Annotated in this window: 56 protein-coding genes and 5 tRNA genes (1 of these 61 running past the window's edge); 20 read left to right on the top strand and 41 right to left on the bottom strand. The window is 41.4% G+C overall.

The annotated features are described in order from the left end of the window. Positions 1-3: 3 nt before the first annotated feature. From AN394_RS13265 to murB, 5 genes are all read right to left on the bottom strand, one after another. A tRNA-Tyr gene (locus AN394_RS13265) sits at positions 4-88 on the bottom strand. A gap of 40 nt (positions 89-128) precedes the next feature. Further along, positions 129-204, bottom strand: a tRNA-Thr gene (locus tag AN394_RS13270). 117 nt (positions 205-321) lie between these two features. Next, complete coding sequence (locus AN394_RS13275; protein ID WP_055021739.1) at positions 322-1020, bottom strand: type III pantothenate kinase; 699 nt, start codon at positions 1018-1020, stop codon at positions 322-324. Then, on the bottom strand, positions 1017-2009 hold the full coding sequence (birA, locus tag AN394_RS13280; protein ID WP_055021740.1) for a bifunctional biotin--[acetyl-CoA-carboxylase] ligase/biotin operon repressor BirA: 993 nt from the start codon (positions 2007-2009) through the stop codon (positions 1017-1019). Before birA ends, AN394_RS13275 begins: the two co-directional genes overlap by 4 nt. Then, positions 2006-3016, bottom strand: coding sequence for a UDP-N-acetylmuramate dehydrogenase (murB, locus tag AN394_RS13285; protein ID WP_055021741.1), 1011 nt, complete (start codon positions 3014-3016; stop codon positions 2006-2008). The genes birA and murB overlap by 4 nt, the downstream gene beginning before the upstream one ends. Positions 3017-3161: 145 nt before the next feature. Here murB and AN394_RS13290 point away from each other — a divergent pair, with 145 nt between their 5' ends. Next, on the top strand, positions 3162-5006 hold the full coding sequence (locus AN394_RS13290) for a M1 family metallopeptidase (RefSeq protein ID WP_055021742.1): 1845 nt from the start codon (positions 3162-3164) through the stop codon (positions 5004-5006). 52 nt (positions 5007-5058) lie between these two features. On the opposite strand, the gene AN394_RS13295 is transcribed toward AN394_RS13290, so the two are convergent. After that, positions 5059-5688 (bottom strand): DUF2057 domain-containing protein, encoded by a 630-nt coding sequence (locus tag AN394_RS13295; RefSeq protein WP_055021743.1) that lies wholly within the window; start codon positions 5686-5688, stop codon positions 5059-5061. A gap of 105 nt (positions 5689-5793) precedes the next feature. Between AN394_RS13295 and AN394_RS13300 the strand changes: the two genes are divergently transcribed. The 8 genes from AN394_RS13300 (at position 5794) to AN394_RS13330 (ending at position 13344) form a co-directional block, all read left to right on the top strand. Beyond that, positions 5794-6165, top strand: a complete 372-nt coding sequence (locus AN394_RS13300; RefSeq protein WP_054563916.1) for a histidine triad nucleotide-binding protein — start codon at positions 5794-5796, stop codon at positions 6163-6165. A 230-nt stretch (positions 6166-6395) separates the two neighbouring features. Further along, positions 6396-7052 carry a response regulator transcription factor gene (locus tag AN394_RS13305; protein ID WP_054563917.1) on the top strand — a complete coding sequence of 219 codons (657 nt, stop codon included), beginning with the start codon at positions 6396-6398 and terminating at the stop codon, positions 7050-7052. 112 nt (positions 7053-7164) lie between these two features. Continuing rightward, positions 7165-9321, top strand: a complete 2157-nt coding sequence (locus tag AN394_RS13310; protein WP_055021744.1) for an ATP-binding protein — start codon at positions 7165-7167, stop codon at positions 9319-9321. A gap of 237 nt (positions 9322-9558) precedes the next feature. Then, the gene (locus tag AN394_RS21920; RefSeq protein WP_119852677.1) at positions 9559-9699 is read left to right on the top strand and encodes a DUF3149 domain-containing protein; all 141 of its coding nucleotides are present in this window, start codon (positions 9559-9561) and stop codon (positions 9697-9699) included. A gap of 142 nt (positions 9700-9841) precedes the next feature. Beyond that, positions 9842-10822, top strand: a complete 981-nt coding sequence (locus AN394_RS13315) for a hydrolase (RefSeq protein WP_054563919.1) — start codon at positions 9842-9844, stop codon at positions 10820-10822. Continuing rightward, complete coding sequence (locus AN394_RS13320) at positions 10819-11076, top strand: YheU family protein (protein ID WP_054563920.1); 258 nt, start codon at positions 10819-10821, stop codon at positions 11074-11076. The genes AN394_RS13315 and AN394_RS13320 overlap by 4 nt, the downstream gene beginning before the upstream one ends. Before the next feature lie 60 nt (positions 11077-11136). Further along, positions 11137-12330, top strand: coding sequence for a dipeptidase (locus AN394_RS13325; protein WP_054563921.1), 1194 nt, complete (start codon positions 11137-11139; stop codon positions 12328-12330). Positions 12331-12459: 129 nt separating this feature from the next. After that, entirely contained in the window at positions 12460-13344 is an 885-nt protein-coding gene (locus AN394_RS13330; RefSeq protein WP_055021745.1) for a hypothetical protein, read from the top strand. Positions 13345-13553: 209 nt separating this feature from the next. Here AN394_RS13330 and rpsQ read toward each other — a convergent pair whose 3' ends face one another. Genes rpsQ through rpsJ form a run of 11 tightly spaced genes read right to left on the bottom strand, consistent with a single transcriptional unit; the run spans position 13554 to position 18521 of the window. Beyond that, complete coding sequence (rpsQ, locus tag AN394_RS13335; RefSeq protein WP_054552372.1) at positions 13554-13811, bottom strand: 30S ribosomal protein S17; 258 nt, start codon at positions 13809-13811, stop codon at positions 13554-13556. Next, the gene (rpmC, locus tag AN394_RS13340; RefSeq protein WP_054552371.1) at positions 13811-14002 is read right to left on the bottom strand and encodes a 50S ribosomal protein L29; all 192 of its coding nucleotides are present in this window, start codon (positions 14000-14002) and stop codon (positions 13811-13813) included. Before rpmC ends, rpsQ begins: the two co-directional genes overlap by 1 nt. Continuing rightward, positions 14002-14415, bottom strand: a complete 414-nt coding sequence (gene rplP / locus AN394_RS13345) for a 50S ribosomal protein L16 (protein WP_036974208.1) — start codon at positions 14413-14415, stop codon at positions 14002-14004. Before rplP ends, rpmC begins: the two co-directional genes overlap by 1 nt. 12 nt (positions 14416-14427) lie before the next feature. Further along, entirely contained in the window at positions 14428-15129 is a 702-nt protein-coding gene (rpsC, locus tag AN394_RS13350; RefSeq protein ID WP_054552370.1) for a 30S ribosomal protein S3, read from the bottom strand. A gap of 11 nt (positions 15130-15140) precedes the next feature. After that, entirely contained in the window at positions 15141-15473 is a 333-nt protein-coding gene (gene rplV, locus AN394_RS13355; RefSeq protein WP_004588690.1) for a 50S ribosomal protein L22, read from the bottom strand. 14 nt (positions 15474-15487) lie between these two features. After that, positions 15488-15766, bottom strand: coding sequence for a 30S ribosomal protein S19 (rpsS, locus tag AN394_RS13360; RefSeq protein WP_010376377.1), 279 nt, complete (start codon positions 15764-15766; stop codon positions 15488-15490). Between the two features lie 16 nt (positions 15767-15782). Then, the gene (rplB, locus tag AN394_RS13365; protein WP_054552369.1) at positions 15783-16607 is read right to left on the bottom strand and encodes a 50S ribosomal protein L2; all 825 of its coding nucleotides are present in this window, start codon (positions 16605-16607) and stop codon (positions 15783-15785) included. Between the two features lie 17 nt (positions 16608-16624). After that, positions 16625-16927, bottom strand: coding sequence for a 50S ribosomal protein L23 (gene rplW, locus AN394_RS13370; protein WP_054552368.1), 303 nt, complete (start codon positions 16925-16927; stop codon positions 16625-16627). After that, on the bottom strand, positions 16924-17529 hold the full coding sequence (rplD, locus tag AN394_RS13375) for a 50S ribosomal protein L4 (RefSeq protein WP_054552367.1): 606 nt from the start codon (positions 17527-17529) through the stop codon (positions 16924-16926). Before rplD ends, rplW begins: the two co-directional genes overlap by 4 nt. Positions 17530-17546: 17 nt before the next feature. Then, the gene (gene rplC / locus AN394_RS13380; protein ID WP_036974218.1) at positions 17547-18182 is read right to left on the bottom strand and encodes a 50S ribosomal protein L3; all 636 of its coding nucleotides are present in this window, start codon (positions 18180-18182) and stop codon (positions 17547-17549) included. A gap of 27 nt (positions 18183-18209) precedes the next feature. After that, on the bottom strand, positions 18210-18521 hold the full coding sequence (rpsJ, locus tag AN394_RS13385) for a 30S ribosomal protein S10 (protein WP_002957900.1): 312 nt from the start codon (positions 18519-18521) through the stop codon (positions 18210-18212). 431 nt (positions 18522-18952) lie between these two features. Here rpsJ and plsB point away from each other — a divergent pair, with 431 nt between their 5' ends. After that, positions 18953-21403, top strand: coding sequence for a glycerol-3-phosphate 1-O-acyltransferase PlsB (gene plsB / locus AN394_RS13390; protein WP_054563923.1), 2451 nt, complete (start codon positions 18953-18955; stop codon positions 21401-21403). Here plsB and tesB read toward each other — a convergent pair. Continuing rightward, positions 21400-22257 carry an acyl-CoA thioesterase II gene (tesB, locus tag AN394_RS13395; protein ID WP_054552365.1) on the bottom strand — a complete coding sequence of 286 codons (858 nt, stop codon included), beginning with the start codon at positions 22255-22257 and terminating at the stop codon, positions 21400-21402. The two genes, plsB and tesB, sit on opposite strands and share 4 nt — an antisense overlap. A 79-nt stretch (positions 22258-22336) precedes the next feature. On the opposite strand from tesB, the gene AN394_RS13400 reads away from it, so the two are divergent. Together AN394_RS13400 and AN394_RS13405 are read left to right on the top strand one after the other, a co-directional pair. Continuing rightward, positions 22337-22798, top strand: coding sequence for an EVE domain-containing protein (locus AN394_RS13400; protein WP_054563924.1), 462 nt, complete (start codon positions 22337-22339; stop codon positions 22796-22798). Positions 22799-22883: 85 nt separating this feature from the next. Then, positions 22884-23915 (top strand): hypothetical protein, encoded by a 1032-nt coding sequence (locus AN394_RS13405; RefSeq protein WP_055021746.1) that lies wholly within the window; start codon positions 22884-22886, stop codon positions 23913-23915. A 26-nt stretch (positions 23916-23941) separates the two neighbouring features. Here the strand turns inward: AN394_RS13405 and AN394_RS13410 are convergent, their stop codons facing one another. Further along, complete coding sequence (locus AN394_RS13410) at positions 23942-24154, bottom strand: hypothetical protein (protein WP_054563926.1); 213 nt, start codon at positions 24152-24154, stop codon at positions 23942-23944. A 43-nt stretch (positions 24155-24197) separates the two neighbouring features. Beyond that, on the bottom strand, positions 24198-25262 hold the full coding sequence (locus AN394_RS13415; RefSeq protein ID WP_054563927.1) for a potassium channel family protein: 1065 nt from the start codon (positions 25260-25262) through the stop codon (positions 24198-24200). 145 nt (positions 25263-25407) lie between these two features. Here AN394_RS13415 and AN394_RS13420 point away from each other — a divergent pair, with 145 nt between their 5' ends. Continuing rightward, positions 25408-26361, top strand: a complete 954-nt coding sequence (locus tag AN394_RS13420) for a chemotaxis protein CheV (RefSeq protein WP_054563928.1) — start codon at positions 25408-25410, stop codon at positions 26359-26361. 115 nt (positions 26362-26476) lie between these two features. After that, entirely contained in the window at positions 26477-27790 is a 1314-nt protein-coding gene (locus AN394_RS13425) for a short-chain fatty acid transporter (RefSeq protein WP_055021747.1), read from the top strand. 540 nt (positions 27791-28330) lie between these two features. Here the strand turns inward: AN394_RS13425 and AN394_RS22045 are convergent. The 7 genes from AN394_RS22045 to AN394_RS13450 form a co-directional block, all read right to left on the bottom strand. Further along, complete coding sequence (locus tag AN394_RS22045; protein ID WP_161805755.1) at positions 28331-28477, bottom strand: hypothetical protein; 147 nt, start codon at positions 28475-28477, stop codon at positions 28331-28333. Positions 28478-28608: 131 nt separating this feature from the next. After that, on the bottom strand, positions 28609-30759 hold the full coding sequence (locus tag AN394_RS13430) for a peptidase domain-containing ABC transporter (protein ID WP_082422992.1): 2151 nt from the start codon (positions 30757-30759) through the stop codon (positions 28609-28611). A 26-nt stretch (positions 30760-30785) separates the two neighbouring features. Further along, on the bottom strand, positions 30786-31169 hold the full coding sequence (locus tag AN394_RS13435; protein ID WP_152968931.1) for a hypothetical protein: 384 nt from the start codon (positions 31167-31169) through the stop codon (positions 30786-30788). A gap of 50 nt (positions 31170-31219) precedes the next feature. Continuing rightward, positions 31220-31408, bottom strand: a complete 189-nt coding sequence (locus AN394_RS13440) for a hypothetical protein (protein ID WP_152968932.1) — start codon at positions 31406-31408, stop codon at positions 31220-31222. A gap of 10 nt (positions 31409-31418) precedes the next feature. After that, positions 31419-31562: a class IIb bacteriocin, lactobin A/cerein 7B family gene (locus AN394_RS21710; RefSeq protein ID WP_082422993.1), complete on the bottom strand. Its 144-nt coding sequence runs from the start codon at positions 31560-31562 to the stop codon at positions 31419-31421. A gap of 200 nt (positions 31563-31762) precedes the next feature. Then, a complete protein-coding gene (locus tag AN394_RS13445; protein ID WP_055021750.1) occupies positions 31763-33007 on the bottom strand; it encodes an HlyD family efflux transporter periplasmic adaptor subunit in 1245 nt (414 codons plus the stop codon). A 195-nt stretch (positions 33008-33202) separates the two neighbouring features. Beyond that, a complete protein-coding gene (locus AN394_RS13450) occupies positions 33203-34219 on the bottom strand; it encodes a metalloprotease (protein ID WP_055021751.1) in 1017 nt (338 codons plus the stop codon). A gap of 175 nt (positions 34220-34394) precedes the next feature. Here AN394_RS13450 and AN394_RS13455 point away from each other — a divergent pair, with 175 nt between their 5' ends. Next, positions 34395-35615, top strand: coding sequence for an EAL domain-containing protein (locus AN394_RS13455; protein WP_054563931.1), 1221 nt, complete (start codon positions 34395-34397; stop codon positions 35613-35615). Here the strand turns inward: AN394_RS13455 and AN394_RS13460 are convergent. Continuing rightward, entirely contained in the window at positions 35612-36676 is a 1065-nt protein-coding gene (locus tag AN394_RS13460) for a hemolysin family protein (protein ID WP_054563948.1), read from the bottom strand. The genes AN394_RS13455 and AN394_RS13460 overlap by 4 nt on opposite strands. A gap of 144 nt (positions 36677-36820) precedes the next feature. Between AN394_RS13460 and AN394_RS13465 the strand changes: the two genes are divergently transcribed. Beyond that, positions 36821-39316: a S9 family peptidase gene (locus tag AN394_RS13465; protein WP_054563932.1), complete on the top strand. Its 2496-nt coding sequence runs from the start codon at positions 36821-36823 to the stop codon at positions 39314-39316. Between the two features lie 165 nt (positions 39317-39481). Beyond that, the gene (locus AN394_RS13470; protein WP_054563933.1) at positions 39482-40186 is read left to right on the top strand and encodes a response regulator transcription factor; all 705 of its coding nucleotides are present in this window, start codon (positions 39482-39484) and stop codon (positions 40184-40186) included. A gap of 8 nt (positions 40187-40194) precedes the next feature. Here AN394_RS13470 and AN394_RS13475 read toward each other — a convergent pair whose 3' ends face one another. From AN394_RS13475 to nudE, 10 genes are all read right to left on the bottom strand, one after another. Next, the gene (locus AN394_RS13475; RefSeq protein ID WP_054563934.1) at positions 40195-41706 is read right to left on the bottom strand and encodes a YifB family Mg chelatase-like AAA ATPase; all 1512 of its coding nucleotides are present in this window, start codon (positions 41704-41706) and stop codon (positions 40195-40197) included. Positions 41707-41744: 38 nt separating this feature from the next. Further along, positions 41745-42359, bottom strand: coding sequence for a trimeric intracellular cation channel family protein (locus tag AN394_RS13480; protein ID WP_054563935.1), 615 nt, complete (start codon positions 42357-42359; stop codon positions 41745-41747). A 70-nt stretch (positions 42360-42429) separates the two neighbouring features. Beyond that, on the bottom strand, positions 42430-42801 hold the full coding sequence (locus AN394_RS13485; protein ID WP_054563936.1) for a hypothetical protein: 372 nt from the start codon (positions 42799-42801) through the stop codon (positions 42430-42432). A 53-nt stretch (positions 42802-42854) separates the two neighbouring features. Further along, entirely contained in the window at positions 42855-46358 is a 3504-nt protein-coding gene (locus AN394_RS13490; protein WP_152968933.1) for a PKD domain-containing protein, read from the bottom strand. Positions 46359-46655: 297 nt separating this feature from the next. Continuing rightward, a complete protein-coding gene (locus tag AN394_RS13495) occupies positions 46656-50642 on the bottom strand; it encodes a two-component regulator propeller domain-containing protein (RefSeq protein ID WP_055021753.1) in 3987 nt (1328 codons plus the stop codon). A gap of 514 nt (positions 50643-51156) precedes the next feature. After that, positions 51157-51233: transfer RNA gene (locus AN394_RS13500), tRNA-Met, on the bottom strand. Positions 51234-51374: 141 nt separating this feature from the next. Beyond that, positions 51375-51451, bottom strand: a tRNA-Met gene (locus AN394_RS13505). 44 nt (positions 51452-51495) lie between these two features. After that, a tRNA-Met gene (locus tag AN394_RS13510) sits at positions 51496-51572 on the bottom strand. A 240-nt stretch (positions 51573-51812) separates the two neighbouring features. Next, positions 51813-52610 carry a 3'(2'),5'-bisphosphate nucleotidase CysQ gene (cysQ, locus tag AN394_RS13515; RefSeq protein WP_055021754.1) on the bottom strand — a complete coding sequence of 266 codons (798 nt, stop codon included), beginning with the start codon at positions 52608-52610 and terminating at the stop codon, positions 51813-51815. Then, complete coding sequence (gene nudE, locus AN394_RS13520) at positions 52603-53175, bottom strand: ADP compounds hydrolase NudE (RefSeq protein WP_200910014.1); 573 nt, start codon at positions 53173-53175, stop codon at positions 52603-52605. Before nudE ends, cysQ begins: the two co-directional genes overlap by 8 nt. Positions 53176-53236: 61 nt before the next feature. Between nudE and yrfG the strand changes: the two genes are divergently transcribed. Further along, positions 53237-53893 (top strand): GMP/IMP nucleotidase, encoded by a 657-nt coding sequence (gene yrfG, locus AN394_RS13525; RefSeq protein ID WP_055021756.1) that lies wholly within the window; start codon positions 53237-53239, stop codon positions 53891-53893. On the opposite strand, the gene AN394_RS13530 is transcribed toward yrfG, so the two are convergent. Beyond that, positions 53894-54514: a dUTP diphosphatase gene (locus tag AN394_RS13530; RefSeq protein WP_054563942.1), complete on the bottom strand. Its 621-nt coding sequence runs from the start codon at positions 54512-54514 to the stop codon at positions 53894-53896. It abuts the gene before it with no gap. Positions 54515-54647: 133 nt separating this feature from the next. Here AN394_RS13530 and AN394_RS13535 point away from each other — a divergent pair, with 133 nt between their 5' ends. Continuing rightward, a complete protein-coding gene (locus AN394_RS13535) occupies positions 54648-55277 on the top strand; it encodes a peroxiredoxin-like family protein (protein ID WP_055021757.1) in 630 nt (209 codons plus the stop codon). 32 nt (positions 55278-55309) lie between these two features. Here the strand turns inward: AN394_RS13535 and AN394_RS13540 are convergent, their stop codons facing one another. Continuing rightward, the gene (locus AN394_RS13540) at positions 55310-55678 is read right to left on the bottom strand and encodes a YacL family protein (RefSeq protein ID WP_055021758.1); all 369 of its coding nucleotides are present in this window, start codon (positions 55676-55678) and stop codon (positions 55310-55312) included. A 121-nt stretch (positions 55679-55799) separates the two neighbouring features. After that, positions 55800-56024, bottom strand: coding sequence for a hypothetical protein (locus tag AN394_RS13545; RefSeq protein ID WP_054554878.1), 225 nt, complete (start codon positions 56022-56024; stop codon positions 55800-55802). A 259-nt stretch (positions 56025-56283) separates the two neighbouring features. Here AN394_RS13545 and uvrD point away from each other — a divergent pair, with 259 nt between their 5' ends. Next, positions 56284-57671, top strand: the 5' portion of a protein-coding gene (gene uvrD, locus AN394_RS13550; RefSeq protein WP_054563945.1) for a DNA helicase II. 778 nt of this gene lie beyond the right edge of the window; 1388 of the gene's 2166 nt are visible here — the first part of the coding sequence; it begins with the start codon at positions 56284-56286; its stop codon lies off the right edge, out of view.

Genomic DNA, 57671 nt, shown 5'->3' on the forward strand with positions numbered 1-57671 from the left:
AAGTGGTGGAGGGAGCTGGATTCGAACCAGCGAAGGCTGAGCCGTCAGATTTACAGTCTGATCCCTTTGGCCGCTCGGGAACCCCTCCACGAAAATTCTTTACTAAGTCACTTCCGGTAAAAGGAAAGTGGTGCCGACTATCCGAGTTGAACGGATGACCTACTGATTACAAGTCAGTTGCTCTACCAACTGAGCTAAGTCGGCACTGCTTTAGTACGGGGCGAGATTCTAAGGTAAGGTTTATTGTGATGCAACCATAAAATTAAAAAAAATGTGAATTTATGTGTTAAACGCTCACTATTCAGGCAAAAACCCGTATTTTTACTGCTTTATAGCTAATTCACGCCAATAATTCAGTCCTTTAAACACGAGCAAGCTGTCAAACTTAGCATCTATATATGTATCTGCTAACAATTTGCCATAACCACCAGCAAATAATAACTGACAACCCTGCTGGTTAAGATGTTGTTTTGCTTGCTCGATTGCACCAAGAGTAGCAACCATAGCGCCATTTTTTAGGCCATTTGGCGTATTACGCCCTAACTCAGTCGTAAATGGGGTTTGCTCATCATCAAACACGCGTTGCGTATTTTGGGTAAGTGATGAGGTCATTAAATCAAGGCCAGGTAAGATCCAGCCTCCTAGATGCGCGCCTTCTTTATTAAGCACATCAATTGTCGTTGCTGTACCGGCATCGATAATAATGCAGTTTTGCTCGGGATATTCTACATACGCAGCGATCACCGCGAGCCAGCGATCAATTCCTAGGTTTTGAAACTGCTGATAAGCACAGGTTAACGTAGCGAGTTTAGCGGTCACCTCCGCTTCAAAGTAAGGAACAGCATGTTGCTGCGCCTGTGCTAATAACGGTTTAAGTAGCTCAGTGCTACCCACGCAGGCATAGACCAGCTCTGTTATTTGTGACCAAGGTAAATTGCTGAGTTCACAGGTTTGGTAATCCTTACCATCAAACAAAACGGCTTTAATTGCGGTATTGCCAACATCCACTAATAGTTTCATAGCTCAGCCTTACGTAATGAAATTTCACCACCATAATAACTTTTCACTTCGCCATCTTGGCGAATACGTACGCCACCTTGATTATCAATTCCTTCGCAAATACCACGCCAGCTACGATGACCCGTATTGAGCTCAACACACTCGCCAGCAAATGCATTTAATTGATTCCACTGTAGATACATATCGTTTAAACCTGATTGCTGATACTGGGCTAAGCGTTTTTCTAAATAAAAGCACAAATAGGCCACCAGCTTGTTTTTATCTAATCCCTGTACATGCTGGCTTAAATCAGTCCATGCTTGATCAATGTGTTGGCTAACACTTTCTGGCATATGTAAATTGATGCCTATACCTATTACAAGCTGACAAGGACCTTGTGGTTGGCCGTCAAGTTCAACTAATACGCCCGCTAATTTTTCACGGTTTAAGTAGATATCATTTGGCCACTTAAGCTCTACATCTAATTGATATAAGGCTTTAAGCATATCGTAAACAGCAAGCCCAACAGCAATAGATACCCCCATAGCAGCTTGCAAACCATCATCCAAACGCCAAAAGTAACTAAAGTATAAGTTTGCGCCAAATGGAGATTGCCAAACGCGCCCACGGCGCCCTCTCCCCGCTTGCTGCATTTCTGCAACTAATACGCTGCCAGATGGCAGTGATACTTCTGTTTGCAAACGGCGCATTAACTCACTGTTGGTTGAGTCAATAATAGGCTGCACTTCAACATCCGCGGTGCTGCCACCTAACTCATTATAATGCTGACCAATTTTATCTTTGTTCAGTAAGCCTGCACTATTATTTAGGCAATACCCTTTACCCGTAACCTTAAATATATCGAGCCCCATCTCCTGCAAAGAGTGAATATGTTTACCCACTGCTGCACGGCTAATACCGAGCTGCTCGCCCAATTGCTGACCAGAAATAAAACCACCGGTATTTAGAGCTTGTAAAATAGCGAGCTTATTTCCATCTGGTGCTTTCATGATGAAGCTCCCAATTCAATGTGGCATTCATGTTCGGCATTGATCAGGCGTACTTCGTGCTGTAAAGCAATCTGATATTTATGCCAAACCTGTTGTTGTACATGCTTTACCATGGCAATTAAGTCACCACCTGTACTATTACCGTGGTTTACTAGCACTAACGCTTGCTGCTGATGCACTTCAATACCTGCGACCTTAAAGCCTTTTAACCCGGCTTGCTCAATCAACCACCCCGCCGCAACTTTATGATGCTCAGCATCCACAAAGTAATGAGGTAGCTCTGGGTACTGTTTTAAAAGTAACGCAAGTTGCTCATTCCTGATCACTGGGTTTTTGAAAAAACTGCCTGCATTTGCAAGTTCACTGGGGTTTGGTAGTTTGCTGTTTCTGGTTGTGATGATTTGCTCAAATACCTGCTGTGGAGAGGGTTCTGAAAGCAGTTGCAATGGTCCATAACTAAGCACTGGCTGCCATTTCTTAGGTAACAGCAACCCTACTTGGGTGATCACCGCTTGATTTTTCAGTGCATGCTTGAAGATAGAGTCACGATACCCAAATTGGCATTCGCCTTTAGTTAAGCGCTTTATGGTTTTGGTGGCAATATCAAAGTAGTCGACATAACTCACAAACTTTTCAAGCTCTACACCGTAAGCACCTATATTTTGCACTGGTGCAGCACCAACAGTCCCAGGTATTAAAGCAAGGTTTTCAAGCCCAGGCATATCATTAGCAATAGTCATAGCAACTAATTGGTGCCAGTTTTCTCCGGCTGCAATGTGCAATAAAAAGCCATCGCTTTGCTGCTCGATATCTATGCCCTTCGTATTCATGTGGATCACAGAACCTTGGTAGTCAGATAAAAACACCGTATTACTGCCTTCACCTAAAATACAAAATGGCCCAGAAAAGTCTGTGCTTAAAAGCTGATTCACTTCATCAATTTGATAAAAATGCTGGCATTGGCTTGGCAAAGAAAAGGTATGAAAAGATTGCAGGGACTGAGCCACAAAACGCCTCAAAGGTTACCGGTAACTAATCGCATTAGTGTAACCTATCGTCGCAAAATACGCATTAGATTGTAAAAATCACTCAACCCACTGCACTAATCATGTTATAAAACGGGCTCTTTTTCATTTCCGTTCCAGGGTTATTATGAAGTTTAAACCATTACTTTTAAGTCTTGCTATGGCCGGTGCTTGCTCTCAAGCAACTGCAGATGCAATCAGCCAGCACACTTACGCAAACTTAGATGACGTAACAACCACTCACCTACTACTAGATTTAGATGTTGATTTTGATGACAAACAACTAGAAGGTTTTGTTGAGCACACGCTAGATTGGCACAATGCAACAAGCAAAACACTGGTGCTTGATACTCGCGATTTAGATATCGACAAAGTAATGTATCAAGATCAAAAAGGCAGCTGGCACAAAGCTGACTTCACCCTTGCTGCACGTGATGACGTGAAGGGCTCAAAATTAACAATTAAATTTAAAAGCCAAGCAGTTAAAGCACGTATTTACTACAACAGCCGCCCAGAAGCTTCAGGTTTACAGTGGTTAACGCCAGAGCAAACAGCCAGTAAATCACACCCATTTATGTACAGCCAATCACAAGCAATTCATGCTCGTAGTTGGATCCCAGTACAAGATACGCCAGCAATGCGTGTAACCTACTCGGCACGTATTCACACTCCTAAAGACATTCGTGCGGTGATGAGTGCTGATAACAAAGATGCACTTTATAAGGACGGCGATTACCTATTTAATATGCCACAACCAATTTCGCCATACTTAATCGCAATTGGTGCAGGTAATTTAGAATTCAAAGCCATGTCTAAGCAAACGGGTATCTTTGCTGAGCCAACAATTTTAGATGCATCAGTTGCTGAGTTTAACGACACACAAGCGATGATCGATAAAACTAACGCGATGTATGGCGAATACGCATGGGGTCGTTATGACTTATTAATGCTACCGCCAAGCTTCCCATTTGGTGGCATGGAAAACCCACGTTTATCATTCATCACACCAACGGTTGTTGCTGGCGATAAAAGCTTAGTAAACCTAATTGCTCACGAGCTTGCTCACTCTTGGTCTGGTAACTTAGTAACCAATGCGACTTGGGAAGATTTATGGCTAAATGAAGGTTTCACGTCTTACGTTGAAAACCGCATTATGGAAGAAGTGTTTGGCCGTGACCGTGCCGTTATGGAGCAAGCGCTTGATGCTGCCGGCTTACGTGCATTACTTAAAACTCTACCAGCACCAGATACGCGTCTTAACTTAAAACTTAATGGCCGCGATCCTGATGATGCATTTAGCTCAGTACCTTACACTAAAGGTCAGCTTTTCTTAATCTATCTAGAAAACAAATTTGGCCGTGATAAGTTTGACCCATTCGTAAAAGCTTACTTTGACCAATTTGCGTTTAAGTCTCTTACAACAGCGCAATTTGTTACTTACTTAAAAGCTAACTTGATCGACAAATACCCAGGCGTTGTGAGCATGGATAAAGTTAATGAGTGGATCTTTGAGCCTGGTTTACCAAGCGATGCTCCTAACCCAACGTCTGATGCCTTCGATAAAGTTGATTCTGTAACCAAAACTTGGTTAAACGGTGAGATCAGTGCAGCCCAGTTACCAACAGCGGATTGGTCAGTTCACGAGTGGCTACACTTTTTGAATAACCTACCTCGCGATTTAAGCATCGAAAAAATGACTGAGCTTGATAATCAATTCAACCTAACACAGTCAACTAATGCGGAGCGTGCTTTCGCATGGTTTATGCTAGCGGTAGGTAATGGTTATCAACCAATTTACCCAGCGCTTGATGAACACCTATCAGGCATCGGTCGTCGTAAATTAATTGTGCCACTCTATAAAGCACTTATTAAAAACGGTAAAAAAGACTGGGCGCATGATGTGTACTTAAAAGCACGTCCGGGTTACCACCCACTTGCACAAGGTACTGTTGACGACTTATTTGCAAAGTAAGTCATCAAACACAAAAAAGGCGCTGCAATCAGCGCCTTTTTTAATTATTTTATTAGTTACTTACTTTTTGTAAGAACGCACGGCGCTCTTCAGGGCTTGCTTGTTGCCACCAAAACTCAAGCATCGCAGCCGCACTTGGCGTATTTTTCAAACCCGCTTGTCCGCCGGGTACTTTTGCAGGCAATGTGACAGGGACTGCTGTCGCAGGCTTGTTGCTTGTACTTGTAGCTGCAACTGGGGTACTGGCTACAGCTTGTGCAGGCGCGCTAGCTGCACGATAGCTAACTACCGATAGCGGCACAGCAAGTTCACTGCCCTTGGCTTTTAAGCTTACTTGCGGTGATTCAGCAAACACTTCTGCAGCAACAGCATTACTGGCACGATTAAACACTAGGTCATAGTCTTTGCCACTCTCTACCGTAAGCTCAACCCAAAATGGCTCTGACTCAACAACTTGATGGTCATCATAACCTTGCTCGTAAAGATCGGTATATTTCATCTTCACTTGGTACGTACCAGGAGCAAGCTCAACATCGTCAACACGACTGAAAAACGACTGTTCAATTAGGCGCTCTCCAACTTGTAAGGGTACAAACTCTTCGGGAAAGTGAATAGTCTCAGCTACACTGCTGAAACTATTAAATAGCATTAACGCACTACTCAGTAATACTAACTTACGCATGTTCACTCCTTGGTTGTTCAACTTGCGGCAGTTTCAGTTTGACACTGCAAATAAAGTTTGTCATTAGTGGGCGGTCATTTAACCACATTTATAAGAGAGCTAAGTATGAGCCAAGAGACTATTTTTACAAAGATTATTAACCGAGAGATCCCAGCTGATATTGTTTATGAGGACGATCTATCTTTAGCTTTTAAAGATATTAACCCACAAGCCCCTTTTCATGTGCTGATCATCCCAAAAACGCCAATAGCGACGATTAATGATGTTACGGAAGAAAACTCAGCTTTAGTCGGTCACTTATATGTAGTTGCTGCAAAACTCGCTAAACAATTTGGCTTTAGTGAAGACGGATTTCGCGTCGTAATGAACTGTAATGACCACGGCGGACAAACTGTGTACCATATACACCTACACATGTTAGCAGGTAAAGAAATGGGCTGGCCTCCATATCAGGACAAGAAAAAAACAGCAATCTAATACTTTGATATGTAAACAAGTGTAAAAAGTAGCACAAACATATTGTTTTTGGCTATAATAAATATATATCAGTTAGTTAACATATTGCGATTAGTTAACTAACTGTAATTTTTGACACAAAACAGACACAAACTGTACTTTTCCTGCACAACTCTCAGAAATTTCTAATACGAAAGGGGTGGATTGCGTGATAGGATTTAACTGTCAACTTTATTCAAGAGTGTATATATATGAGTAGTTCAGCCTTTTTATTATTAGATCCAGAGCCAATTAACACTATTGGCATTAACGTATTAGAGCCATTGTTAAAAACACAAGGACTAGCAGTGACATCTGGTACTGATATCTCTGAAGTACCAGAAGGAACACGCTTGTTATTTATTGAAACGTCAAGCACAGATCCGTGGGGCAAGTTAAAAGAGCAGCTAGTTAATTTACGATTAAAATGCGATATCGTGCTGTTTAACCTAGATGAAAATCCTGAACTTGCAAACCGTGCTCTATTAAGTGGTATTCGTGGTGTGTTTTACACAACAGATAATGCAGATGTGTTAATGAAAGGCATTCGTTTATTACTTGAAGATCAACTATGGTATCGCCGCGACATCATGTGTAATGCATTAAATCGTATGTTGCAGTTCAATAAAGACGCACTCCACAAATTGACAGATGGTGACATCGAACCGGTTAAACTTACTAAACGTGAAAAAGCAATTATCTCACTAATGAGTAAAGGTTCGAAGAATAAAGAAATTGCTGAAGACTTAAGCATCAGCCCACATACAGTTAAAACTCACTTATATAGTGCATTTAGAAAAACTAAATGTCGTAACCGTATCGAGCTATTGTCTTGGGCACAGCAGAATATTCCAGACGAAATTCGCTAAACTAAACATCCTACAAGTTAAAACAGACGCAGCCGCGTCTGTTTTTGTTTCTGGTTGCTAAACACTGTAATTGACTTTATGCTCAAACTGATTGCAAAACACCGGAAATACAATGCTCGACTCAGCCACTTTATATTATGCCAGTGCTGCCATGATGGCAGTAATGACTCTTCTTAATTACCTTACATGGCGAACCAATAATAATACTCCGGGCACCTTACTCTATATTTTCTATCCTCTAGTGATGTTTGCATCGGTAATGAGTTTTGCACTGCATGGTCATATCAATAATATTGCCAGTGTTGCTATCGCGAACACCTTACTCTTTAGTGCTTCCATTATTCATGTACTCGCGATTTGCCAATTTTTAAATGCCAAATGCGTTGGTTTTAAAACCTTTGTTGCGATAACGGTGGTGCTCGCGATTACCATGATTTACCTTGCCACTGATAGCGCAGAATTACGTAGTCGAATTTTGGTTTCTGATCTTCAGCATATAGTTGAAGCTTTGTTTTTACTGGCATTATTTATTCGAAATGGCCGTAAAAGTTACCCTAATGGCAGTATTGTCTACATTTTAATTCTCAGCATTATTCTGGCTATATTTACAGGCCGAACCTTAATGATGGGAGATGTCACAACAGCAAGCTTATTGTCAGCGGATTGGTTTAGTATCACTTTATTTATTAATGGTGTTATTGCGCCGATGTTTTATGCAACTGGTATGGCACTATTATGTAATGAACGCCGCGAACAAAACCTCAATCAGTTAGCTGAAAAAGCTCATAAAGACTTAGAAATTCGTGGTTTATTCCTATCAACTATCAGCCATGAAATACGTACGCCGTTAAATGGCATTTTGGGTAGTGCACAGCTAATCATGAACCAGTCGAGTGACCCACGTGACAAACCTTATTGTGAAGCAATAATTAACTCAGCTGAGTCGCTAAACTTACTGGTCGATAAAGTACTCGATTACGCCAGCCTTGATCAGCGTGATGAAGCGCTCTACGAAGAAGACGTCGAGTTTAAAACCTGGCTCAATAACCTGTGCCTTTTACTCAGCCCTTTAGCAGAGCAAAAACATTTAAAGTTTGAACTTATATACAACTTGCCCGATCAAGCATGTTATTACTGCGACCAACAAAAACTCAGACAAGTTATTATTAACTTAGTAGGTAATGCGATTAAATTTACCGACCAAGGTGCAGTCAAAATCCAAGTAAAACTGCTCAATGAAGGGCAATTAGATCACCTTGTTCGTATCAGCGTCATAGATTCTGGGCCTGGTATTGAAGATGAAGAAATTGCATACCTAACAGAACCTTATGTTCAAAGCAGCGCAGGTAAAGAAAAAGGTGGTACAGGCCTTGGCTTAGCAATCACCAGCCGTTTACTGGAAAAGTTAGGCAGCAAGCTCAATATTGAGAGTGAACTTAATAAAGGCAGTACTTTCAGCTTTGATATTCCGCTTGCCATTGGTGAGCTTAGTCTTGTTGAGCAGCGCCACCAATCAAAAGATTATGTTACTGGCCTAGACGTGTTATTAGTTGAAGACCTCGACTTAAACCAAAAAATTGCCATTGAATTTATGGCCGATGACGAGCACAAGATTAAGCTTGCAAAAGATGGTACTAGTGCCATTGAACTAATGCAAAAACATCACTTTGATGTGGTATTACTCGATATGAATTTGCCTGATTTAACAGGCCAAGAAGTGCTAAAAAAGCTAAAAAATATCGACCATTTAAACCAGCGAACCCCGGTGTTAGCGTTCACCGCGAGCCTTAGCCCTGATGAAATAAAAGAATACTTAGCACTTGGTATCAAAGACATTGTTGGCAAACCAATTAAGCAACAAAAACTACGCCAAGCACTTAGTGATTCACAAAGTAATCAAGCAGCAAGCATTGCTGTTGAGCTGCGCGATACACTCTATGATGAAACAGCCGCAGCGACTCTTGTCAGCTCATTCAGTGAAGATGAAGTGTCATCGATTTACAACGAGTTTGTATTGTCAGCCAGAAACAAACTGATCCGCTGCCAACAGCTCGTCGAGGATGATAAAGAGCAGTGCATCAAGCTACTGCACCGCCAAGCCAGCACGGCTTTACAACTAGGCTTTAACCGCTATGGTTTAGAACTTAAGAAAATCGAGCGTAAACTGCTCGACAACAAGCCTTTAAAGGAATCACTAACCGACGCATTAGTCCTATGGCAAGAAAGCCTACAAGCCTACTTAAAGCATGTTAGAAATGAGTTAGCATAGGAGCTCCTAGCTCCTAGCGAGACTAATCCCTATTAGCCTCAAGCAAGCGACATTTGTCATATGCGTAGAAATTCCCCTCTCTCGCATGTCTGAAAGCTCCGAACTCCCCAAATAAATTTGATCCAAATCAACTATTAAATCGCCTTATTTCGCATCAGGAAAATAGCTTGATCTGGATCATATCAGCCGCCCTCAAGCCAGCCTATGATTAACTCATAGACATTAGGAGGCACAACCATGAACGTATTCTTCAGAGATTTTTTTAGCGACCCAGTTTTATTTATGTCATTCGGCATTTTGGCTGTTGTTATCGTTTTATGCCTTTTCTATGTTGGTTTCTTTATTAAGAAAATACACGACGCAGAAGTTCCTAAGTAAGAATTAAGCACGACGCACAAAGCCCCTATCCAATTTATTGTTTAGGGGCTTTTTATTTGCAGCTAGCTAAAATCTTGTAGCGGTTCTCAAAAAGCAAAAACTTGCTACAATAGGCGCTTATTTTGTTTCGAAAGTGTCAGCTATGTTACCTGAGTTTAAGCCTGCGTGGTGGATGCGCAATCGCCATTTACAAACCATAATGCCGCGCTTTTTTCGCCCTTTTCATAATACCCGCTACGACTTATCGACAATCGATACTCCAGATGGTGACTTTTTAGAACTGGCTTGGGCAACACCTCATAACGAGCAAGCACCCCTCGCTATTGTATTGCATGGTTTAGAAGGTAATATAAACAGCTTTTATGCTAAAGGCATGATGAAAAAGCTTAAACAACAAGGCTTTGCTGTTGTATTGATGCATTTTCGAAACTGCTCGCGCGAAGTTAACCGTTTAGCACGTGCTTATCACAGCGGTGAAACAGAAGACCTGCGCTTTTTCATCAACCACCTTAAGAGTAAATTTCCAAAACGTCCGTTATTTGCCGTGGGCTTTTCGTTAGGTGGTAATGTACTGGCAAAGTATTTAGGTGAGCAAGGTACTAAATCGAACTTAACAGGCGCAGCCGTTGTGTCTGCGCCATTTGACTTGTCATCATCTTGTGAAGTAATTCGCAAAAGCTTAGGCAAGATTTATCAAAAGTATTTGCTCGACCGTATGAAAAAGTCGATGCAAAGAAAGCTGCCACAAATCGAACAGCAAATTAGCCTAACGCCAGAAAAACTTATGGCGATTGATGACTTATGGCAATTCGATAATATGCTCACGGCACCATTGCACGGCTTTGCCGGTGCTGAAGATTACTATCAGCAAGCGAGTGCAAAACCATTTTTAAAAAGCATTGCAACACCTACGCTGATTGTGCACGCCAAAGATGACCCGATGTTATCAATAAAAGCCGTGCCAGATAGCTTAGATGTAAGTGAACATGTTACGCTGCGCATCTCAGAACAAGGAGGCCATGTCGGATTTATTAGCGGTAAAAACCCTTTTAAGCCCGAATATTGGCTTGAACGAATTGTTCCTGAGTATTTTCAACAATTAGTTAAAAAAGAGCAGTTATGATCATTCCCCACGAACGCCTCGATAAAGAGACTCTGTATAATTTAATCGAAAGTTATGTTTTACGTGAAGGCACTGATTACGGCGAACAAGAATTTAGCATTGAAAGCAAAGTAGCGCAGGTTCATCAACAGCTTAAAAATGGTGAAGCCATGGTGTTTTTTTCTGAGTTACATGAGTCAGTTACGATTATATCCAAAGCTGAATTCGTTGCTCTACAAGCAGATCCAGAGTACCAAGCGTCGTTTAACGACTAAACTTGTAAGTTACACTGTAACCCTTCACAATGGCTTTTTAACTTAAAGAGCCATTAAAAAATGAAAAAACTAAGCTCACTGGTTGCCGCAGTTTCTTTGGCCTTAATTGGTCAAGCAAATGCAGATCAGGTTACTGCATCAGATAAAGCCATTAAACTGGCAAAAGACACTATTTTAATCGATACCCATATCGATGTGCCTTACCGTATTCATAACAAGTGGGCTGACGTAACCAAAGCTACAAGCGACGGTGACTTTGATTATCCGCGTGCTGTGCAAGGTGGTTTGAACGCTCCTTTCATGTCAATTTACATTCCTGCAAACCTAGAATTTGAAGGCAAAGGTAAAAGCTATCAATTAGCAAATCAGCTAATCGATTCTATGGAAGCGATTGTGCAACGCGCACCAAGTAAATTCGCTATTGCTGACTCAACTGCCGATATTAAAGAGCAATTTAAACAAGGCAAAATGTCGATTGCTATGGGCATGGAAAACGGCTCACCTATCGAAGGCGACATTAAAAACCTTAAGCATTTTTATGAGCGTGGCGTGCGTTACATCACGCTAGCTCACTCACAGAGCAACCACATTTCTGATTCATCTTATGACATCCGTCGTAAGTGGAAAGGCCTGAGCCCGTTCGGTAAAGAGCTAGTAAAAGAAATGAACAACATTGGTATGCTGGTTGATGTATCGCATATTTCTGATGATGCGTTTTACCAAGTGATGGAAATCTCGAAAGTACCCGTGATTGCTTCACACTCGTCACTGCGTAAATACACCCCTGGCTTTGAGCGTAATATGAATGACGACATGCTGTTAGCTCTTAAAAAGAATGGTGGTGTTATTCAAATTAACTTCGGTTCAAGCTTTGTTACAGCAAAAGCAGGCTCTTGGTACGATCAACTTAAATCTGCAAAGGCTGAAAAGAAAAAAGACGGTACTAAGCTAAGCAAAGATTTTGATGCTGCTTATCGCGCTAAAAACCCGTTTCCATTTGCAAGCTTAGAACAAGTACTTGATCACATTGACCATGTAGTTGAGCTAATTGGCATCGATTATGTGGGTATTGGCTCAGATTACGATGGTGTAGGCGACTCTCTACCTACTGGCTTAAAAGATGTATCTAGCTATCCTAACCTTGTGCAAGGTCTAATGGACCGTGGTTATAGTGATAAAGACATCAAAAAGATTTTAAGTGGCAATATGCTACGTGTATGGCAACAAGCTGAAGCATACGCAAAAGCCCATTAATCGACACAAACTCCATTTAAAAGCGCAGCTAACTAGCTGCGCTTTTTGTTTTTATCATTATAAGTAATTGATAATACAAATAGCTTGTTTTAATCTGCTGATATTACAAAGCAACTTGGATGATGTGATATGTCAACTTGGCAAGGGAATACTGCGCTGGCATTTGCAAGCATTGCACTTGGCTTATCAATTTATAGCTATACAAAAGTAAACTCGACTGACAAGCCTGTAGTTATTCAGCAAGCAAAACCTAACTTAAAAAAGTTAACCATTCCAGAGCAAGACAGAGAAAATCTAGTTGCCTTACATGGCTATATTTTAGATCTCGAAACACGCATTCACGAGCTTGAAAATCAAGCGCCAACAATTGATCCTGAGCGACTTGCCTCATTAGTTAAACAAGCAATGGAACAGCAAGAAAAAGAGCGACGAGTCGAAATTGAGAGAAGAAATCCAGCGCTTGGCTGGCTAAGTAATTTACCTGATGACTACCGCGAACGCATCAAAGCAGACCCACAATATGCCGACAGCTCAATAAATGAAGCTCTTGCCACCTTACTCAATTTAAGTAAGTCCGAAAATGAGCGCTTAGCAGCCTACGGGCAACTAAAAATGACCCTAAGCATGCTCAGACGCGACTTGGACGACAGCCAAGCAAATGCAGTAATCGATGCCATGATAAGCATTAGCGAATACACCAATGACCCTAAGATTCGTGTCAGTACTTTAGAGAATTTATCTCGCCAAAATAACGTATCGCCTAAGCTCGCTGAGCATTTTCAAAAGCTGTTACAAACTGACGATAATGATTATGTTCGCAATATTTCTGCCACAGCCCTCATTGGCCAGTTTTTCCGCGCCACAAGAGATGGCAACAATAGTTATGCCAGTGATTTAGCAGAACGAATTACCACTCTTGAAAATAGTAGCAATACAAAAGTTGCCGAAATCATGGCTGAAAACCTAAAAGGCCCACGGTTAAGAGAAGAGCTAGATAAAGCGTTGGGGAAATGATTGAAGGTGCTAGGTGCTAGGTGCTAGGTGCTAGGACAAACTAAATCCAGTTTAACCTGAAGTAACTATTAACTTGTTTTCTTGCACTGAAATGAAAGCCCCTTCTCGATCTAATCTGACGTCTGACAGCTGAAAGCTTCCAGCTATTTTTTATAACAAAAAGCCCCAGCAGATGCCGGGGCTTTTTAGTAAGGAAACTTAATTAAAAATTAAGCTTTCTTTGGACGCTCAACAACGTCTACTAAAGTCCAAGACTTAGTCTTAGAAATAGGAGCACACTCAGAAATAGTAACTACGTCACCAGTTTGAGCTGTGTTGTTTTCGTCATGTACGTGTAGTTTAGTCGTACGTTTGATGAATTTTCCATATACTGGATGCTTCACGTAACGTGCGATAGCAACAGTGAAAGATTTATCCATCTTGTCGCTGATTACACGGCCTTGAAGAGTACGGATTTTATCGCTCATTATTGACCTGCCTTCTGGTTAATAACTGTTTTTACACGCGCGATATCGCGACGTACTGTTCTTAGCGTGTGTGTCTGAGCTAACTGACCAGTGCTTGCTTGCATGCGCAGGTTGAACTGCTCACGAAGAAGTCCTAGAAGTTCAGCATTTAGCTCTTCTACGCTTTTGTCTTTTAGTTCGCTAGCTTTCATTACATCACCGTCCGAGTTACGAAAGTTGTTGTGAATGGTAATTTACGCGCTGCAAGGTTAAATGCTTCACGAGCAAGCTCTTCAGAAACACCTTCCATTTCGTAAAGTACTTTACCAGGTTGAATTTCAGCAACCCAATATTCAACAGAACCTTTACCTTTACCCATACGAACTTCTAATGGTTTGTTCGTAATTGGCTTATCTGGGAATACACGAATCCAGATTTTACCTTGACGCTTTACGTGACGTGTCATAGCACGACGAGCTGCTTCGATTTGACGAGCAGTCATACGGCCACGGCCAGTAGCTTTCAAACCGAAAGTACCGAAGCTTACTTTGTTACCGTTTTGCGCTAAACCGCGGTTGCGGCCTTTGTGCATTTTACGGAATTTTGTACGTTTTGGCTGTAACATTACTCGCTACCTCTACTTAGCACTTTTTTTGGCTTTCTTTGGCGCGCGTTTAGCTGGCTTCTCTTGCTCTTGTACTAGTGGTAAACCACCAATAACTTCGCCTTTGAAGATCCAAACTTTAACACCAATGATACCATAAGTGGTTAAGGCTTCAGAAGTTGCGTAGTCGATATCAGCACGAAGAGTATGTAGAGGTACACGACCTTCACGATACCATTCTGAACGTGCGATCTCAGCACCGCCAAGACGACCGCTAACTTCAACTTTGATACCCTTTGCACCAATGCGCATTGCATTTTGTACCGAACGCTTCATAGCGCGACGGAACATAACACGACGCTCTAGCTGTGACGCAATACCGTCAGCTACTAGTTGTGCATCAAGTTCAGGCTTACGAACTTCAGCGATATTAATCTGAGCCGGAACACCTGCAATCTTAGTTACTGCTTGACGTAGTTTTTCAACGTCTTCGCCTTTTTTACCGATAACAACACCAGGACGAGCTGTGTGAATTGTTACACGGATAGATTTAGCTGGACGCTCGATAACGATTTTAGACACAGAAGCCGCTTTTAATTCCTTAGTAAGGAAAGTACGTACTTTGTGATCGCCAAAAAGCTGATCAGAGAAATCTTTTGAATTCGCGTACCAGGTAGAAACCCAAGGTTTAGAGATACCTAGGCGAATACCAGTAGGATGAACTTTTTGTCCCATTACTTATACTCCTAGCTATCTGAAACCACAACAGTGATGTGGCTTGTACGCTTAAGGATGCGGTCTGCGCGTCCTTTAGCACGTGGCATAATACGCTTCATTGTTGGACCATCGTCCACAAAGATCGTAGTTACACGAAGCTCATCAATGTCAGCACCTTCGTTATGCTCTGCGTTAGCAATAGCAGACTCAAGTACTTTTTTAACTAATACAGCCGCTTTTTTAGGGCTGTACGCCAGGATTTCTAGAGCGCGATCAACCGGAAGTCCGCGGATCTGATCTGCAACTAGACGTGCTTTTTGCGCCGAACCAGAGGCGAATTTATGTTTAGCTAATGCTTGCATTTATCATTCCCCTCTTAACGTTTCTTCGCTTTCTTATCCGCAGCGTGACCGCGGTAAGTACGAGTTGGTGCAAATTCACCTAGTTTGTGACCGATCATTTCGTCTGTGATGAACACAGGAACGTGCTGACGACCATTATGGACAGCGATGGTCAATCCGATCATGTTAGGTATGATCATTGAACGACGGCTCCAAGTTTTAATTGGCTTCTTGTCACCGCTTTCCAACGCTTTCTCTACCTTCTTCAGCAAGTGTAGGTCAATAAAAGGACCTTTCTTGAGAGAACGTGGCATGGCTATTCCTCAACTATTATTTAGTACGACGACGTACGATAAATTTATCAGTACGCTTGTTCTTACGTGTCTTAGCACCTTTAGTCGGCTTACCCCATGGAGACACAGGATGACGACCACCAGATGTACGACCTTCACCACCACCGTGCGGGTGATCTACCGGGTTCATGGCAACACCACGAACTGTCGGACGGATACCACGCCAGCGATTTGCACCAGCTTTACCTAGTGAACGAAGCATATGCTCAGCATTGCCTACTTCACCAAGTGTTGCGCGACAGTCAGCTGGAACTTTACGAACTTCGCCAGAACGAAGACGTAGAGTTACGTATTGACCTTCACGAGCAAGGATTTGAACGTATGCACCAGCAGAACGTGCGATTTGCGCGCCTTTACCTGGTTTTAATTCTACGTTGTGAACAGTCGAACCTACAGGCATGTTACGCATTGGTAACGTGTTACCAGCTTTGATTGGTGCATCAATACCAGATTGGATTGAATCACCAGCTTTTAAGCCTTTAGGTGCAATAATGTAACGACGCTCACCGTCTGCATATAATACAAGAGCGATGTTTGCGCTACGGTTTGGATCATACTCTAGACGCTCAACAACAGCTGGAATGCCATCTTTAGTGCGTTTAAAGTCGATTACACGGTAATGATGCTTATGACCACCACCGATGTGACGAACCGTGATACGACCTTTGTTATTACGACCACCAGACTTAGAGTTTTTCTCTAGTAGTGGTGCGTAAGGTTTACCCTTATGTAGATCTGGGTTAACCACTTTAACCAGGTGACGACGACCCGCAGAAGTTGGTTTACACTTTTGAAGTGCCATAATTCTAACTCCCCTTATTACTCGGCGCCGCCGACAAAGTCTAGCTCGCTACCTTCTTTAAGAGTAACGTAAGCTTTCTTCCAGTCTGAACGACGACCGAAACGCATGCCAGTACGTTTTGTTTTACCCTTAACGTTTAGTGTGCGAACACCAGTTACTTCTACTTCAAAAAGCTTTTCTGCTGCAGCTTTGATTTCAGCTTTAGTTGCATCAGAAGCTACTTTGAAAACAATCGTGTTGTTCTCTTCAGCAGCGATAGTGCTTTTTTCAGAGATGTGTGGAGCAAGGATCACTTTTAAAAGACGTTCTTCACGGATCATGCTAGCGCCTCCTCAAGTTGCTTAACAGCAGCAGCTGTAATAAGTACCTTATCGAAAGCGATTAGGCTTACAGGATCGATACCAGCTACATCACGCGTGTCAACCTTGTATAGGTTACGTGCCGATAAGAAAAGATTCTCATCTACTTCTTCAGTCACGATTAGAACATCTTTAAGCTCAAGTTCTTTAAGCTTAGAAACTAGTTCTTTAGTTTTTGGTGCTTCAAGACCAAACTGCTCAACAACGATTAAACGCTCTTGACGAACTAATTCAGATAAGATGCTTTTGATCGCACCGCGGTACATTTTACGGTTTACTTTTTGGCTGTGATCTTGTGGTTTAGCTGCGAAGCTAACGCCACCTGAACGCCAAATTGGGCTACGAATTGTACCAGCACGTGCACGGCCAGTACCTTTTTGAGACCATGGTTTTTTACCACCACCGCTTACTTCAGAACGTGTCTTCTGAGCACGAGTACCTTGACGAGCACCTGCTGCGTAAGCAACAACTACTTGGTGTACTAATGCTTCGTTAAACTCACGTCCAAAAGTAGCTTCAGAAACTTCAAGAGCGCCAGAAGCGTCTTTAATTGCTAATTCCATCACTAAATCTCCAGGACTTATGCTTTAACAGCTGGTTTAACGATAACGTCACCGCCGATAGCGCCAGGTACTGCACCTTTAACTAAAAGCAAGTTACGCTCAGCGTCAACGCGAACTAGTTCTAAGTTTTGAGTCGTTACACGCTCAGCACCCATGTGACCGGCCATTTTCTTACCTTTAAACACCTTACCAGGTGATTGGTTTTGACCGATTGAACCAGGAGCACGGTGAGATAGAGAGTTACCGTGAGTAGCGTCTTGCATGCTGAAGTTCCAGCGCTTAACACCACCTTGGAAACCTTTACCTTTAGAAGTACCGGTTACGTCAACTTTGTTGATTTCGTTGAATAATTCAACAGTAAGCTCAGCGCCTACTTCAAAATCGCCTTCACCACCATTTAGGCGGAATTCCCACAGACCGCGACCCGCTTCAACACCAGCTTTAGCGAAGTGACCCGCTGCTGCTTTGTTTACACGGCTTGCTTTTTTAGTGCCTGCGGTTACTTGAAGCGCGTTATAACCGTCAGTTGCTTCAGATTTGATCTGAGCAATGCGGTTAGGTGTCGCTTCGATAACTGTCACAGGGATAGATACACCATCTTCAGTGAAGATACGTGTCATACCCACTTTACGACCGACTAGACCTAATGCCATTTTCCTAAAACCTCTCTAATCTTCCGATTAACCCAGGCTGATTTGAACATCAACACCAGCAGCAAGATCTAAACGCATTAGAGCGTCAACAGTCTTGTCAGTTGGTTCTACGATGTCGATCAGACGTTTATGGGTGCGGATTTCGTACTGATCACGCGCGTCTTTGTTAACGTGCGGTGAAGTTAGTACAGTAAAACGTTCAAAGCGTGTAGGTAGTGGGATTGGACCACGTACTTGTGCGCCAGTGCGTTTCGCAGTTTCCACGATTTCCGCCGTTGATTGGTCAATCAAACGGTGGTCAAAAGCTTTTAGGCGAATACGAATGCGTTGATTTGACATTCTTAAACCTCAATATAAAGAGCATTTAAAAAGAGCATAAAAAAACGACCGAAACAATCTTAATAACTAAGATGTCGGCTGCTTTCTTATATCTACGATGAATTCCAAATCGGAATTCCTGTTTATTAGCTTGAAATCCAAGCTTAATCTTTCCTTCCAAGTTCCCGAGGGAATTTTGAAAGCCTGCGTATTATAGATAGATTGGTGATAAATGCAACAACTATTTTGAAAATCTCAAAGGTCTAAATTAAATTTTGTTTAATTTTCGAACTTTATCAATAACATTAGCGTCTTTAAATTATACTTGTGCGAGTAAAGAGGCTAGAAAATCGCTTTTAAATGGTCAGTCCAGTTAATAATTGTTATTCTATGCCGCTTATTTTTGACCAGACTCGGTCTATTTAATATCTACTAATAACTTTGGTGAGTTGATGCGTATCATTAATCGTTGTTTAAATTTCATTTCTGCCGGTATGAACCGCTTGTTTGTAAAAAGTAAGGTGTTGCCAGAGAATCCGATTGAACAATACAACCTAAACCCAGCCAACCCTACTTTTTATATTGTTAGGCTAAATGCACGCTCTGATTTAGCTGCACTGGCAAGGGTATGTAAAAAATACGGCTTACCTAACCCGACCGAAGAGCAGTTATTAGGTAATGCAGAACTTGATCGCTTTATCGGTATTCAAAACCCACCACCGCTATTTGGTAATAAAAGCAAACCAAGCAATGCCCTGCAGCAAGGCAAACAAATTATTGACCACCTGATGCAATCAGGTGAGAAAAACGTCCAAGTGATCCCGGTGACGATTTTATGGGGTCGTAATCCGGGTAAAGAAAAGCCAGGTTTAGGTACTTTGGTGTCTCATTCATTAACACCTAGCTGGTTTCGTAAATTCTTTGTGTTGCTATTTTCTGGGCGCGATAACTTTATTCGCTTTAGTCAGCCGCTCGATTTATCGTTATTGGTCAATGAAAAAGCTGAGGTTGATGAGCTACCGCATAAACTATTACGTGTAGCCCGCGTGCACTTTCGTCGTCAAAAATTGGCAGCGACAGGCCCGAAAATGCCATCACGTGAGCAGCTATTTAATTCGCTACTTGCCTCACCAACAATAAAAAAAGCAATTCAAATAGAAGCGAAAGAAAAAAACATCAGCCAAGAGCAAGCTCGCCAAAATGCGCTGAAGCTACTTGATGAGATTGCCGCCAATTATAGCGATGCCACCATTCGTGTTGCAGACCGTATTTTAACTTGGCTGTGGAATAAGCTTTATAATGGGATTGATATTAAGTTTTCTGAGCAGGTGCATGAGCTTACAGATAAAGGCCACGAAATTATCTATATGCCATGTCACCGATCGCATATGGATTACTTATTGCTGACCTATTCTATTTACCATTTAGGGTTAGTTCCGCCACATATCGCTGCGGGTATTAACTTAAACTTCTTCCCGGCAGGAGGGATTTTCCGTCGCAGTGGTGCTTTCTTTATTCGCCGCTCATTCGCGGGCAATAAATTGTATTCGTCAGTATTTAAAGAGTACCTGAGCCAGTTATTTATCAAAGGCTATTCAGTAAAGTTTTACACTGAAGGTGGTCGTAGCCGTACTGGTCGGTTGTTACCGCCAAAAACAGGTATGCTCGCCATGACATTACAAGCCATGTTACGTGGCATAGACCGCCCTATTTCAATTGTGCCTGTATACATTGGTTATGAGCACGTAATGGAAATTAATACTTACTTAAAAGAGCTTGCCGGTAACGATAAAAAAGGTGAGTCGGTATTAGGTATCTTTAAGGCAATTAAAAACCTTAAAAACTATGGTCGTGGTTATTTAAACTTTGGCGACCCTATATCGATAAACCAATATCTCAATGATCAACAACCTGATTGGCGAGAGTCGATTCACCCAACTGATGTTCAGAAACCACAATGGCTTGGACCACAAGTCGCTAACCTCGCTGATAAGGTAATGGTTAATATTAATAGCGCCGCTGCACTCAATGCAGTGAATCTACTTGCGATGATATTACTGGTAAATGATAAACACGCGCTAAGTAAACCTAAGCTGATTGCTCAGCTTGAGTTTTATTTACATTTACAACGTAGCGCAAGCTACAGTGAAAAGGTGACCACACCAGACGAAAGCGCCGAGCAGCTATTAGAGCATGCACTTAAACTTAATAAGTTTGATGTGATCAGTGACGAGTTTGGCGAAATTATCGCGATTAACGATAAAGAAAAAACACTGTTCAACTACTACCGTAATAACGTGTTGCACTTATTTGCAGTACCGAGCTTATTGGCGCTGCATTTATTCAAAGCACATCAAACTACCATGGCTGATTGCCAAGCCTTGATTGCACGTTTTTACCCGTTGTTTGCCAAAGAGTGGTTCTTGCATGAGTTAGATGAAAACTACATTACTCGCGTACTCGCAAGCTTCGTTGATCAAGACCTGATTGAAATTGATGGCGATAATATCAAGATCACTAACAGCAACGACTGCTTAGCGAAACTCGAAATGCTCGGTCGTGCCCTAAGCTTAACACTACAACGCTACGCTATCGTGGTTGGTTTTATTCAAACTAGCAGTGGTATTGAGCGTGAAGAACTTGAACATGAAAGCCAAGTGTTAGCAGAGCGCTTAGGCACCTTGCACGGCATTAAAACCCCTGAGTTCTTCGACAAAAAAGTACTTATTGGTTTTATTTCAAGCTTGCGAGAGCAAAAGCTAATTACCGAAACAGAGCAAGGCTTAACGGGCAGCAATGAGCTGTGTGAAGTGTATTTATATCTTAAAGCATTGCTGCCAGCACGGGTCTGGCAGTCAATTGACGATATAGTGCAAAGCCAAGCTCAGCACATAAAAGATTAACGCTGACGCATGACCCCTTCTTGGATCGTTGAGGCAACCAAATTGCCTTGACGGTCAAAGAACTGACCTCGCACCAAACCACGACCAGAGCTCGCACTTGGGCTATCAATCGAATATAAAATCCAATCGTCTAGTCTAAACGGGCGGTGAAACCACATTGCATGGTCAATCGTTGCAACCTGCATATTCGGCTGCATAAAAGATACGCCGTGCGGCTGTAATGCAGTTGGTAAAAACTCAAAGTCAGATGCGTACGCAAGTAAGTAATTATGAATGCGCTGATCGTCAGGCATCTCACCATTAGCTTTAAACCAAATATGCTTAACGGGCTCCATTACTTGTGGTTTGAATGGGTTATGAAAGGTCACAGGACGCATTTCAATTGGCACTTCACGGATGAACTTATTTCGAATTGGTTCAGGAATAAGCTCTGCATTTGCTTGGTAAAATTCAAGCGATGACTTTAGTTCTTCAGGCTGTGGTACATCAGGCATCTGCGCTTGGTGTGATAAGCCTTCTTCTTCACCTTGGAAAGAAGCGGTCATGTAAAAAATCGGCTTACCATATTGAATTGCTTTTACACGGCGAGTACTAAAACTTTTACCATCACGGATATTCTCTACATCATAGACAATCGGCTTTGCAGCATCACCTGGGCGCAAAAAGTAAGAGTGTAAAGAGTGAACAATACGCCCTTGTGGTAATGTTTCTTTTGCGGCAGATAGAGCTTGGCCCATTACTTGGCCACCGAATACAGCTCTAAATCCTAAATCTTGGCTTTGCCCGCGATACAAGCCTTGCTCAATCTCTTCTAACGACATTAATGACAGTAGGTCATCTAATACTTGGCTCATTTATTTATCCTCAATCCCGACAAGCGTTTAATGATACTATAGACTAATTGGAAGTAAATCTTTGTAAGAGCACCTCATTATGGCTTATTGGCTTTTTAAAACCGAACCCGATGCATTTTCAATTGATGATCTAAAAAACGCACCTGAGCAAACCTCTATGTGGGATGGCGTGCGTAATTATCAAGCCCGCAACTTTCTGCGCGATGGTATCAAGCAAGGTGACTTGGTAATGATTTATCATTCAAGTTGTAAACAGGTGGGTGTTGCAGGTATCGCTACGGTGACTCGCGAAGCTTATGCCGACCCAACACAGTTTGATTTAAATAGCGATTACTACGATGCTAAAGCAACTGCTGATAACCCGCGCTGGTTTGTAGTCGATGTGCAATACCAATCACACCTTAAAAAGCTAGTTAGCCTGCAGGCGATTAAAGCCAATGAGTCAATTACCGAAATCGCCCTTAAAAAAGGCGGCCGATTATCAGTAATGCCTGTAACTGAACATGACTGGCAACAGATCATCGCAATGAGCGAGGGCTAAGCATATAAACTAGCGGCCATTTTTAATGAGCTGCTATTTTTGCTATAATTTCGCCCCTTTATTTTAGAGGTACTAAGGGGGGTGTATGAAATTTTTGTATTGGTTAGAGGAATGGACCAATCTTCCCCGTGATGAGCAACAAAGCCTTGTGCCTATGACTGGCGGTGATTTGCTCGGCGATGTTTATGTGAAATACCATATCATTGATGCCAATAAGCCCCTGCTAATTACCTTCTCTCCTGCAGGAACCAATTATCAAGAACATGATATTACTGATGATTTTTCGCCTTGGGCTTATAAGCTCGCGAAAAAGCAAGATGTGAATATTATCGCCTTTCAACATTTAGGCATTAGCAACTGGTTTAGGCACCGTAATCTGTTGTTTTTTATTGAACAGCTAGCACCACTGATTAGTGGATTTAAAGAGCGGTTAGGTTATGGATTGAGTCGAGGAGGCTTTGCCGTTGGCGCCTTTGCCAATCTATTAAAGCTAGACAAGGTTTTACTCTTTCACCCAGTTAGCACAAAAAACAAAGAAAAAGCGCCATGGGATGATCGTTCAAGTACCGACATCGCGCAAAAATTTGATTGGAACGGTGACTACCACGATTTAGATTTAGGCCATGCAAAGGGTTATATTATTTACGACCCAACGAATCGCATCGACCGAGCTCATGCTAAACGTTACCCACAACTAACCCACTTACGCGTGTTTGGTATGGGCCATAGTGTTCATGCAACATATTTAAATAAGTTTGGTTTTTATAAAGATGTTGCTGTTGATTTTATTAGCCACCAGCAAGTTGATATAGCCCAATTCCGCCAGCAAACCAAAACGCTGCGCTTTAAAGAAGATTATTATCGTCGTCTAAATAAGGCAAACAAGAGTTCGCCACATCGTTTAGCCTTACTGAGCACCGCGCATACAATTTTAGCTGAAGAAAAAGCCGAGCACATGCAAGAGCAAAAAGATGCGATTGATGTGCAACCGCTGATTGATGTTGCAATCAAACACCAAGATGAGCACCCAAACGATGCAATAAAGGTCTTAGAAGTAGCGCAGCAACTCTCACCCGATGATCCTGTGATAGACCATAAACTAAAACAGTTGAAATGATACAGCTGCTGTCAGCTTGAGGTAAGTTAACCCTTAGGTTTTACTTTACGGTGTTTTTTGACCCGCCCGTGTTTAGGGATGATTGTTAAATACATTACTAAAGCTAACCACGAAAAGAAGATGATACCGATTAACCAAGCATTCTTTTCGTGGCCTTGAGTGCGTTTACTATTGAGCACAATGACCACAGGTAAAATGTAGGCACTGAGTACAATAATTAAAAACACAACTTCGTTCATAAATACCAATTCGCTTAATTAAAAGTATTATTGCGGATTGGTACTATACCAACGCAGACCAATCAACTTCGTCACTCAAAACACGCTCCGCAGCAATATAATGCAAAATATCTCCCTCACTTACTACATAATCAAGTGGCGGGTTTAAGTCCATATTTTTTGCACTCAAATTATGTGCTACACCCAGCAGTATAGCATCGTGACTATATTTAAAGTGATGAAACAGCTTGCCAAACTCCATTGCTTGCACGCCTTTTGGAATTGGTAAACTAAATTGAGTATCCCCATGTAGTGTCGATAACAGCTCTTCTTGCACACGGCTTGAACCTGGGTCTTGCATTGAACGCACTAATATCTCGGCTGACTTAGCACTGCTACATTCTACATTGTGGCAATGCTCATGTAGCATTTCGATTTTAGTTTCATCAGTAAAGTGCGCGCTAATGTGGCACTGTTCATTGACCAACTTGCTAATACGCAGGGCTGTTGTAAACGTTTGGTCATCGTCTTGGCCATCAATAATAATTTTGTCGGCGCGATCAATGGCAATTCTTTTCAACTCATCTAAGTCAGTAAAGCTACTTAGACGAGCAAAATCAACCATAGGATTTGCTAAAAACGGATGTTCCATTTGCTCAGTAACCGCCAATAAAATACGACGATCTAAGCGTTTATGATCGGCCAAGATATAGTCAACCATCTTTTTAGTACGTGTATCATGCCAACCAAAAATAATAATGTGATTGTTTATATGTGCGAAGCTTTTATCACCCGTCATAGCGCGCCTAATTAAATAAGTTACTGTTTGCCCTGTTTTTCCTAACAGAACGCCAAATAATGCTAAACCAAAAGGTATTTGCAGTAATGCGACAATCCAACGGCCAAGCTCAGTGCTCGCGCTAAAATCGCCATAGCCAACTGTAGATGTAGTTACTACATAATAATAAAAATAAGTACTAAGTGGTGTGAGCGCTTGCTCTCCTGCAAGCATAAGCAGCCACCAAATAAGTAGCATATGCAAAAGCGTAGTAAATACCACAGCCTGCCAACTTACTTGATCAATGTGACTGCGAATAAGTACCACTAAACGATTAAATATATGATGCATAATCCTTGCGATTTATAGTGGAAGAAATTATCGATACGGTACTGTAATGCTTGCTCTTTGGCAACTGATGGAAAATTACTAATGCATGTCGATGAAAAATGATAGTAGACTATACTATCTCTGTATTAGGTGTTTAGGGTGAAATATGTCAGGTGTTCTTGCTTCCGTCGATAAGCGTACGCAACTGGTCGGTGAAAACCGCTTAGAGCTTTTACTATTTTACCTACACAGTCGCCACTTATTCGCTCTCAATGTGTTTAAAGTTAAAGAAGTGGTGAAGTTACCGCAAATTAGCAAAATTCCCCACGCCCACCCTAAAGTTTCTGGGGTTGTAAATATTCGTGGCGAATCAATTCCGGTGATTGATTTGCGCAAAGCGATAAACATGCCTGAAGCTAAACACATCGAAGATACAAACCTCGTTATCACTGAATACAATCGTACCGTGCAAGGCTTTTTAATTGGTAAAGTTGATCAAATCATCAATATGACATGGTCAGATATTATGCCGCCACCAACTGCAATTGGTAAAAATCATTACCTAACAGCCTTAACTAAAGTAAAACGCGATGGCCAAGAGCAGCTGGTTGAAATTATCGATGTAGAAAAAGTGCTCGCCGAAATCGTTGAGTACGAAGTTCAAATATCTGAAGACATTCTAGATAAAAGCATCGTGAACGAGTTTGCAGGCCGCAAAATTCTTCACGCCGATGATTCGCCAACTGCTCGTAAGCAAGTAAGCGATACCTTGTCGCAACTTGGCATCGAAATCATACCTGCTCGTAACGGACTTGAAGCACTCGAAATGCTAAAAGGCTGGGCTGATCAAGGCAAAGATGTTGAGAAAGAGCTACTCATGGTGATCACCGATGCTGAAATGCCAGCAATGGATGGCTACCGTTTAACACACGAAATTCGTAACGACAGCCGAATGAAGAACCTACATATTGTGCTTAATACATCTTTGAGTGGTAGCTTTAACCAAGCTTTAGTTGAGAAGGTTGGCTGTAATGCCTTCTTATCAAAGTTCCAGCCAATACTATTAGTAGAAGAAGTTCAAGCCCGCTTAAAAGCCGTGCTAGAGCAAGATTCACAGTAAGCGCATTTAGCATCAGTTTTTAAAGGCATAAGCTAAAGCAACGACGTCGCAATTTGCCAATCATCGTTAATCATGATTTATTGGCATTATCGATTCCACGACAACAATAAAAACTATGCTAAATCGCGTTGCTAAACCATTCACTAAACTAGTAGAGCGTTATCTACCCGACCCGTTTGTATTTGTTATATTACTCACCTTGCTGAGCTTTATCGTTGCGAGCCTCTTTACGCCGTCAACGCCCACGCAAGTGCTCGCGGCTTGGGGTGGTGGATTTTGGAACCTATTACAATTTGCCATGCAAATGCTGCTAGTGCTGCTAACGGGCTACATGCTAGCGAGCACCCCGGTAATGCGCAGTATACTCAACAAACTCGCGACTCTTGCCAACAGCCCTGCTAAAGCGATCATACTCGTTACACTCGTGTCTTTATTAGCAAGCTGGCTAAATTGGGGCTTTGGTTTAGTGATTGGCGCTTTGTTCGCCAAAGCAATTGCGAAACATACCCGCGTTGATTACCGTTTGTTAGTGGCCAGTGCCTATTCGGGTTTTATTGTTTGGCATGGCGGCTTAGCCGGTTCAGTGCCGCTGACAATCGCAACCGATGGCCACTTTGCAGAGCAAAGTATTGGGGTAATAGGCACCGAAAACACGATTTTTTCGGCATTTAATATCGCTATTGTTGTGGGCTTGTTTATCGTCATGCCGCTGGTAAATCGCTATATGTTGCCGAGCGAAAAAGACAGTGTGTATGTTGACCCTGCAAAGCTTGAAGATGAATCACAGCAAGCAGATACGCCTACCCGCCCTGCTGAAGTAATAGAGCATAGTCGTTTGCTTGGTATGGGGGTAGGTGCCTTTGGTCTTGCCTATTTATTCTATTATTTTGTGCTAAACGGAGGCGGCTTAAACTTAAATAGCGTGATCGCAATTTTCTTATTTAGCGCAATTTTACTGCATCAAACACCGCATAATTTACTTAGTAGCTTACAGCAAGCAATCCCTAGTGGCGCTGGCATTGTGATTCAATTTCCATTTTATGCGGGGATCATGGCCATTATGGTAAAAACGGGACTTGCTCAACAAATATCGGAAGGATTTATTGCCATTGCAACAGCCGAAACACTGCCTTTTTGGAGTTTTTTAAGTGCAGGGTTTGTGAATATTTTTGTGCCATCAGGTGGCGGCCAATGGGCAGTGCAAGCGCCAATTGTCATTCCTGCAGCACAAACACTTGGCGCAGATATGCCACGGGTGGCTATGGCTGTCGCATGGGGCGATGCTTGGACTAACCTTATTCAGCCGTTCTGGGCACTCCCCGTACTTGCTATTGCCGGCTTAAAAGCCAAAGACATCATGGGCTTTTGTCTTGTGCAGCTGATCATCACCGGCGTGTTTATATCGTTAATGCTGAGTTTTTATCCTTAAAAGCTTTATAAACATCACCTATTAGAGAGGGGCAAAAGCTCATAGCGAGAGTCCCTCTTCAAAACGGTTTGTTTACCAAAGGTAACCAAAACTCAAATTCGGTCTGCAATCACCGCCGAATCAGTGCTTCATTCTACCAAAACAACAGTCTATCACTTAAAGTTAGAATCTCTGCTCTCGCTTCTTTTATCTCTTTTTAAAACAAAACAAACGATCTTATAAACAACGAAGTACACTAAAATGAACGCAGATATATCGATAAAATAATCTACCAAGCTACTACTTTTTGAAATAGAAAAATCAAAAGTAAAAAAAGCAACTCTGGTTATGATGTAAGTGATAAAGAAAATTAATAAAAATTGTTTCATAAACAGAACTTTCAATAGCTAATAGTAGAGCAAACTCATCTAGTCATTTCAGCATAAAAATAAGCGCGTAATAAAAGCTACTCACTTAAGCATGTAATAGTTACTAACCAGGTTACTATTCTTTAAATGATATTTAGATAAGGAGAACATTACTCCTTATCTAAAAAATAACTCAATCATCAGTTTCTGTTGGTACAGGCAAGTGTGGCATGCCAAACCCAGGCCTATCTTTCCTTTCAAAGTCTCCTTCATTAACTGTTGTATTCGATAGCACTCCACCAATAACCAGTTCAATTTCAATTGTGGTTAATTCACGCATAATATACTCTCCATGTATTCGCATTTTTTTGCCGGATTGTTAATAGGTTAGGCCGTTTTCCGACAAAATTTAACGTGCCTAGCCTTTGCTTTAGTAGCTTGTAAAATACAAGCTACTAAAATCACATTCGATTACGCAGTTTCATTTTGAGCTACTGTACTTGTTAAAGCTCCACCTTGTAACTCAAACACTTTATCAGCCATATTGATAGTCTCTTGCCTGTGAGCAATCATTATTCGCGTCATCTCTAGGTGCTTAATTTGCTCACTGATTTTTGCTTCGTTCTCTTGATCTAAATGACTCGTTGCTTCATCCAAAAATAGGACGCAGGGAGATTGGTACAGCGCTCTGGCAAGTAATAACCGTTGAAGTTGTCCGCCGGATAAATTAGAACCCATATCGCCCACTAATGAATTATAACCCATAGTCATTTTAGTAATATCACTATGAATTGCTGCATGGCGAGCGCACTGTTCTATTTTTAAGTAATTAGGTTGTGGATCAAAGAAACTAATATTATCGGCGATTGAGCCAGCTAATAGCGTGTCATCTTGCATTACTGCGGCTATTTGTTTGCGGTAATTTTTAAGGCCAAGTTGGGTAATATCCATGCCATCAAGTAACACTTTGCCTGATGTGGGTTGTAATAAACCCAACATAATTTTCATTAACGTCGTTTTACCCGCGCCAGATGGGCCAGTAATAGCAATAGACTCGCCTGAATTTAGCGTTAAATTTATATCTTTTAAAATAGGTGCTTGGTCATCGCTATAACTAAAACTGATATTTTTAAGGCTAAGCTGACCTTTCACTTTATTGTCGTTACTCCCTTTGTAGGCCAAGTCACCATCGCGATTCGCTTCTTGCTTAGTAAGCGCAATATCAGCGATACGGTCAAGGTGTAAGCGCATCATTTTAAATTGAATAATTTGCTCGATGAAATTTGCAAAGCGACTTGTTAGCTGATTTTTATAGGCTATAAATGCCAACACCATACCGACAGATAAGCTATTACTCATAACCAAAAGTGCAGCAAGGTAAATAACCACTACATTCTCAAGACCAAACAGTAGTTTATTAAAAGACTCAAAACTAATATTTAATCGTCCTAAACGTATTTCACTATTTATTACTTCAGCATAACGGTTTTGCCAAATACCTTGGCGCTGCGCTTCATTACCAAACAATTTAATTGTTTGCATACCACGAATGTTTTCTAAAAAGTTTGATTGCTCTTTAGCGGAGTTTTGAATCATTTCTTCTGTGGCTTGATGCAGTGGTCGATACAACACTAAGCGTACAAGCGTATAAAGGGTAATTGCGCCTACAACAACAGCTGTCAACTTAAGTGAATAAATCAACATCATAATCAATACGGTGATAGCCATAACGCCATCAACAAATGTTTCTACAAACCCTGTGGTTATACGCTCACGTATTTGTGCTAGTGAGCCAAAACGGGAAACAATATCGCCAATGTGGCGGGATTCAAAGTAGTTCATTGGAAGACGCAGTAAATGACGTAATAGATTAACCCCCATTTGCATGTTTAGCAGACTCGAAAGCCTTAAAATCAACCAACTCCGCACTGCATTAGTAATAACTGAAATGATCGCAATGAATGCAAAGCCTAGCGCAAGCACTGTGAGCAAAGACTCATCAAAGCTCACCAGCACTTCATCCACGACCCACTGCATATAATAGGGTGTCATCAGTGCAAATAGCTGTAAAACTAACGACAGCGCAACTAATTTAATTAAGCCAGTTTTTAGACCAGTAACAGCACTCCAAAGCTGACTAAACCTCATTCGTGCCTGTTCTTGTTTAGCTTCAAACTTACTGGTTGGCGTGAGCTCCAAACAAATACCGGTAAAGTGCTTACTAAACTCATCACTATTTAAATTGCGTTTACCTACAGCAGGGTCGTTTATGGCAAGCTTAGCCTTTGCACCTTTACCTGAAACTTTGGTCAATACCACAAAGTGATTCATATCCCAATGTAAAATACACGGCGTTTGTAATTTATGCGCCTCTTCAAGCGGGCACTGTAACGCACGACTCGCTAATCCTAAGCTATCCCCCAGCTCAATTAGCTGCTGTAAATTCATCCCCTTTAGGTTAGCCGAAAAGCGCTTTCGCATTGCAGGCATATCAAGCTTGTGACCGTGAGAGCATGCCACCATGGCCATAGAGGCGAGACCACATTCAGCTATTTCGGATTGGATAATTACAGGTACTCTTTTTGAGAGAGAAAATGTTATAAATCCATTTACAGAGTTCATAGTAACCTCAGTCAAAATACTGTTTATTAATCAAGCTCATTTTTTGAGAAGATAACCTCTGAGTCTAACCCCTGCACAACTCGCATTACTATCCCAGACACACCTAAAGTACAAATAACAATCCAAAAATCAATTAATTCCAAACTTCCATTAAGATTTATTCTTAACATAATAAAATTCCCTCCCATGAAAAAAACTAATGAGATAAAAACATATAATGCCCATTTTTTATTTTTGTATATCCCCGTTAGAATAGCTAAAGAAAAACCGAGAACTACAGTAAAGAAAGCTAATTCACCGTAAGAAATTACAGCATCACGAAGCAATAAATTAACGTCTCTTATAATTACATATGTAGACCCCAAAACTATTAGAAAACACATTGCAAATATTGATACTATTGCAGACAATTTCATTTTCAAAAAAAGAAGGGAATTACTTCCCTTCTATCCCTTTCGTTTTATTTCTCAGAAGCATTATGGTAAATGGCTGCTATACCGCCCACTATTGCACCAAAGCCAGCCCCAATTCCAAGAGCAGTAGCTAAACCACCAGCAGTGATAGACGAGCTAGCATATAAGCCAGCAATGATCACTGGTAAGGGACCACCATTTACTTCTTGTATTTCATTATTGGTTAATTCTCTCATTTTATTTTCCTTACTTTCTAAGCGCATTATAGGTTCCTATACCACTTATAATTGCAGCAAAACACGCTACCTCCCCGTATACCGCTATAGCAACAAATAGAGGTAATGGTCCCCCACTAACTTCTTTAATTTCATTTACATTTAATTCGCGCATATCTATGCTCCAAATTTGTATAGCTGATTATTTATATCTATACTCAGCAAATGTTGATTATTTATTTTGCAATATAAAAATATAGGCAAAATAGGTTGTTAATAGGCTAGCTTTAGCTGCTCGCTAAAGTTAACTAAAGCTGGCCGCTTTTTTAGTAATTTGCATTTAGCAAACCACCAAAACTTTCAAATTTAATTGACTTAACTCACACGCCCTTTGAGGCTGTACAGTGGCTCTAGTAACCACTCAATTAATGTGCGCTGTTCTAACATTATGTCTGCCTCAAACAACATGCCGCTTTTTAACTCAAAGGCCTTTCCATACGCAGACATTTGCTGCTGACTTAAGGTAGCCCTAAGTCGATATACTGGCTCTTGCAATGTAATAGGTAACCGCACTTCGTTTGGTGTAATAAGTGCCTTATCAATACGGCTAATTGTGCTATTGATAAAACCAAAGCGTTGATATGGAAAGGCATCAAAACGTAACCTAGTTTCGTTGCCTATTTCTACAAACCCTGCGGAGCGCGTTGGTAATAGTAATTCAGCAACTAACTCAGAACCCTCAGGTATAATATGCAGTAAAAGCTTTGCTTGGCTTAACACCTCTCCTTCGACTACTTGGATGCCTGTAACAACACCATTATTGCTAGCCGTAATTGTGTAGCTATAGTTGCTTTTTAACTGCGATAGTTGGTTTTGTGTATCTGAAATTTCTCGTTTTAAGTTACTGATGCGAAGTGCATATTGTTGTGGAACGTTAGCAAGATTAAAGCGTAATTGACTCAGTTGATTATTTTGCTGCATCAGTATTCGAGCTAAGTTTTGCTTTTCTTGCTTAACATCGAGTAAAGCTTGTTGTTGCTGCTCACGTTCTATATTCGATAAATAGCCACTCTTATTAAGCTGGTTGAAATTAGCTTGTTGACTTTGCAATAGGTCAAGCTTTTCATCTGCGAGTGTTAATTGACTTTGTAGTGCAAGCTTTTCTTCATTTAAAAGCGTTTGCTGTGCTTCAAGGTTTAGTATTTCTTGTTTTTGCAACACTTTCGTTTGCATAACCTCATGATTCAAAAGTTTAATTTGCTCTGTTAATTGTTCAACTAACTGTGAACTGAGATCTAAACCTTGACTATCATTTTGCTGAACAACAATTGAAGCAAGTGCTTGTCCTTTAATGACAGAGTCACCTTCTTTTACATGAAGTTTTTCAATTGTTCCGCCTTGATTAGCAAAACTTTGAATGACGCCTTTACTAGGCATGAGAAAACCACGTACGGTTTCTTTGCGGGAATATTCTGCTGTAAAAAGAAATACTATAACCGCAGCAGCAACTGAGCTTAGGGTTGCAACAGTTAATTTAATCGATAATGGTTGCGCTAAAGTGATTACGCCAGTTAAACGTTCACTTTGTTGTGCAATCGCTTCCTTTCTAAACAAGCTCATAACAAAATCCTTTTGCTATATCTCTTGAATTTAAAATTAGCGGGACATTCTAATTTCTGTAAATCAGAATTTTCCTAAAAATAAAACAAAGCACAAATTAAAGGTTTAATTACTAAAATAAAGTGGAAAATTAATTAAAATACATTAATTAAATTTAAGCACCAAGCTGAATATAACTTAGTGCTTAAATATTAATTAACTTGCTAAAATCTTCATTGGCAAGCTGAGGATTGGGCTTTCTGAGTCAGCAAAGTGCATCATCACAGCAACGTGACCTGCAACAACCAGTGCGTACATTACCGCTGAAAAACCTTGTCCATAAGTATCGAGAGGGATGAGGTGTGAGTAGTGACGTCCGCGCCACTCAAAGATAATCTCAAGTGCCCCTACAAATAAGAAAAACACCAGTAGCATCAAGCCGAAGGTATAGCTTAACCACAGGCCAAATAACACGCCTAATAAGCACACACTAAGGCCTATCCATGAACGCATCGAAAAACTGATGCTTTTAAGTACATGGCCGCCATCTAAGGGCAGAATAGGTAACAAGTTAAATAGGTTTAACAGTGCACTAAGTACCGCCACACCTGCGAATATTTCCATTTCGGTGGCGTAGTAAAGCACTACTCCCAGCACTGAGGTAATTAAGCCAAAAGCGGGCCCCATGAGTGAGATCACCACATCTTGCCATCGCGTGGTAATTTTATCATCAGAAACAGCCAAACCACCGACAAAGGGAATAAGGTAAATACCTTTAGTTTTAATGCCAAAATATTTCATAGCGCGCACATGACCATATTCATGCACCACCAAGCAAGCAATTAGCATCAAGGCAAACTCGATTGAGAATAACCACGCATAGCCTGCCACCGAAGCACCCGCTAAAGCCGCTTTGACGACTTTTGCACTTTTGAATAATTTAAAGCCCAGTGCCAGCAAACCAATAATGCCGCGTTTTGGTTCAGCTTCTTGTAACTCAGGTAAAGCAAGTTGGCTCACCTGCTGCTGGTTAACAAAGATTGCTAAGCTTTTTTCCTGCACTTTACTAGTATCAAGGCCAATACGCTGCCCCTGAAAATCAAACTCATAAAGTTCTGACTCTGGATTATCGAAGGCAATTGCTTGTTGTTGATGAAAAAGCTGAATTAACTGTGAGCCGTTTAAATGCAAAATAAAGGTTTCGTCTGCGAGGCTCAGCTGAAGTCTGACCATAGTTCTTATAAATACGAATAAAAAGTGCGGCTATTATACTTAGGCCTTACAAAATTACGAATTTCCTTTAGGTACAAGGAGGTATACTTTTCGCACCACAAAACAAGCAAAAAACATGACGAAACACCGTTTATCTACTACTTTTAACTATAGCGTTCTTGTTCATGGAGTGAATATGGTGAAGTCAAATAGACACATTCTCGTAGTGGATGACTCAAAAGCCATCCTGATTGTTATGCATGCCATTTTGAATGAGCTTGAGGTTCCGCACATCACAACCTGCCTAAGTGCAGAAGAAGCTTTAGAAAAAATTAAAAAAGCACCTCGATTCTTTGATGCTATTTTTACCGACCTCAATATGCCAGATATGGATGGTATGGAGCTTATTCGTCACTTAGGCGCTATGAAATACCAAGGTGCAATTGCCATTATTTCTGAGATGGATCCTAAAGTTATAGACCTTGCAGCAGACCTTGCTCGTAAACATAACGCTCACTTAATTGGTAACGTCACTAAACCAGTGCAACTCAATCAAGTGTATTTACTACTGCAAAAGCTTGAGCACTTTGCTATTCATGTTGAGCGTACAAAAACCCCTATTTCTGAGTCACTGCTACTACATGCCATCAGTCATAATGAAATTATTCCGTTTTATCAACCTAAGATAAATCGCCACGATAATCGGGTTGAAAGTATTGAGGTGCTTGCCCGTATCAACACAAGCCAAGCAGATGAAATTATCTTACCGGAGCGCTTCATTTGTATCGCTGAAGACCTAGATTTAATAAACCTTATTACTTTTCAATTGTTTGAAAAAGCCACTAACGATTTTGCAGAAATCAAAGAGCAGTTTGATCCTAACTTAAAACTGGCGTTTAACTTATCTCCTTCGCAGCTCGAGGACTTAAGCTGCCCAGATAAACTGGCTTTAATACTGCACCTTAACAACCTAACACCCAGTGAAGTTATTTTAGAAATTACCGAACAGTATGCTCTACGCAGCACTGCACAACTCGAAACACTCAACCGTTTACGAATGCGCGGTTTTGGTATTTCTCTTGATGATTTTGGTACAGGATTTACCAATGTTCAGCAGCTAAAAACACTACCGTTTACCGAAATTAAGATCGATCGCACCTTGATTAGCAATATTGAAACCGATCAGTTTTCCCAAGTGATTGTTAGCAGCTTGGTGAATATAGCGATACAAGAAGATCTTGCTATTGTGGCCGAAGGCATTGAACGCGTGGAAGAGCTTGAATACCTCGACCGCTACAAAGAGTTTATTTTAATGCAGGGCTTTTTGCTGTGCCGCCCGAAAGCCAAAGAAGACTTTTTAAATTGGTCACTTTCATGGCGGCAAATGGTAAAAACTGCAGCAGGACATCGCCGCTAAGGTTTACGCTTATCATCACTGACAATGGTATTACTTGATGCTAAACGTTGTCGCCAACGCTGTTTGGCGACTTTTTGCATATTGGCTGATTGATCATGTTCATCAACAATTTCGAGCCCCATTAATGCTTCAATTAAATCTTCAAGAGTGACAATACCTTGTACATCACCATATTCATCCACGACTAAACAAATATGCGTGCGCTCAGATAGTAAGGTTTCGAGTAAGGTCGGCACATGCAAGGTTTCTGGTACGGTGTAAATAGGCTTAACAAGCTTGCTAATTTTATAGTCTTCACCCAGACGGTGATAAGCCAGCATAATGTCATTTTTATGCACAAAACCAATAATATCATCACCATTTTTGTCATAAACCAATACTCTAGAGAACGAAGAAGAACCATGCTCCGCCAAGTATTGGTTTACGGTTAAATCTTTATGTACTTTAAAAAGCACCGTACGTGGTGTCATTAAGGTATCGAGTTTGGCATGACGAAAATGCAGCAAGCTGCGTATGATTTCAGATTCATCTTGCCCAAGCGCTCCAGACTCAGTACCAATATCAGCCATGGCTTCAATTTCTTGGCGAATATAGTAGGCTTCATCATAATTACGCCCTAAAAAGCGCGTTAGAATATCAGCAAACCATACGAAAGGTTTTAGAATAAACACCAACCAAATTAGGCTCACACTAACAATGGGTGTTAATCCTCGCCAATAATTAGCCCCTAATGTTTTAGGGATAATTTCAGAGAGCACTAGTACCAATAGCGTCATAATTGCAGAAGCAACACCAACCGCAGCATCAGAGAACACCACTGCAGCTTGTGCGCCAACGCCAGCGGCACCTGCTGTGTGCGCTATGGTATTTAACGTGAGTATTGCAGCTAAAGGTTGGTCTATATTGTCTTTAAGCTTACCAACACGTTTTGCTAACTGCGGTTGCTGCTTTCTGAGCATGGCAACATAACTGGGCGTAATACTTAACAGTACCGCCTCCATCACTGAGCACAAAAACGAAACCGCAATGGCAACAAACATATAAACAAGTAACAATGTCACTGTAAGCCCTCTTAAAAAGTTAACCTGCTCACCATAGCAATTGAAAACCACAAGCTCAAACCCGACTGCAATCTAACGCAGAGCACTTTTTGGGTAATTTGCAGCGTGCTATATTGGTTTAAATTACCTTCAACAGGCGAAACTATGACACTTTCAACTACTTGGCTAAGCCAATCAGCCAAGCTAAAAACAACATTCAGTGCATTAGCGTTATGTGCGTTAAGTAATACAGCGATGGCCGATGTCATTGATAAATCAGCGGTGCAATTTATTGGCCCTCTTGGCGAAGATATGCAACTTAAGCCATATCAAACGGATCATCGCGATGCCATTATTGCTAACCTATTACCTAGCTTGCAAAAAAGCACCGATAGCATACGCGTTTTTGGTAATGAGCTTGACTGGCAATCATTCGACAAAGTGAGCGCGCTAACACTTGGTGGTTTGCAAGCACTCAAATTTACCGCCTCGACAGAGCGTTTTAGCCAAGGCTCATTAACACTTAAAGGCATTGAAAACGCGCAGCTATTTATTGATGGTGAAAAGCAAACAGAAAAAAATAAAAGCTATGAGCTAGCTTTAAGCCAAGGCGATCATCAGTTTGTTATCATCACTGAGCAAGTAGCCAACTGGAATGAGGTTGAGCTTGATTTTACGGCTAAGTCAGAACTAGATGCTGTGCAATTTAGTGCTAAACAACAACACGGTTTGTCTGCTAAGCAATTATTTGATGCGCCAACAGTCAGTTATATTTCAATGGCACCAAATGGCGATTACTTCATTACTAGCCAACGTCATTACGAAGATGCAAGCGCTAATCAAGCGCAATATGTTACTGAACTTAAAGACGAAAAAAACAATACACTTTATCGCTTTGAGTCAGCCCAACCAAGTAACATTACTTGGAGCCCAGATAGCAAAAGTTTAGTGTATTTATTAAATGGCGAGCTTAAGCGTTTAAACCTAAAAACCATGCAACTTAGCGTCATTGCTAAAAACCTCTCTGGGGCAAATGGCTTTCAGTTTTTTGATAACAACAGCTTAATTTTTAGTTGGTCAAAGTCTCCAACAGATAATGGCAAGCTCACTAAGCATTACCAAGGCCTGCAAGACCGTTGGTCTTATGCTCGTACTACATCGCAAGTCTATTTACTCGATATATCAACAGGTCTAAGCAAAACCTTAAGCCAAGGACCACTTAGCCATTCACTTGAAGATTTTGACGCTAAAAGCGGTCACGTCTTAATGAGCCGCTCAGCACAAGCTATGCAACTCTCACCACAGCCAGCAACAGAACTTGTTGAGCTAAACTTAGCTTCATCGGCTCTTACGGTACTTGGTCAATACAAAACATTTAATCAGGCTAAATATACTGACGACGGAATTTATGTCACTGCCGGACCAGATTTTAATAATGGCTTAGGTCGTAATCTTCCTGAAGGGATGCTTGCTAATAACTATGATGGTCAACTTTATTTACTCAGCCGTGACGGTAAAAAAGCAACCGCTTTAAGTAAAGAGTTTAACCCGGCTATCGGGCAGTTAAACGTACTTAAAAACGGTGATGCACTGATTAAAGTTACCGAGCAAGATACTGTACAACTTTATCAATTCGACTTAAGCAAAAAGCGTTTTAATAAAGTGAATACGGGCTTTGATGTTGTTGAGCAAGTTAGCTATTCACACGAACGTACCCCGCGCATTTTGGTTACCGGTACCACAGCGTCAACACCTCAGCAGTTAAAGCAACTAAGCTTAGGTAAGAGCCGCGCTAAAACTGTGTGGGACTCTAAGCCAATTGGCTATGAAAATACGCAAGTAGCCTCATTGGAAGAGTTTAACTTTACTAATAAGGATGGCATTGAAATTAAGGGTCGCGTTTATTTACCGCATGATTTAGATAGCAATAAACAATATCCTGCGCTGGTTTATTATTATGGCGGTACATCGCCAGTAACTCGTGGTTTTACCGGTCGCTACCCATTTAACCTTTGGGCTGAGCATGGTTATGTTGTTTACGTTGTACAACCTACTGGCGCAACCGGCTTTGGCCAAGAGTTCTCGGCTAAACACGTCAACGCATGGGGCGAATACACCGCCAACGACATCATCGACGGCACAAAAGCCTTTTTAGATAAATATAGCTTTGTAGATAGTAAGCGTGTAGGTAATTTAGGAGCCTCTTACGGTGGCTTTATGACCATGCTACTCGCAACTAAAACAGATATGTTCAGTGCATCGATTGCTCATGCTGGAATTTCAAATATCACCTCGTACTGGGGCCAAGGTTGGTGGGGTTACTTATACTCAGCTGAGGCATCTAAAAATAGCTACCCGTGGAACAATCCTACACTTTATAGCCAGCACAGCCCGGTGTTTCATGCTGACAAAGTAACAACGCCGCTATTACTCCTTCATGGTGATTCGGATACCAACGTACCAGTTGGTGAAAGCCACAATATGTACACGGCATTAAAGTTATTAGGTAAAGATGTTGACCTGATTGAGTACAAAGGTGCAGATCACCAAATTTTTGCTCGAGATAAACGTTTCGACTGGTGGAATACCATGTTGGCTTATTTCGATAAAAACTTAAAAGATCAGCCACAATGGTGGCAATATCTTTATCCTGAAAAGTAGATTAATCACTTGGCTGAGTACTGTGCGAGTGCTCAGCTTTCACCCTTTTCAACTACAGCTAAGCCATTAAATTGTAAGAAATAGTTACAAACCTCGCCAATACACTTCTCAGCCTTTGCCATACAGTGCTAACATAACAACAAATCAAGTGTGAAATTAAAGCGAATGACTATTCAAGTTTTATTGGTTGAAGACGACGAACTACTCGTTAAACGCATTCTTAATCATTTTAAAGAAACTGAGTTTAATATTGAGGTAGATTCAACGGGGGCCGATGCATTAAGCATTGTGCAATCGCGTGCTTCATCAAAAGAAGCTATTTCTCTAGCCGTTATCGACATTGTGTTACCAAAACGCGATGGGCTTTTGCTTGCCAAAGAACTTAATGCACTAACAGATATTGGTGTTATTGTGCTGTCTAGTCGTGACTCGCAAGCTGACCGTATTGCAGGCCTTGCACAAGGTGCCGATGACTATATTTGCAAGCCGGTTGACTTACTTGAACTTGAACTAAGAATGCGCGCCCTTTTTAAGCGCATAAAAGGCTCTCAGCAAGATGATGAGAGTGAAGAGTTTATTGAATATGCCGACTTTAAACTGCACCCAGATAACCGTACATTAGTGACCCCTAATGGCGAAGAATCTCGTCTTACCGAAGCAGAGCACAAGGTACTTATTTGCCTTATTGCAAATGCAGGTAAAGCGACATCGCGTGAAAAAATTTCCGAAGAAATTGGTCAACCTGACTGGAGCCCAAGCGATCGTACCGTTGATGTACTTATTGGCCGCTTACGTAAAAAATTAAGCGATGAAAAAGACCAAAAACGTATCGTTACCGTTCGAGGCAAAGGTTACATGCTCTCTATTTAGCAAGTTATCTAATACTGCGTTAATTGACTAATTAACCGCTCAAAGGCGCGATAATTCAGCGCCTCTTTTAATTCATTTAAGGTAATTGCTGGCTGTGCTTTCAAGTCGCTAATGGTGCGTGCAACTTTAATAACACGATGATACGAGCGTGGTGACAAAGCCAGTTTTTCGCTGGCTTTTGCTAAAAACTGCAGCTCAGCAGCTGCCAACTCACAATGAATGCTCATTTCTTTATTATTCAAGCGCGCATTCACTTTGCCTTGCCGGTTAAGTTGAATTGCATAAGCTCTTTCAACTCTGGCTCTTACTTGTTCACTGCTTTCTTCTACTTGCGTGCTCTGTAATTGGCTACTGGTGAGTCTCGGCAGCTCAATTTGTAAATCAATCCTATCGATAAATGGTCCAGATACTCGAGATAAATAGCGCAATACTTGATCAGGCGTTGCACGCTTATCAGTATGACTTCCTGTAGGGCTAGGGTTTAATGCGGCGATCAGCTGGAATTGCGATGGAAATTCCATTTGTCGTGCCGCTCGCGATATAGTCACCACGCCCGTTTCCATTGGTTCACGCAGTGAATCGAGCACTTTTCTCTCAAATTCGGGCAACTCGTCTAAAAACAAGACGCCATTATGAGCAAGAGAAATTTCCCCCGGTTTAGGATTCGAAGAGCCACCAACAAGAGCCACAGCAGAGCAAGTATGATGTGGATTTCTGAAGGGTCGCTCACGCCAATTCGATAAATCAACCGATTGACCAATTATCGAATATAACGCGGCAGTGCTAATTGCTTCATCATCCGACATGGTTGGCATAATCGTAGGCATACGTTGGGCAAGCATTGACTTGCCAGTACCTGGAGGGCCAAGAAACAGTAAATTATGGCCACCAGCGGCTGCTATTTCGAGTACCCTTTTGGCGCCAGGTTGGCCTTTCACATCACTTAAATCGAGTAGCGAGTCACGCTGCGACTGCTGCTCTGGATAACAAATATTAAGTGGCAAAGGTTGCTGATTTAATAAGTCATTCCAAACATCTTGTAAGGAGTAAACGGCTTTTCGAGCGACGCCCGAAACAAGGCTTGCGAGATTGTCGTTTTCAGCGGGTAAGAAACAACAGCGACCCTGCTCTTTCGCTCCTAACACCGAAGGTAAAATAGCATTTACCCCTCTTACTTCACCATTTAAAGCTAACTCTCCGTAAAACTCATAACGATGAATATCAGGGCAGTTTATTTGCCCAGAGGCGACTAAAATACCCACAGCAATAGCTAGATCAAAACGGCCACCTTCTTTAGGTAAATCAGCAGGCGCAAGGTTGACGGTTATTCGTTGATCTGGAAAACCAAACTGAGAGTTTTCGAGTGCGCTACGCACTCTATCTTTCGACTCTTTGACTGACGCTTCAGGTAAGCCAACGATATGAAAAGCGGGCAAGCCATTTCCTAAGTGTACTTCAACAATCACTTCAGGGGCTTGTACACCCACTTGTGCACGTGAAAATATTCTAGCTAAAGACACGATCCATGATGTCCCTATCATTCATCCTTAAATTAAGTTTAGTCGGGATATTTAAAAACGTGTAATGTCAGTTGCCATTTCATTGCTGCTAAACGCAGTGACAAGGTCATAAGCATGGCTAATATCATAGCCACTTCGGTCACTAAACCCAGCGAAATACTTAATGTATAAACAATGCCACCAGCGATACAAGCAATTGCATAAAGCTCGCCCTTTAATAGCATCGGCATATTTCCAGCCAGCACATCACGGATAACACCGCCAAAACAGGCTGTTATTACACCCATGATAATCGCGGTGGTGTCTGGCATACCTGCGAGCATGGCTTTTTGTGTGCCCATCACCGCAAAAAATGCCAAACCGAAAGCATCAGCAACTTGCAGCGCATTAAGTGAAATAGAACGCTGCTTATTGATTAATCGAGTGGTGACAAATACAGACAATAAAATAGCCCAGAAATAGCTTTGATCATGTAGCCAAAATACAGGAACATCTAAAATAACGTCGCGTACAGTCCCACCGCCAATAGCAGTGACTGTGGCTAACACAACAACCCCAAAGCCATCCATTTTTTTGTTGTACGCCAGTAGCGTTCCAGAAACTGCAAACACGGCTACGCCGAATAAATCAAACCAATGGTAAAGTTCAGTCATGTTTGTAACTAAAAAGTAATGTTAGTGCCGTTGTAACATAAACTTTTCAATCTTTTAAGCGAAGTTTCGATTACTCGCCTTTTTCGACCAGCTCAATAAACTTTAAACTTTGCATCATAACGTTATCTGCAAGCGTAGAGTCTGAAAAGTAAGATTCCTTCTCAGTTGCTTTACTAGGAGCTGCCAACAAGATGTTATAATCATCTTCTAACTCGACCCATAAGCTTCGTTCTTGAGCATTTAATTGCGCATGTTTTTTACGAACATTGTCGGCTTCATAAAATGCCTCTTGTGCTTTTAAGAATGCATCTTGTGATTCTTCGCTCATATCTTCACTTGAAAACAAGCTATTACTTAAATCACTTATGTCTTCTTGCATTGCATCCATCGTTTGGCACCCACTAAGGGTAAGAAGTAATACTGAGAAATATAACGCTTTCATAAACTAACTCCTCAAAAAAGCCCAGTAGCATTGCTGCTACTGGGCTCAGAAAATTACTGCTTAATTAAACTGCCCGATACAAAAGTGTGTAACTCGGGATCATCATTATCATCGTAGGTTTCAGGTACTTCGAAACCTAGCGTTGCTACACTAAAACCACCTTCAATGGTTGTCACGGGGGTCATAGTCACACCATAGCCATAATTTTGCGTAGCTGTTGGTTCGCTATACATCATCAACGACCCAAGATCTAATGCCCACTCTGCTGAGCGTACTTCACCATCTAACTCAAATGTTGCAGTACCATCATTACTTATAACGACATTAGAGGTTTCTAAACCACTGCCATCATCAGCCATAAAGGTAAATACATGTGAGCCAATAAGATCTGCTTCAGTGAAAGCTGCTTGATCAATAACTCGTGTAACGCGTTCGAAGAGGCCAAAATCATCGCCGTCTTTGAACTGTATAAAGTTACCTTGTGGCTTCACAATAAAGTAAGGGTCAGCAAATTCAATTGGGTCACCATAGGTTTTTACATAGAAATCAACCACTACCTTTTGAGTTTCTGCATCATAGGTGTAGTAACCACCTGATATACCTAACTCATCAAACTCAGTATCATGAGCAAGCTCTAAGAAAGTGCCATCCTCTTTAAATACAGCAATGAAGAAATCTCCATCGTAAGAGCCATATGTATAACCCCCTATTAGCGGGTTTGATTCACTGTAGATTCTACTTAGCGTAATAGTACCCTCACCTTCGATATCGAATGTCAGCGTATCTCCATCAACACTGGCAACAATACTGCCAGCATCATCTATACCGAAACTACCATTGGTATCTTCCGTAATAGTGACATCAAAAGCGCCTGTTGTTTCATCCCAAGTAAAGTCACCAATTTCAAAACCAGGGAATGCGGTGTCATCATCAGGGTCGTCCATTGCTTGAATTTGTAACCATTTTCCATCACGAATAATTACCGCGACATCAGGCTCATCAGCAAGCTGCCAAGCCCCATCCAATGGATGATCCGTTGCAGGACGCTCTACAACAACTTGCTCTTCAGCCATTGCCTTATCAAAGTACCACGCTTGTTTAGCATCTTCAGTACAACTACCTGCTTGCTCATACACGCAAATAGTTAAGAAGTTTCGATCAAAGTCACTCACTTCAGCCTTCATGCTATCAAATAGTAATTTCCCTGACGCTAAACTGTAGTCGTATTGATTGACCACTCCAAGGTAAGTGAAGGTGATTTGATGGCTATACTCAGCCGTCATCTCATCATAAATAGTCGCTATTTTAATGGTTTCTACACCTAGCTCTCTTGGTGAATAAAGTTCAATGTAGTTAGTTGTAATTGGGTAGCCATTATTATCAAAACTTGCGTTTTCTTCTAACCAATAGGGTGCGAATTTGGTTACCCCATACTCATCTGACACAGAGAAGTTACGCAGATGAGATGAATAATCTTCGACACGCTCCGAACCATCATAGTTAAAAAAGCGATATTTACGATACGTAAAGTTTTGACCATTGTTAGTGGCTAATAATCGCTGCGAGAACTCACTGTATACTTGGCAAACTTCCCCTTCAGGACAAATTGGCTGAACACCATTGCTCGTAAAATAGTTATATCTTAAGAACACTCCCTCACTGCTTACTTGCCAAGAACGAAAGTTTTGATTCAGGTTAAAGTTCATTAAACCATCATCATACACATCATAGTGGAGGTCTGTTTGAGGTGAGTTATAGCCTTGGTAAACAGTCCATTTACCCAATAGGTCTGACTTAGTAAATGAAAGCTGATTATCTCTCACCATTAAACCTGTGACTGTACGTGAGCTATCGTCCGCTTTAGCTTCGAGTGATGCCGCAAATTGATAACCCACTTGTACATTTTTAACGAGCCAAATAGCGATGTCATAACTAATAGTTTCTGCATTATTGCTTATAAGCAGTCGATTCCCATCAACTTGCCAAGTCACACTAACAGGCGCGTTATCGTTATCAATGAGCGTTCCTGTTCCACCAGAAAGTAACTCAACACTTACTGCACTACTATATCCACCAAACTCGCTTAGGTTATCAATAACCCAATTACCAATAAGTTCATCAGCTGTCACAGCAAGTGTTTGCTGTTGTTCAATAAGGGTGGCGTTATAGTTCGATTCTGTAGTTCTATATACAACATCTGAACTGGTTATGCGTGTTTCGCTTTTACGGAAAAACTCAACCGTTCTGTTTGCATCGTTTTCAAGAAGAATAGTTAGGTCTAACTCAACTAAGTACTCACAAACATCTAGCTGTTCATCGTTTCCATCAGTAACCACAAAGCAACTCATTAATGCTGGCTCAGCCAAAGTAATTGTGATGTCTTGCTCTTGTTGCGACCAACTAAAGTCAGTATCAACATCCAGTAAACTGACATACCCGGTACCATCATTATTAAACTCAAACTGCCCAACTGAAGTTCGATAATATTGTGGCTGCATTAATAAATAGTTGCCGGTCAGATTATTGATTGTTTGATCAACTAATTCATCATCATCTTTAATCTCTTCTTTTGTAGAGTCAATTAATCCTGGATCTTGGCTTTCAACTGTATTTATAAAGTCATCAATTTGTTCAGCGCTAGATATTAAATCAAGGGTCGAATCGACACCCTCAGGTAGTTCGTAGTCATCATTATCTACAATGATCTTGATTAACGCTGCAAGTAGCAGTTTTTCGTCAGCATCAACAGCGAGTAAAGCTTCATCTAATGCTTGTTCAGAATCGATGTTTGTACCGTCGCGGCTTAAAAGTGCAAACTCTGCAGTACTAACATTAGTAATGTTTACGCCAAAGTTTTCATCTTTGCTTAATGTGCCATCGGCTCCTGCTTGTGAAACAAGCGTTGCGATAGACTTCAGTTGGGATACAAATTCAACGCCCGGATCAATGGAGTTATTACCCAACGCCACCAGCTTAACCAGTTCATCAGCATCTGAGTCATCAACCTCAATGTTTACGCTATAGCGGCCTTGTGCATCAGCGGTAATCTCAAATTGTTCATCACCAATCTGCACCACAATACTTGAGTTGATAATCGGCTCATCGGTTACAATACCGGTGATCGTTACGCTGAGCACTTTACGTTTAAGCTCAATCGTTACTGTTGCTGTGGCGGTTGCACCATCATCATCGGTGACTGTCAGTGAAACAACGACATCTGCATCATCTTCGATTTCAGGCGCGGTGATCGTAAGTGTACTTGTATCGCTGCCGGTAAGTGTTAGATCTGGACCTGATGTTTGCTGCCATGCGTAACTTGCAATTGTGCCATCACTGTCTGTTGCCGTCGCTTGTAGGACTAAATCGCCACCTTCTGTTACGCTGCTATCACTACTAATAGATACCGTGGGATTTTTGTTTGTAGCGACGGGAGGGGTATCATCATCGTCATCACCACCTCCACCGCCTCCACCACAAGCGGTTAAAGCGACAAGACTTGTCGCTAGTAATAATTGTTTTAAATACTTTATGGAGTGAAAATTAGGGGGGCTCATCATGCTAATCCTTACATTGAGTACTGTATTTCCCTAAAAAGAGGCAACTGCATACACAGTTGCCATAACTCAAGGGAAGCAAAACCTATTTTGAACATGAAATAAAGGCGGGATCTCAGTGTCGTCCTTAACCATAATCTGAATTCAGTCATGTTTGCCCGTCAAATATGAACACCCGAGATCCCATCAAAGCGATTCATTTTTCGTTAAGGTTCAAGGGTAGATTAGTTACAAGAAATAAGTATGCTGAATGCCGACAAAAATGTACTCAAATACGACATTTCCTATATAAACAACATGTTATATGTAATGACATTGGTACTCTTTCGCTGTCATGCCATATTTTGCTTTAAAAAATTTAGAAAAATACGAGCGTGACGAAAAGCCCACATCATCTATTACTAAGCTTATTTGTCGCCCTTGTCTTAGTAATTCAGCTGCTTTACTCAGTCGATAATTACGCAAATATTCACTAGGAGTAATGTTTAATAGAACTTTTAACTTACGTTGTAATTGACGCTCACTAAGCGCTAATTCTTTCGCACAATTCACCATAGAGAAACCTTGTTGCTGGTAATGCTCAGCAACATACAACTCAAGCTTTTCAAGCAGCTGTTTGTCACGAGGATCAACCACAACCGGTTGCTTTGTCTCAACATGATCAGGTGCATCCATAGTTTGCTGTTGAGAATATAAATTGACCCAATGTATCCAATTCTCAACTTTTAAAAATAGCTCTTCTCTATCAAATGGTTTGGTGATCACATCTAGCGCATGCTGTTGCAAACTACTTACTCGGGTTTCATAGTCTCCCTTGGCGGTCAAAATAATCACCGGAATATGACAAGTAACGGGCGAATTATGTAATGAATCTAAAACAGTAAAGCCATCGACTTTTGGCATCATTAGATCAGTAATTATTAAATCTGGTACTTGGCTCAGCGCTATTTGCAAACCGATCTGACCATCTTCAGCTAATAATACTTGATAGCGGTGCTGTAACTCTGTTTTTAGGTAATGACGTAGCTCGTCATTATCTTCAATAATTAATACACTCGCTTTGTCATGACTCACTTTTGATTTTAGGCTTGTACTATCAACAGGAACTTGCTCTGCAAATTGTGCTGTTTTAAATGCGAGTTTAAAGTTGGTTCCTTCTCCTAAACGACTTGCCAACACAATATTGCCTTTGTATTTATCGACCAGACGTTTAACGATAGCTAAACCTACGCCACTACCTTCTACATTTGCATGACTACTTACTCTGTAGAAAGTATCAAACACCTTGTCTTTTTCAGCGTCTGCGATGCCTTTACCTGTGTCTGTTACTTCTATGTAGGCAAGCTCACCTGATGCGCTTACGATTAAGCTGACTTGGCCTTGCTGAGTATACTTAAAAGCATTGCTTAATAGATTAGTAAGAATTGTGATCACCCCTTCTCGGGTGCTTTCAATAAATACAGCCTCTTCAATATCAACCTTAAAGTCGATGGGCTTTTCACCTAACACAGCAAACTGCCCCGCGACCTCTCTGGCTATTGCCGATAATGATACAACTTTAATAATCTCTTCATGGCGCTCATCATAACGAGTCAGCGTTAACAGCTTATCGACCAAACTTTCTAAGCGCCGGCTATTACGCAATACCAAGTTCAGTTGCTCACGCTTTTCAGTATTTCGCTCATCTGCTATGAGCTTTTGCAACGGCGCAATCAACAAACTCAAAGGAGTACGTAATTCATGAGATGCATGTGTAAAAAAACGCACTTTATTTTCGAGTGAATCACTCAGAGCATCAGCTTGCTGTTCGATGAGTGTTTTTTGCTCTGCGATTTCATCGGTGCGTTCGCTAACAATTTGCTCCAGATAATATTTTTGTTTGCGTATACGGCGAGTCCAAAACACTGTGAATAACCACACCATCGCCAAAATCAGCATGGCTGCTAGCAGATAAAACTCACTGGTTTGCCACCAAGGCGCAAGAACCGTTATGTTTAACAGTAATGGGGTAAGCGCATTTGCCCCATTTTCACTACTAGCATTAACTTTCAACTGATATTTACCAGCAGGAAGATTAGTGTAATCAACTGATAAAAAAGCCCCTGTAGCTTTGCGCCATTGTTGTTCAAAGCCCGCTAACTGATAGGAATATTGGTTAGTCTGTGGCTCAGAGTAGTGTAGGTAACCAATCTGAAAATGAACCCGTTTAGTTCCCGCAGGAATAGTCACTGAACGGCTTTTTTCTATTTGGTATAAACTGCCTAAACGACTGACTCCTTGGTTTACCACATCCTCATCATCAAATTGCAAACTAGTAAGTGCTAATTGCCCACCAATAGTATTAACTTCAAGGTCAGCAGGGTTAATGACACTAACCCCTTGAGTGCCACCAAACATCAAGCGGCCATCACGGGTTTTTAAATAAGCACCGGCATTAAATTCATTACCTTGTAAGCCATGTCGAGCTTTATAATTTTTTATGCTCATGATTACAGGGTCTATTTTAGCGAGGCCGTTGTTGGTACTTAGCCATACCCTATCTTCATTGTCTTTTAGCAACGCATAAACGACTTGATTAGGAAGGCCTTGAGCGACATTAAGCTGATGAACTTGCTGGTTGCTCAAATCAATAATATTTAAGCCGTTCGATGTTGCGAGCCACATTTGCTGATCAATTTTTAAAAACGCTCGCACTGTATTATCAGATAAAGCCAAGTCTCCTTTGCGATAATTAGTGAGGGTATCGGTTGCTGCGTTGTAGTGATAAGCCCCATCACCATCTGTGCCTATCCACAGATCTGCTTGCGAGCTTTTGTATAAACTCGTCACCCGCGCCGTTGGAATTACAAGTTGTGTATTTGCTACAGGCTGTGCAAAACTAATAAATTTGCCGCGCTGCCTATCAAAGCAAAACAGCCCCCCTCCATTAGTGCCGACCCAAACATTATTTTTCTCATCGACTAAAAGGGCATATATACTGTTTTCAGTTAAGCCATGCTCGCCTTCATCTGCCCGAAAGTGACTGATGCTGCCATCGGTATGCAAAACATCAATCCCTTGCTGCCAGCTGCCAATCCATATATCGCCATTACGATCTTCGGCGATGGCTTTAATTGCATTGCTACTGATTGAATACGGTGAACTTTCGCTGGTTATGCGATCTAAACGATTTAATTGCTGATCAAGAATATCGATACCGCCACCCCAGCTGCCATACCAAATACGTTGCTTTGAGTCTTCAAATAACGCCCACGCATCGTTACTTGAAAGTGGCGTTGGCTTTTTTAACTTACTAAATTGCAATGATGCAGGGTCGAGCTTACTGATCCCATGTGCAGTACCAAACCACATAATGTCGCTACTGTCTCGGTAGATACTATATACCCGGTCATGAGCAAGACTATATTTATCAAACGGGTCATGCGCTAAAACGGTGAAGCTTGCATCAATAGGGTCGTAAACATTAATTCCGCCGCCTCGCGTTGCTAGCCAAACTCGGCCTTGGCTATCAAACTCAATATCACGAATTTCATTACTACTAAGCCCAGAATTATCATCATTAGAAGTTAACCACTGCGTTATTGTTTTGGTGCTTAGCTCAATCTTATACAAACCGCCGCCCTGACTTGCCAACCAAATACTGCCATCAGCGGCCTGTTTGATAGCGAAGATACTGCCATGAATATCTACAGGCTCAGCAAAGCCAGAAAAAACCGAATTGATTTGTTGATTATTAATAAGGTCATAATGAAGTAACCCAGCTCCATGCGTTCCTATCCAAAGTAAGTCAGCGATTTTTGATAGCGCATAAATAGGCTTTTTTAACCCTGTTATTAACGTTTCAAGTTGCTCCGTTCGCTTATCGTAACGAAACAGGCTGCCGTCGTAAGTGCCAATATAAACTTGCTGTTGCGCTACTAATAAGCTGGTTATTCGGCGCTCTTTTAAAAGCGGCTCAGAAAATTGATAATTATGTAATGCGAGTTGGTTTACACCACTATTTCGAGTACCTATAAACAGCTGTGATTCGCTATCAAGTGCCAACGGATAGATATAGTTATTCGCTAGGCTATTTTCCTTATCGGATGCTGTGAATACAGTAAACTCATTACCATCAAAACGGTTTAAACCTGCCTGTGTTGAAATCCAGATAAAGCCTTGCTGGTCTTGAACAATATCAAACACAACACTTTGCGATAGACCATCATCAATATCGTAGTTTTGAAATGCACACAAAGCTGAAGGTAAGAACAGAAGTGCTAACAGCGCTATTAAAAAACGGATCATCCCTAAATCTACACATTTATTATTAGTTATTAATCAAGCGTAGTTCAGTTCAGCTAACATTCATAATCATTTTCCAATTTAGGGATGAATAACTAGAATAGATATCAAGGGGTTGGATTTAGGTGTGAGTTAGCGGGGTAAAGGTGCTAGGTGCTAGGTCAAGCACAATCAGAAGAAAGGTTTAACATGAATTGTATTGGGTTTCGCTACGCTCAAACCAACCTACACAAAGAATGAACTGGGTGAACCCGAGTGAAAACACTGCACTAAACAACACTCTCATTCTACTTAAAACTTATAGCTTAAAGCTTCCAGCTTTTTCAGGCATAAAAAAACACGCTTTCGCGTGCCTACTTATCAAACTCATTTAATTTTAATCTTCAATTTCAGTTGGTTGCGGGAGCTGTGAATTTTGAGGGCGAACCGACGACCTTCGGGCTCTGAACCTGAATTTCAGGCATAAAAAAACACGCTTTCGCGTGCCTAGTATTACATATAAATTTTTAATTTCAGTTGGTTGCGGGAGCCGGATTTGAACCGACGACCTTCGGGTTATGAGCCCGACGAGCTACCAGGCTGCTCCATCCCGCGCCTGAAATTATTAAGTTTATTTTACTTCTTGCTTAATTTAAGAAGTCAGCCAATTCAGAGAATTGGTTGCGGGAGCTGTGAAGGTGAAGAGTGAACCGACGACCTTTAAAGTTCCAACAATATACCAATCTTTTAAAAGATTGGTTGCGGGAGCCGGATTTGAACCGACGACCTTCGGGTTATGAGCCCGACGAGCTACCAGGCTGCTCCATCCCGCGCCTGAATATTAAGTTTATTTTACTTCTCACTTAATTTAAGAAGTTGGTTGCGGGAGCCGGATTTGAACCGACGACCTTCGGGTTATGAGCCCGACGAGCTACCAGGCTGCTCCATCCCGCGCCTGTATGTTTAGAGTCCCAGAAGCCGGATTTAAACCGACGACCTTCGACTTCAGGTATTAGCGAGTCCGACGAATGATTTATCATTCTGCTCTATCCCGCCCCTGTAATCTCTAAGTAACATAAGCATGTTATTGCTGCCCTGTTTCAGAGAGAGCGCTATCATATAGCAATAAGATTAGAAATCAAGGGTTATAGTGACAAATTTAATTCAAGCGAACAAAAAGCACACAAAACACCGTTAGAATGCACGCTGATGAGGACTAATCATTTTTTGCCACTCCCAATCAGGGTGACCCATCACGATAAAATCAGGGTTTTCTGTGCTTTCTCGTTGATTGTAAGTTAACGGGTTGAACTCGGCATCTGTAATACAGCCACCAGCTTCTTCGACAATCACTTGTGACGCACCAGTATCCCACTCACCCGTTGGCCCGATACGTAAAAAGCAGTCCGCTTTACCCTCAGCGATAATACACGCTTTTAATGAACATGAGCCTAATGCCACCGTCGCAAACTGAGTATTTAAATACTGGCTGACCGCTTCAATTTTTTGTCTGCGGCTTACAGCTAAGGTTAAATTATCCGGCGTTGCTACCGAAATTTGCTGATCTTGGCCATTTTCACGTTTAAATGCGCCATTTTGATAACTAGCAAAATAAGTCACTTGTTTCGCTGGCCAATGGATAACACCCAGTACTGGGCGATTATTTTCAACTAAAGCGATATTAACTGCAAAATCACCGCTTTCTAGAATAAACTCCCCTGTACCATCCATAGGATCAAGCAGCCAATAACGGTGCCAATCTTTTCTGTCTGCCAGCGCCGGAATAGGTGTTTCTTCTGACATAATTGGAATATCAGGGGCTATGGCTTTCAAACCAGCCATTAATACATCGTTCGATGCTAAGTCAGCCTTGGTGACCGGAGTATGATCTGACTTTTGCTCAGCACCAATATCATCCTGCTGATAAATGGCCATAATGGCATCGCCTGCTTGCTCAGCTAACCGAATACACGGTTCTAAAAAATCATTCATTGCCCGCTCCCGACTCTAAGTACTTTGTTAATAATAGCAAAGCTGCGACACTTCGTGCTTCAGTAAAGTCTTCTTGTTGCAATAATGATTGCCAATCACTTATTGGCCATTTTACCACGACAAGCGGTTCAGGCTCATCACCGGGTAAGGTTTCAGGGTAGAGGTCTTCAGCATACAAAATATGCATAGTGGCATTAAAGTAACTCGGCGCCATGCTGACTTTTTTAAGTTCAGCAAAATGTTTAGCACCAAAACCAACTTCTTCTTTAAGCTCACGGTCTGCAGCTTGCTGTGGGGTTTCGCCTGGGTCAATTAAGCCCTTTGGAAAACCCAACTGATAATCATTGATGCCTGCACAATATTCTCGCACTAATAACAGTTCGTTATCGGCCGTTACTGGCACAATCATAACTGCCCCTCTGCCACCGCCACGAATTCTTTCGTATTGCCTTTGCTCATCATTTGAGAACTTCAATTCGAGAGATTCAACAGTAAATAGTCGACTTTTAGCGACAACTTCATTAGACAAAATTTGCGGTGGTGTAGGATGCTTTTTCTGTGTCATTGGCATTAATTTGCTATCATGGCAGTTATGCTCATCATAAATCTTTTAAAGTGAATTGCCTATGTTAAATTGGTCAAAAATCGATACTGTGTTGTTAGATATGGATGGCACCCTACTCGATTTGCATTACGATAATTACTTTTGGCTAACTGTTATTCCCGAGCAATATGCGCGTAAACATAAAATCAGCTTAGACGAAGCAAAAGCTGACATTTTACATCGTTATCAACAAGTTCACGGACAAATTAATTGGTACTGCTTAGATTATTGGCAACAACAACTTGATTTACCAATTATGGCGCTAAAACGTGACATACAACATTTAATCAGAATTCGTGAAGATGTTCCGCCGTTTTTAACTGAGCTTAGAAAAGCAGGCAAGCAATTGATCATGCTTACTAACGCACACCCAGATTGTGCCATGTTAAAGTTTGAACACACTGCTATCGATAATTACTTAGATGGGGTTATCTCAACTCATCAATATGGCGTGAGTAAAGAGCATCAACCATTATGGCAACAAGTACATCAAGAATGGCAGTTTGATAAGGAACGGACTTTATTTGTGGACGACAGCCTTGCCGTGCTAGATGCAGCAAAAGAGTTTGGTATTGGTCATATACTTGCGGTTGCCAACCCTGATAGTCAGCAACCGCATAAGCAGTTCGATGGCTTTTTATCAACCATCGATTTTCGCGAGCTTATACCCGTTGAATGATTACTTCGGGTAACGCTGCTCTAAGCCTTGATATACAAGTTTTGCAAAATCTGCATGCTCTGTATCTAGGCTTTTTACCACTTCAACTAAGTGCTCGTTATCTTCTTGGCCATTCCACACCTTGATATAGCTACCGTCTTTGTAGCCATGATCTTGGCGGAAGAAATTCAAGGTGTTTTTACCAACGTAGCCACGGTATAAATCATCGATATCCATACCGATTTGCGCCATACAACCAGCAAATGCAGCTGCATTAAAACTCTTTTCAGCGACTGCTGAGGCGGCTAATAATTCGAGTGTTTGTTTAAAGTCATCGGCTTTAACTGGTGCACTTAACTCAGCTTCAAGTTGCGCAGCTAAATGCTCATAGCTGGTTTCACCATCAATGCGTAAAGATAAACCAAAATGGAAAATATCAACTAACTCTAAAATAACTTGTTCTGTATCTGGGGTTTGTTTCTTCCACCACTTCCAACCGTAGTGGTCAAGCATTTCAGCACACTCAACCCAAATTGCACGATACCATTCAAAACCTTGGCTAAACCATTGCTCATGAACTTTGGTATTCATCGCATTTTGCATCTCGAGCATAACAACGAGTTTTTGTAAATTAGCAGACATTCTTTATCCCAACTTGCATTTTTTATTTGCCTATATACTACAGTTAAATTTGAGTTTGATGTAGGTAAAGATGAAATAAATCCCGCAACAATCAGGTCATCTTTGCAGTTGATAAAAATAACCGAGGAAGCCCATGTTTAAATCTCTATTCATTAGTGCACTGTTTGTACTATCAAGCCACGTTATCGCTGCAACTGCGACCAATATTGCAGAATCAGCAGAGCAAGTTAGTCCGTTATTACCTGGCTTAACGGTGCCAAATGTTGAATTGAAAGACCAATACGGTAAAACCGTCTCGCTAGCTGAGCGCTTTAAAGAAAAAACTACCGTGCTGATTGTTTATCGTGGTGGCTGGTGCCCATATTGTTCAAAACAATTGGCCAGCGTGCAAAAAATTGAGAAAGAATTAGCAAGCTTAGACGCGCAACTAATTGCCGTTTCACCAGATAGCCCTGAAAAACTCGCTGAAACAAAAATTACAGCTCCTAGCTATCAATTGCTTTCTGACGACAGCCTTACTTTGGCGCAAACGTTAGGTTTAGCATTTTATTTAGATGACAAAACAGCAAAGATTTACCGCAATAAGCTTGGGGTTAACTTTGTCTCGTTAGAAGGTGAGCCGAAAGTAGCACTGCCTGTACCAGCAGTATTCGTGATAGATACAAATGGGTTAGTTCATTTTCAATACGCCAACCCAAATTACAAAGTACGCTTAACAGAAGATTTATTACTAGCTGCTGTTAAATCAGTGAGTGAGCAATAAATTAGCTACCGATAAGCAGAACATGAGTCTGCTTATCGGCCTTGTGTAAATTCTTGCCAAGATTCAATTAAATCAACAAAATCTTCAAAGCCACAGCCACTGCACAGGCCTTCTTCTTCAAGCATTAAATCATCATCTTGGTAGGCAACTAAGTCTTCGTTATCTTGATGTAATGCATGTGCTTCGAACAGCGCTTCGTCTTTATTTAAGATCAAATCAATTTCTTGACCTTGTAAAGTTAAAGACTCATGACTGTTCTTAACAGCAGAGATCAACGCTTGCACCATCGCAATTTTTTCTTTTCCGACTTCTTCGTTTAGCCAACGGCCTATGATGGCGTGTTCAGAGGAAATTTTAATGCGTAAACCGCTAATAGGGTCGCGGATAAATTGATATTCCATGGAGGGTACTCTTAATACGTTATCTGCTAATTATACCGTTTGCAGCTAAACGTGGCGAGTTTAGTCGCCTTAAAACAACTCGAGCGCCTAAGTGGCGCTCGTGTTTGTGCTAATTAAATAGCTAGAGTCGCGACTTGAAGCGTGCAGCATCAATAATCGCCCATAGGTATACGATTGGCAGTAGAATAAAACCAACTGCCACATAAATTAGTGCACCACTAATAACCCATGCTAAAAAGAATGCAATAGCCGCCATTAAACGACCTTGTACCAATTGTCCTAAACCAGGAAAAAAGATATTACATATTGCTGCGATTACATTACCGCCAGAACCTTGCTCTGCCATACTAACCTCTGTAGTTTTTAATGATTATACTTTTTATAATCACACTTTATGCCAACTTATTATGACTTACAAATCAAAGTGTTAAAAAGTAGCGTTATTTTGATTTTAGTTCTTTTTGCTAAAAATCGGTCAAATTCACAATTTTTATACTGCAATTTTAATAACTTGCCAAAATAGCTGTTTATAAAAACAGTATTTTATTTAGCCTTGCATAAACACCTGTTATACTCCACCCATTATAGATTGAAAAGGCGTAACGATGGACGTTTCTGAATTACTCGATGGCTTAAATGACAAACAACGGGATGCTGTCGCAGCCCCATTGCAAAATATGCTGGTACTTGCAGGTGCAGGTTCTGGTAAAACTCGAGTACTTGTTCATCGCATCGCATGGCTCATGCAAGTTGAGCAAGCTTCTGCATACAGCATCTTTGCGGTAACCTTCACTAACAAAGCCGCGAAAGAAATGCGTACCCGTGTAGAAGAAACGTTAAAAGCACCGGTTGGTGGTATGTGGATTGGCACTTTCCACGGCTTATCTCATCGTATTTTACGCGCCCATCACCGTGAAGCGAACTTGCCTGAAAGCTTTCAAATCTTAGATTCTGACGATCAACAACGCATGATAAAACGCTTACTTAAAGCGATGAACATCGATGATAAAAAGTGGCCAGCAAAACAATTTGGTTGGTATATCAGCGCGAAAAAAGATGAAGGTCTGCGCCCTAAAGACATTCAAGCCTACGATATTAATGAGCAAATGATGCTGAAAGTCTATGCTGCATATCAAGAGGCTTGTGACCGTGCAGGTTTAGTCGACTTTGCAGAAATACTGCTGCGCTGCTACGAAGTACTTAAGAATCACCCAACACTTTTACGTCACTATCAACAGCGTTTTGCCCACATGCTGGTAGACGAGTTCCAGGATACCAACACTATTCAATATGCTTGGTTAAAATTACTCGCAGGTAACACCAACAGTATTATGATCGTAGGTGATGATGACCAAAGTATCTATGGCTGGCGTGGCGCAAAAATTGAGAATATCAAACGCTTTTTAACTGACTTCGAAGCCGAAACTATTCGCCTTGAACAAAATTACCGTTCAACGGCAACAATCTTAAAAGCATCAAATGCACTGATCAAAAACAATGCTGAACGCATGGGTAAAAGCCTTTGGACAGACGGCAATGATGGTGAGCCTATTTCTGTTTACGCTGCGTTTAATGAATTAGACGAAGCACGCTTTGTCAGCAGCAAACTACGTAGCTGGCTAAATGCAGGTAATGCATTACAAGACGCCGCGATTTTATACCGTAACAACGCGCAATCTCGTGTACTCGAAGAAGCAATGCTACAAGAAGGTTTAAAATACCGCATTTACGGCGGTATGCGCTTCTTCGAACGTCAAGAGATCAAAGATGCGCTTTCATATTTACGTTTAGTGGGTAACCGTCAAGATGATGCTGCTTTCGAGCGCGTTATTAACACCCCTGCCCGCGGCATTGGTGATAAAACGCTAAGTCATATCCGTGATTGCGCGCGCAATGAGTCATTGCCACTTTGGTATGCCGCAAAAGCAATTGTAGAGCAACAACACCTATCTGGCCGTGCAGCAAGTGCCGTCACTAAATTCTTAGAACTTGT

This window comes from Pseudoalteromonas sp. P1-26 (assembly GCF_001401795.1).
Taxonomy (GTDB): domain Bacteria; phylum Pseudomonadota; class Gammaproteobacteria; order Enterobacterales; family Alteromonadaceae; genus Pseudoalteromonas.

Excerpts from the sequence above, each read along its gene's own strand:
- AN394_RS13275 (WP_055021739.1), bottom strand. The coding sequence starts at position 1,020 with ATGAAACTATTAGTGGATGTTGGCAATACCGCAATTAAAGCCGTTTTG.
- birA (WP_055021740.1), bottom strand. The coding sequence starts at position 2,009 with ATGAAAGCACCAGATGGAAATAAGCTCGCTATTTTACAAGCTCTAAAT.
- AN394_RS13290 (WP_055021742.1), top strand. The coding sequence starts at position 3,162 with ATGAAGTTTAAACCATTACTTTTAAGTCTTGCTATGGCCGGTGCTTGC.
- AN394_RS13295 (WP_055021743.1), bottom strand. The coding sequence starts at position 5,688 with ATGCGTAAGTTAGTATTACTGAGTAGTGCGTTAATGCTATTTAATAGT.
- AN394_RS13300 (WP_054563916.1), top strand. The coding sequence starts at position 5,794 with ATGAGCCAAGAGACTATTTTTACAAAGATTATTAACCGAGAGATCCCA.
- AN394_RS13305 (WP_054563917.1), top strand. The coding sequence starts at position 6,396 with ATGAGTAGTTCAGCCTTTTTATTATTAGATCCAGAGCCAATTAACACT.
- AN394_RS13310 (WP_055021744.1), top strand. The coding sequence starts at position 7,165 with ATGCTCGACTCAGCCACTTTATATTATGCCAGTGCTGCCATGATGGCA.
- AN394_RS21920 (WP_119852677.1), top strand. The coding sequence starts at position 9,559 with ATGAACGTATTCTTCAGAGATTTTTTTAGCGACCCAGTTTTATTTATG.
- AN394_RS13315 (WP_054563919.1), top strand. The coding sequence starts at position 9,842 with ATGTTACCTGAGTTTAAGCCTGCGTGGTGGATGCGCAATCGCCATTTA.
- AN394_RS13320 (WP_054563920.1), top strand. The coding sequence starts at position 10,819 with ATGATCATTCCCCACGAACGCCTCGATAAAGAGACTCTGTATAATTTA.
- AN394_RS13325 (WP_054563921.1), top strand. The coding sequence starts at position 11,137 with ATGAAAAAACTAAGCTCACTGGTTGCCGCAGTTTCTTTGGCCTTAATT.
- AN394_RS13330 (WP_055021745.1), top strand. The coding sequence starts at position 12,460 with ATGTCAACTTGGCAAGGGAATACTGCGCTGGCATTTGCAAGCATTGCA.
- rpsQ (WP_054552372.1), bottom strand. The coding sequence starts at position 13,811 with ATGAGCGATAAAATCCGTACTCTTCAAGGCCGTGTAATCAGCGACAAG.
- rpmC (WP_054552371.1), bottom strand. The coding sequence starts at position 14,002 with ATGAAAGCTAGCGAACTAAAAGACAAAAGCGTAGAAGAGCTAAATGCT.
- rplP (WP_036974208.1), bottom strand. The coding sequence starts at position 14,415 with ATGTTACAGCCAAAACGTACAAAATTCCGTAAAATGCACAAAGGCCGC.
- rpsC (WP_054552370.1), bottom strand. The coding sequence starts at position 15,129 with ATGGGACAAAAAGTTCATCCTACTGGTATTCGCCTAGGTATCTCTAAA.
- rplV (WP_004588690.1), bottom strand. The coding sequence starts at position 15,473 with ATGCAAGCATTAGCTAAACATAAATTCGCCTCTGGTTCGGCGCAAAAA.
- rpsS (WP_010376377.1), bottom strand. The coding sequence starts at position 15,766 with ATGCCACGTTCTCTCAAGAAAGGTCCTTTTATTGACCTACACTTGCTG.
- rplB (WP_054552369.1), bottom strand. The coding sequence starts at position 16,607 with ATGGCACTTCAAAAGTGTAAACCAACTTCTGCGGGTCGTCGTCACCTG.
- rplW (WP_054552368.1), bottom strand. The coding sequence starts at position 16,927 with ATGATCCGTGAAGAACGTCTTTTAAAAGTGATCCTTGCTCCACACATC.
- rplD (WP_054552367.1), bottom strand. The coding sequence starts at position 17,529 with ATGGAATTAGCAATTAAAGACGCTTCTGGCGCTCTTGAAGTTTCTGAA.
- rplC (WP_036974218.1), bottom strand. The coding sequence starts at position 18,182 with ATGGCATTAGGTCTAGTCGGTCGTAAAGTGGGTATGACACGTATCTTC.
- rpsJ (WP_002957900.1), bottom strand. The coding sequence starts at position 18,521 with ATGTCAAATCAACGCATTCGTATTCGCCTAAAAGCTTTTGACCACCGT.
- plsB (WP_054563923.1), top strand. The coding sequence starts at position 18,953 with ATGCGTATCATTAATCGTTGTTTAAATTTCATTTCTGCCGGTATGAAC.
- tesB (WP_054552365.1), bottom strand. The coding sequence starts at position 22,257 with ATGAGCCAAGTATTAGATGACCTACTGTCATTAATGTCGTTAGAAGAG.
- AN394_RS13400 (WP_054563924.1), top strand. The coding sequence starts at position 22,337 with ATGGCTTATTGGCTTTTTAAAACCGAACCCGATGCATTTTCAATTGAT.
- AN394_RS13405 (WP_055021746.1), top strand. The coding sequence starts at position 22,884 with ATGAAATTTTTGTATTGGTTAGAGGAATGGACCAATCTTCCCCGTGAT.
- AN394_RS13410 (WP_054563926.1), bottom strand. The coding sequence starts at position 24,154 with ATGAACGAAGTTGTGTTTTTAATTATTGTACTCAGTGCCTACATTTTA.
- AN394_RS13415 (WP_054563927.1), bottom strand. The coding sequence starts at position 25,262 with ATGCATCATATATTTAATCGTTTAGTGGTACTTATTCGCAGTCACATT.
- AN394_RS13420 (WP_054563928.1), top strand. The coding sequence starts at position 25,408 with ATGTCAGGTGTTCTTGCTTCCGTCGATAAGCGTACGCAACTGGTCGGT.
- AN394_RS13425 (WP_055021747.1), top strand. The coding sequence starts at position 26,477 with ATGCTAAATCGCGTTGCTAAACCATTCACTAAACTAGTAGAGCGTTAT.
- AN394_RS22045 (WP_161805755.1), bottom strand. The coding sequence starts at position 28,477 with ATGCGTGAATTAACCACAATTGAAATTGAACTGGTTATTGGTGGAGTG.
- AN394_RS13430 (WP_082422992.1), bottom strand. The coding sequence starts at position 30,759 with ATGAACTCTGTAAATGGATTTATAACATTTTCTCTCTCAAAAAGAGTA.
- AN394_RS13440 (WP_152968932.1), bottom strand. The coding sequence starts at position 31,408 with ATGAGAGAATTAACCAATAATGAAATACAAGAAGTAAATGGTGGTCCC.
- AN394_RS21710 (WP_082422993.1), bottom strand. The coding sequence starts at position 31,562 with ATGCGCGAATTAAATGTAAATGAAATTAAAGAAGTTAGTGGGGGACCA.
- AN394_RS13445 (WP_055021750.1), bottom strand. The coding sequence starts at position 33,007 with ATGAGCTTGTTTAGAAAGGAAGCGATTGCACAACAAAGTGAACGTTTA.
- AN394_RS13450 (WP_055021751.1), bottom strand. The coding sequence starts at position 34,219 with ATGGTCAGACTTCAGCTGAGCCTCGCAGACGAAACCTTTATTTTGCAT.
- AN394_RS13455 (WP_054563931.1), top strand. The coding sequence starts at position 34,395 with ATGGTGAAGTCAAATAGACACATTCTCGTAGTGGATGACTCAAAAGCC.
- AN394_RS13465 (WP_054563932.1), top strand. The coding sequence starts at position 36,821 with ATGACACTTTCAACTACTTGGCTAAGCCAATCAGCCAAGCTAAAAACA.
- AN394_RS13470 (WP_054563933.1), top strand. The coding sequence starts at position 39,482 with ATGACTATTCAAGTTTTATTGGTTGAAGACGACGAACTACTCGTTAAA.
- AN394_RS13480 (WP_054563935.1), bottom strand. The coding sequence starts at position 42,359 with ATGACTGAACTTTACCATTGGTTTGATTTATTCGGCGTAGCCGTGTTT.
- AN394_RS13485 (WP_054563936.1), bottom strand. The coding sequence starts at position 42,801 with ATGAAAGCGTTATATTTCTCAGTATTACTTCTTACCCTTAGTGGGTGC.
- AN394_RS13490 (WP_152968933.1), bottom strand. The coding sequence starts at position 46,358 with ATGATGAGCCCCCCTAATTTTCACTCCATAAAGTATTTAAAACAATTA.
- AN394_RS13495 (WP_055021753.1), bottom strand. The coding sequence starts at position 50,642 with ATGATCCGTTTTTTAATAGCGCTGTTAGCACTTCTGTTCTTACCTTCA.
- cysQ (WP_055021754.1), bottom strand. The coding sequence starts at position 52,610 with ATGAATGATTTTTTAGAACCGTGTATTCGGTTAGCTGAGCAAGCAGGC.
- nudE (WP_200910014.1), bottom strand. The coding sequence starts at position 53,175 with ATGACACAGAAAAAGCATCCTACACCACCGCAAATTTTGTCTAATGAA.
- yrfG (WP_055021756.1), top strand. The coding sequence starts at position 53,237 with ATGTTAAATTGGTCAAAAATCGATACTGTGTTGTTAGATATGGATGGC.
- AN394_RS13530 (WP_054563942.1), bottom strand. The coding sequence starts at position 54,514 with ATGTCTGCTAATTTACAAAAACTCGTTGTTATGCTCGAGATGCAAAAT.
- AN394_RS13535 (WP_055021757.1), top strand. The coding sequence starts at position 54,648 with ATGTTTAAATCTCTATTCATTAGTGCACTGTTTGTACTATCAAGCCAC.
- AN394_RS13540 (WP_055021758.1), bottom strand. The coding sequence starts at position 55,678 with ATGGAATATCAATTTATCCGCGACCCTATTAGCGGTTTACGCATTAAA.
- AN394_RS13545 (WP_054554878.1), bottom strand. The coding sequence starts at position 56,024 with ATGGCAGAGCAAGGTTCTGGCGGTAATGTAATCGCAGCAATATGTAAT.